51 protein-coding genes (2 of these 51 running past the window's edge) are annotated in these 57,003 nt (G+C 68.2%); 21 read left to right on the top strand and 30 right to left on the bottom strand.

Annotation, left to right across the window (positions count from 1 at the left end; genetic code table 11):
- From galA to AC1RTO_RS10820, 5 genes are all read right to left on the bottom strand, one after another.
- Positions 1-1,058 carry the 5' portion of a beta-galactosidase GalA gene (gene galA / locus AC1RTO_RS10800; protein WP_493160874.1) on the bottom strand. It extends 1,861 nt beyond the left edge of the window, so only the first 1,058 of its 2,919 coding nucleotides appear in the window; the start codon lies at positions 1,056-1,058; the stop codon falls past the left edge of the window.
- Positions 1,055-2,191 (bottom strand): N-acetylglucosamine-6-phosphate deacetylase, encoded by a 1,137-nt coding sequence (gene nagA / locus AC1RTO_RS10805; protein ID WP_493160875.1) that lies wholly within the window; start codon positions 2,189-2,191, stop codon positions 1,055-1,057. The genes galA and nagA overlap by 4 nt, the downstream gene beginning before the upstream one ends.
- A complete protein-coding gene (locus AC1RTO_RS10810; RefSeq protein WP_493160876.1) occupies positions 2,188-3,213 on the bottom strand; it encodes an SIS domain-containing protein in 1,026 nt (341 codons plus the stop codon). The genes nagA and AC1RTO_RS10810 overlap by 4 nt, the downstream gene beginning before the upstream one ends.
- A 34-nt stretch (positions 3,214-3,247) precedes the next feature.
- Positions 3,248-3,985 carry a GntR family transcriptional regulator gene (locus tag AC1RTO_RS10815; protein ID WP_293872769.1) on the bottom strand — a complete coding sequence of 246 codons (738 nt, stop codon included), beginning with the start codon at positions 3,983-3,985 and terminating at the stop codon, positions 3,248-3,250.
- A gap of 76 nt (positions 3,986-4,061) precedes the next feature.
- Positions 4,062-4,802: a copper homeostasis protein CutC gene (locus AC1RTO_RS10820; protein ID WP_493160877.1), complete on the bottom strand. Its 741-nt coding sequence runs from the start codon at positions 4,800-4,802 to the stop codon at positions 4,062-4,064.
- A gap of 303 nt (positions 4,803-5,105) precedes the next feature.
- Between AC1RTO_RS10820 and AC1RTO_RS10825 the strand changes: the two genes are divergently transcribed.
- From AC1RTO_RS10825 to AC1RTO_RS10855, 7 genes are all read left to right on the top strand, one after another.
- Positions 5,106-7,880, top strand: a complete 2,775-nt coding sequence (locus AC1RTO_RS10825; protein ID WP_493160878.1) for a TonB-dependent receptor — start codon at positions 5,106-5,108, stop codon at positions 7,878-7,880.
- A gap of 230 nt (positions 7,881-8,110) precedes the next feature.
- Positions 8,111-10,447, top strand: coding sequence for a beta-N-acetylhexosaminidase (locus AC1RTO_RS10830; protein ID WP_493160879.1), 2,337 nt, complete (start codon positions 8,111-8,113; stop codon positions 10,445-10,447).
- Positions 10,444-12,984, top strand: coding sequence for a beta-mannosidase (locus AC1RTO_RS10835; protein ID WP_493160880.1), 2,541 nt, complete (start codon positions 10,444-10,446; stop codon positions 12,982-12,984). The genes AC1RTO_RS10830 and AC1RTO_RS10835 overlap by 4 nt, the downstream gene beginning before the upstream one ends.
- 394 nt (positions 12,985-13,378) lie before the next feature.
- A complete protein-coding gene (locus tag AC1RTO_RS10840; RefSeq protein WP_493160881.1) occupies positions 13,379-15,922 on the top strand; it encodes a glycoside hydrolase family 3 C-terminal domain-containing protein in 2,544 nt (847 codons plus the stop codon).
- A complete protein-coding gene (locus tag AC1RTO_RS10845; RefSeq protein ID WP_493160882.1) occupies positions 15,919-17,346 on the top strand; it encodes a glycoside hydrolase family 125 protein in 1,428 nt (475 codons plus the stop codon). The genes AC1RTO_RS10840 and AC1RTO_RS10845 overlap by 4 nt, the downstream gene beginning before the upstream one ends.
- A complete protein-coding gene (locus AC1RTO_RS10850) occupies positions 17,343-19,652 on the top strand; it encodes a GH92 family glycosyl hydrolase (protein WP_493160883.1) in 2,310 nt (769 codons plus the stop codon). Before AC1RTO_RS10845 ends, AC1RTO_RS10850 begins: the two co-directional genes overlap by 4 nt.
- Before the next feature lie 151 nt (positions 19,653-19,803).
- On the top strand, positions 19,804-21,708 hold the full coding sequence (locus AC1RTO_RS10855) for an alpha-L-fucosidase (RefSeq protein WP_493160884.1): 1,905 nt from the start codon (positions 19,804-19,806) through the stop codon (positions 21,706-21,708).
- A gap of 50 nt (positions 21,709-21,758) precedes the next feature.
- Here AC1RTO_RS10855 and AC1RTO_RS10860 read toward each other — a convergent pair whose 3' ends face one another.
- Positions 21,759-22,529, bottom strand: coding sequence for a competence/damage-inducible protein A (locus AC1RTO_RS10860; protein WP_493160885.1), 771 nt, complete (start codon positions 22,527-22,529; stop codon positions 21,759-21,761).
- Between the two features lie 50 nt (positions 22,530-22,579).
- On the opposite strand from AC1RTO_RS10860, the gene map reads away from it, so the two are divergent.
- Both map and AC1RTO_RS10870 read left to right on the top strand, forming a co-directional pair.
- Positions 22,580-23,407, top strand: a complete 828-nt coding sequence (map, locus tag AC1RTO_RS10865; RefSeq protein WP_493160886.1) for a type I methionyl aminopeptidase — start codon at positions 22,580-22,582, stop codon at positions 23,405-23,407.
- Between the two features lie 59 nt (positions 23,408-23,466).
- Positions 23,467-24,786 (top strand): ABC1 kinase family protein, encoded by a 1,320-nt coding sequence (locus tag AC1RTO_RS10870; protein ID WP_493160887.1) that lies wholly within the window; start codon positions 23,467-23,469, stop codon positions 24,784-24,786.
- A 42-nt stretch (positions 24,787-24,828) separates the two neighbouring features.
- Here AC1RTO_RS10870 and AC1RTO_RS10875 read toward each other — a convergent pair whose 3' ends face one another.
- The 3 genes from AC1RTO_RS10875 to AC1RTO_RS10885 form a co-directional block, all read right to left on the bottom strand.
- A complete protein-coding gene (locus tag AC1RTO_RS10875; RefSeq protein ID WP_493160888.1) occupies positions 24,829-25,278 on the bottom strand; it encodes a hypothetical protein in 450 nt (149 codons plus the stop codon).
- A 233-nt stretch (positions 25,279-25,511) separates the two neighbouring features.
- The gene (locus tag AC1RTO_RS10880; protein ID WP_493160889.1) at positions 25,512-25,775 is read right to left on the bottom strand and encodes a hypothetical protein; all 264 of its coding nucleotides are present in this window, start codon (positions 25,773-25,775) and stop codon (positions 25,512-25,514) included.
- Entirely contained in the window at positions 25,751-27,166 is a 1,416-nt protein-coding gene (locus AC1RTO_RS10885; protein ID WP_493160890.1) for an alkaline phosphatase D family protein, read from the bottom strand. Before AC1RTO_RS10885 ends, AC1RTO_RS10880 begins: the two co-directional genes overlap by 25 nt.
- A gap of 150 nt (positions 27,167-27,316) precedes the next feature.
- On the opposite strand from AC1RTO_RS10885, the gene AC1RTO_RS10890 reads away from it, so the two are divergent.
- Positions 27,317-29,731, top strand: a complete 2,415-nt coding sequence (locus AC1RTO_RS10890) for a TonB-dependent receptor (RefSeq protein ID WP_493160891.1) — start codon at positions 27,317-27,319, stop codon at positions 29,729-29,731.
- A 71-nt stretch (positions 29,732-29,802) separates the two neighbouring features.
- Here the strand turns inward: AC1RTO_RS10890 and AC1RTO_RS10895 are convergent, their stop codons facing one another.
- From AC1RTO_RS10895 to AC1RTO_RS10915, 5 genes are all read right to left on the bottom strand, one after another.
- Positions 29,803-30,033 (bottom strand): DUF4170 domain-containing protein, encoded by a 231-nt coding sequence (locus AC1RTO_RS10895; protein ID WP_163958568.1) that lies wholly within the window; start codon positions 30,031-30,033, stop codon positions 29,803-29,805.
- 108 nt (positions 30,034-30,141) lie between these two features.
- Positions 30,142-30,519 carry a hypothetical protein gene (locus AC1RTO_RS10900; protein WP_493160892.1) on the bottom strand — a complete coding sequence of 126 codons (378 nt, stop codon included), beginning with the start codon at positions 30,517-30,519 and terminating at the stop codon, positions 30,142-30,144.
- 20 nt (positions 30,520-30,539) lie between these two features.
- Complete coding sequence (locus AC1RTO_RS10905; protein WP_493160893.1) at positions 30,540-30,875, bottom strand: DUF3618 domain-containing protein; 336 nt, start codon at positions 30,873-30,875, stop codon at positions 30,540-30,542.
- Complete coding sequence (locus AC1RTO_RS10910; RefSeq protein WP_493160894.1) at positions 30,872-31,213, bottom strand: phage holin family protein; 342 nt, start codon at positions 31,211-31,213, stop codon at positions 30,872-30,874. The genes AC1RTO_RS10905 and AC1RTO_RS10910 overlap by 4 nt, the downstream gene beginning before the upstream one ends.
- An 8-nt stretch (positions 31,214-31,221) precedes the next feature.
- The gene (locus AC1RTO_RS10915) at positions 31,222-31,728 is read right to left on the bottom strand and encodes a hypothetical protein (protein WP_493160895.1); all 507 of its coding nucleotides are present in this window, start codon (positions 31,726-31,728) and stop codon (positions 31,222-31,224) included.
- Between the two features lie 138 nt (positions 31,729-31,866).
- Here AC1RTO_RS10915 and eno point away from each other — a divergent pair, with 138 nt between their 5' ends.
- Together eno and AC1RTO_RS10925 are read left to right on the top strand one after the other, a co-directional pair.
- Positions 31,867-33,144, top strand: coding sequence for a phosphopyruvate hydratase (gene eno, locus AC1RTO_RS10920; RefSeq protein WP_493160896.1), 1,278 nt, complete (start codon positions 31,867-31,869; stop codon positions 33,142-33,144).
- A gap of 71 nt (positions 33,145-33,215) precedes the next feature.
- On the top strand, positions 33,216-33,497 hold the full coding sequence (locus tag AC1RTO_RS10925; RefSeq protein WP_038660851.1) for an FtsB family cell division protein: 282 nt from the start codon (positions 33,216-33,218) through the stop codon (positions 33,495-33,497).
- A 52-nt stretch (positions 33,498-33,549) separates the two neighbouring features.
- Here the strand turns inward: AC1RTO_RS10925 and greA are convergent, their stop codons facing one another.
- The 4 genes from greA to carA all read right to left on the bottom strand — a co-directional run bounded on the left by greA (position 33,550) and on the right by carA (position 38,905).
- Positions 33,550-34,026: a transcription elongation factor GreA gene (gene greA / locus AC1RTO_RS10930; RefSeq protein WP_293872744.1), complete on the bottom strand. Its 477-nt coding sequence runs from the start codon at positions 34,024-34,026 to the stop codon at positions 33,550-33,552.
- 72 nt (positions 34,027-34,098) lie between these two features.
- Positions 34,099-37,446 (bottom strand): carbamoyl-phosphate synthase large subunit, encoded by a 3,348-nt coding sequence (gene carB / locus AC1RTO_RS10935; RefSeq protein ID WP_493160897.1) that lies wholly within the window; start codon positions 37,444-37,446, stop codon positions 34,099-34,101.
- The gene (locus AC1RTO_RS10940) at positions 37,446-37,718 is read right to left on the bottom strand and encodes a hypothetical protein (RefSeq protein ID WP_493160898.1); all 273 of its coding nucleotides are present in this window, start codon (positions 37,716-37,718) and stop codon (positions 37,446-37,448) included. The genes carB and AC1RTO_RS10940 overlap by 1 nt, the downstream gene beginning before the upstream one ends.
- Positions 37,715-38,905, bottom strand: coding sequence for a glutamine-hydrolyzing carbamoyl-phosphate synthase small subunit (gene carA, locus AC1RTO_RS10945; protein WP_493160899.1), 1,191 nt, complete (start codon positions 38,903-38,905; stop codon positions 37,715-37,717). Before carA ends, AC1RTO_RS10940 begins: the two co-directional genes overlap by 4 nt.
- Positions 38,906-39,049: 144 nt before the next feature.
- Between carA and AC1RTO_RS10950 the strand changes: the two genes are divergently transcribed.
- The 3 genes from AC1RTO_RS10950 (at position 39,050) to rpoD (ending at position 43,833) form a co-directional block, all read left to right on the top strand.
- A complete protein-coding gene (locus AC1RTO_RS10950; RefSeq protein ID WP_293872740.1) occupies positions 39,050-39,502 on the top strand; it encodes a GatB/YqeY domain-containing protein in 453 nt (150 codons plus the stop codon).
- 414 nt (positions 39,503-39,916) lie between these two features.
- Complete coding sequence (gene dnaG, locus AC1RTO_RS10955) at positions 39,917-41,797, top strand: DNA primase (RefSeq protein ID WP_493160900.1); 1,881 nt, start codon at positions 39,917-39,919, stop codon at positions 41,795-41,797.
- Entirely contained in the window at positions 41,797-43,833 is a 2,037-nt protein-coding gene (gene rpoD, locus AC1RTO_RS10960; protein WP_293872738.1) for an RNA polymerase sigma factor RpoD, read from the top strand. The genes dnaG and rpoD overlap by 1 nt, the downstream gene beginning before the upstream one ends.
- 60 nt (positions 43,834-43,893) lie before the next feature.
- Here rpoD and AC1RTO_RS10965 read toward each other — a convergent pair whose 3' ends face one another.
- The 5 genes from AC1RTO_RS10965 to AC1RTO_RS10985 form a co-directional block, all read right to left on the bottom strand.
- Complete coding sequence (locus tag AC1RTO_RS10965; protein ID WP_493160901.1) at positions 43,894-44,556, bottom strand: hypothetical protein; 663 nt, start codon at positions 44,554-44,556, stop codon at positions 43,894-43,896.
- A 191-nt stretch (positions 44,557-44,747) separates the two neighbouring features.
- Positions 44,748-45,140, bottom strand: a complete 393-nt coding sequence (rplS, locus tag AC1RTO_RS10970) for a 50S ribosomal protein L19 (RefSeq protein ID WP_043060011.1) — start codon at positions 45,138-45,140, stop codon at positions 44,748-44,750.
- On the bottom strand, positions 45,137-45,871 hold the full coding sequence (gene trmD / locus AC1RTO_RS10975) for a tRNA (guanosine(37)-N1)-methyltransferase TrmD (RefSeq protein ID WP_493160902.1): 735 nt from the start codon (positions 45,869-45,871) through the stop codon (positions 45,137-45,139). Before trmD ends, rplS begins: the two co-directional genes overlap by 4 nt.
- Positions 45,871-46,233 (bottom strand): type II toxin-antitoxin system VapC family toxin, encoded by a 363-nt coding sequence (locus AC1RTO_RS10980; protein ID WP_493160903.1) that lies wholly within the window; start codon positions 46,231-46,233, stop codon positions 45,871-45,873. Before AC1RTO_RS10980 ends, trmD begins: the two co-directional genes overlap by 1 nt.
- A 5-nt stretch (positions 46,234-46,238) precedes the next feature.
- Positions 46,239-46,526 carry an AbrB/MazE/SpoVT family DNA-binding domain-containing protein gene (locus AC1RTO_RS10985; RefSeq protein ID WP_493160904.1) on the bottom strand — a complete coding sequence of 96 codons (288 nt, stop codon included), beginning with the start codon at positions 46,524-46,526 and terminating at the stop codon, positions 46,239-46,241.
- A 54-nt stretch (positions 46,527-46,580) separates the two neighbouring features.
- Here AC1RTO_RS10985 and AC1RTO_RS10990 point away from each other — a divergent pair, with 54 nt between their 5' ends.
- Positions 46,581-47,486 carry an NAD(P)/FAD-dependent oxidoreductase gene (locus tag AC1RTO_RS10990; RefSeq protein ID WP_493160905.1) on the top strand — a complete coding sequence of 302 codons (906 nt, stop codon included), beginning with the start codon at positions 46,581-46,583 and terminating at the stop codon, positions 47,484-47,486.
- Between the two features lie 164 nt (positions 47,487-47,650).
- Here AC1RTO_RS10990 and rimM read toward each other — a convergent pair whose 3' ends face one another.
- The 5 genes from rimM to AC1RTO_RS11015 all read right to left on the bottom strand — a co-directional run bounded on the left by rimM (position 47,651) and on the right by AC1RTO_RS11015 (position 51,220).
- A complete protein-coding gene (rimM, locus tag AC1RTO_RS10995) occupies positions 47,651-48,178 on the bottom strand; it encodes a ribosome maturation factor RimM (RefSeq protein WP_493160906.1) in 528 nt (175 codons plus the stop codon).
- Positions 48,132-48,284 (bottom strand): hypothetical protein, encoded by a 153-nt coding sequence (locus AC1RTO_RS11000; protein ID WP_293872731.1) that lies wholly within the window; start codon positions 48,282-48,284, stop codon positions 48,132-48,134. Before AC1RTO_RS11000 ends, rimM begins: the two co-directional genes overlap by 47 nt.
- 56 nt (positions 48,285-48,340) lie before the next feature.
- Positions 48,341-48,772, bottom strand: a complete 432-nt coding sequence (gene rpsP / locus AC1RTO_RS11005) for a 30S ribosomal protein S16 (protein ID WP_493160907.1) — start codon at positions 48,770-48,772, stop codon at positions 48,341-48,343.
- Between the two features lie 38 nt (positions 48,773-48,810).
- The gene (gene ffh / locus AC1RTO_RS11010) at positions 48,811-50,307 is read right to left on the bottom strand and encodes a signal recognition particle protein (protein WP_493160908.1); all 1,497 of its coding nucleotides are present in this window, start codon (positions 50,305-50,307) and stop codon (positions 48,811-48,813) included.
- A gap of 379 nt (positions 50,308-50,686) precedes the next feature.
- Complete coding sequence (locus AC1RTO_RS11015) at positions 50,687-51,220, bottom strand: DUF924 family protein (RefSeq protein WP_493160909.1); 534 nt, start codon at positions 51,218-51,220, stop codon at positions 50,687-50,689.
- A 40-nt stretch (positions 51,221-51,260) separates the two neighbouring features.
- On the opposite strand from AC1RTO_RS11015, the gene mtaB reads away from it, so the two are divergent.
- The 3 genes from mtaB to AC1RTO_RS11030 are packed head-to-tail and all read left to right on the top strand — an operon-like array spanning position 51,261 to position 54,132.
- Positions 51,261-52,523, top strand: coding sequence for a tRNA (N(6)-L-threonylcarbamoyladenosine(37)-C(2))-methylthiotransferase MtaB (gene mtaB, locus AC1RTO_RS11020; protein ID WP_493160910.1), 1,263 nt, complete (start codon positions 51,261-51,263; stop codon positions 52,521-52,523).
- On the top strand, positions 52,520-53,458 hold the full coding sequence (ftsY, locus tag AC1RTO_RS11025) for a signal recognition particle-docking protein FtsY (protein WP_493160911.1): 939 nt from the start codon (positions 52,520-52,522) through the stop codon (positions 53,456-53,458). Before mtaB ends, ftsY begins: the two co-directional genes overlap by 4 nt.
- Before the next feature lie 38 nt (positions 53,459-53,496).
- Positions 53,497-54,132 carry an inner membrane-spanning protein YciB gene (locus tag AC1RTO_RS11030; protein WP_493161201.1) on the top strand — a complete coding sequence of 212 codons (636 nt, stop codon included), beginning with the start codon at positions 53,497-53,499 and terminating at the stop codon, positions 54,130-54,132.
- Positions 54,133-54,247: 115 nt separating this feature from the next.
- Here the strand turns inward: AC1RTO_RS11030 and AC1RTO_RS11035 are convergent, their stop codons facing one another.
- Together AC1RTO_RS11035 and pspF are read right to left on the bottom strand one after the other, a co-directional pair.
- A complete protein-coding gene (locus AC1RTO_RS11035) occupies positions 54,248-54,853 on the bottom strand; it encodes a superoxide dismutase (protein WP_493160912.1) in 606 nt (201 codons plus the stop codon).
- Positions 54,854-54,942: 89 nt separating this feature from the next.
- Positions 54,943-56,001 (bottom strand): phage shock protein operon transcriptional activator, encoded by a 1,059-nt coding sequence (gene pspF, locus AC1RTO_RS11040; RefSeq protein ID WP_493160913.1) that lies wholly within the window; start codon positions 55,999-56,001, stop codon positions 54,943-54,945.
- A 174-nt stretch (positions 56,002-56,175) separates the two neighbouring features.
- On the opposite strand from pspF, the gene AC1RTO_RS11045 reads away from it, so the two are divergent.
- A complete protein-coding gene (locus tag AC1RTO_RS11045; RefSeq protein ID WP_493160914.1) occupies positions 56,176-56,319 on the top strand; it encodes a hypothetical protein in 144 nt (47 codons plus the stop codon).
- Positions 56,320-56,390: 71 nt separating this feature from the next.
- A protein-coding gene (gene pspA, locus AC1RTO_RS11050) for a phage shock protein PspA (protein WP_293872722.1) crosses the window boundary here: on the top strand, positions 56,391-57,003 show its 5' portion. It continues 65 nt past the right edge of the window; 613 of the gene's 678 nt are visible here — the first part of the coding sequence; it begins with the start codon at positions 56,391-56,393; its stop codon lies beyond the right edge, outside the window.

A 57,003-nucleotide genomic window follows, 5' to 3' on the forward strand; every position in this document is an offset into this window, starting at 1 on the left:
GAATCGAAGCGGATGGTGCGGAAACCGACCGATACGCGGCGCGCATCGACCGCCGCGCCATCGCGCTCCAGCGTCACCGCGACGGTGTAGAGGATCGGCGTCTCGACCGACCACAACTTCGGGGCCGGCACCGGAATCGACACGGAAAGGTCCGCCTGTTCGAGCGGCGCCACGGTCACGGACGCGGAACGGACGATCGCAATGCTGCGCCCCGCTGGGTCGATCAGGCTGGCGACGGCGACCACTGCCGCCTGGGCCGTCTCGATCGACCGTGCGGTGACCGTGACGGGCACCGTCCAGGCGCCGTTCGCCAGCCGCGGGTTGCAATGCACGCCGTCGGTGATAATCGCGACGGGCGCGTGCTTCGCCAGCCATGCATGACGATACAGGCCGGCACCTTCGTACCACCAGCCCTCCATCGCGTCGGCATCGACGCGGATCGCGATCACGTTGGTCCGCTCGCCAAAGCGCGCGAAGGGCGTGATGTCGATATAGACGCTGTTATAGCCCGACCAATTGTGCGCGACGATGCTGCCGTTGACCCAGATCGTCGCGTTGGTGGCGATCCCGTCGAGCTGTACCTCCAGATACCGGCCCTCGTCCGCGAGATCGAGGCGGAAGGTGCGGCGATACCAGCCGATGCCGCGCGGGCGATAGCCTTGCGACGGATTGCCGGTCTCGACGAAGGGCTGGGAGCTCGCCCAGTCGTGCGGCAGCGTTACCGGCGACCAGTCGCTGTCGTCGTGATCCATCGCCGCCGCGCCCTTGGCATTGCCGGCCTTGGCGCGGATGTAGGTTTCCTCGTGCGTCGTCGCCGGCGGCACGGGGATGTCGCCCGCGTGGAACAGCCAGCCTTGGTCGAAGCCCGTCCGCGACGGATCGACCACCGGCAGCGGCTGCGGCAGTGCGTCCCCCGGCTGAGGCATCGGCAGCGCACCGTAGCGCGCCGGCGTCGCCGCCAGCGCCTCCCCCGCCATCGCCCCCGCCATCGCCCCCGGCAACGTGATCGCCAGTCCGGCACCGGCGGACCCCAGAAATCGCCGCCGGTCGATCGTCATGCCGGCGAGCCGCCGATGCAGGTCGCGACCGGCGCCATCGCGGCGGTCAGTTGCACCCAGTCGGCGCACAGCCCAACCGCTAGCGTGCCGCGCTCCGCCTCCAGCCCCAGGAAGGCCGCGGGATTGCCCGCCGCCAGCCGTGCCGCCACCGCCGGTTCCAGCCCGAGCATGCCCATCGCATTGGCGACCGCAGCCGCCATGTCGAGGTCCGATCCCGCCAGCGTGCCGTCCTCGTAGGAACAGATGCCGTCGCTGACGCGGATCTGCCGCCCTTGCAGCACGAAATCCTTGGTCTCGGCGCCGACCGACGACATCGCGTCGGTGACCAGCATCATCCGCTCGATCCCGCGGGCACGCAGCGCGATGCGCAGCACCGCGGGCGCGACGTGGACGCCGTCGACGATCAGGCCGCACCACGGCCGCGGATCGTCGAGCGCCGCGCCGACGAGGCCGGGGGTGCGCTGCACCATCGGCGGCATCGCGTTAAACAGATGCGTGATGCCGCACAGCCCCGCGTCGAACGCCGCCAGCGCGGTTTCGTAGGGCGCCTCGCTATGCCCGGCGCTCACCCGCACGCCGGCTTGGGCGAGGCGGGCGATATCGTCGATATGCGCCAGCTCGGGCGCCAGCGTCACCATCACCCGGCCGCGCCGCGGCCGCGACAACAGCTCGACCATCGCATCGTCGAGCAGCCGGAAGCGCCCGGCATCGTGGATGCCCTTGCGGGCGACGTTGAGGAACGGCCCCTCGATATGCACGCCGATGACGCCGGGCACGCCCGCCTCGATCGCCGCGTCGACCGCGTCCAGTGCCGCCGCGATCCGGTCGGGCGAATCGCTGATGAGCGTCGGCAGCAGCGCCGTCGTGCCATAGCGCGCATGCGCCGCGGTGATCGCGGCGATGCCGTCGACGCTGGTCGCGTCGTTGAACAGCACGCCGCCGCCACCATTGACCTGCGTGTCGATAAAGCCGGGCATCACCCAGCCACCGTCGAGGTCGATGCCGTCGGCGGCATCGCCGTCGAGCGAGCGGATGCTGGCAATCCGGGTGCCGGTGACGACGATCTCCGCGCCACGCCAGACCTCGCCGGCCACGACAACGTGGCCGTTGGTGAACCGATGCGCCTCACTCATAGCGTGCGCGTCACCTTGGCGAGATGGGGCGGCGTATCGGGATCGAGCCCGCGTCGCCGAGACAAGGCCTCGGCGAGGCCGTAGAAGCTCGCCAGCATCAGGATCGGCTGCACCGCGGGATGCGCGTCTAGCGCCGGCAGGATCGCGCGCGCATCGTCGGCATGCGCCGCGAGCACCGTCGCGCCGCGCCCGGCGAAGGTCTCGACCACCGCCATCACGTCATCGCCCGCGGCATCGCTGGTCGCCAGCGCGAGCACCGGAAAGCCCTCGCCGACGATCGCCATCGGGCCGTGGCGCACTTCGGCGGCGCTGAACGGTTCGGCCTGGACCTGACACGTTTCCTTGAGCTTGAGCGCGCATTCCTGCGCAACGCCGAAGCCATAACCGCGTCCGATCACGAACATCTGGCTCGCCCCGGCGAGCGGCTCGACGCCGGCACTCCAGTCGAGCCCGACCGCCTCGTCCAGCTGCGCCGGCAGCGCCTCGACCGCGGCCTCCAACGCCGCATCGCCCGACCAGGCCGCGACGATCGCCGCCAGCCCCGCCATCGCCGCGATGCACGACTTGGTCGCCGCGACCGATTTCTCCGGTCCCGCGCTTAGGGCTAGCAGCGTGTCCGCCATGGCGGCGAGCGGCGACGTCTCGTCATTGACCAGCGCCACCACCTCGGCGCCGCCCTTCGCATGCGCCTCGACCGTGGCGAGCAGGTCAGGGCTGCGGCCGGATTGTGAGATGGCGATGCACAACGCCCTCCGCGTCGTCACCGGGGCGTCGAATAATGACACCACCGAGGGCGCGGCGGAAGCGACCGGTACGCCGACCATCGTCTCGATCAGATACTTGCCGTACATCGCCGCATGGTCGGACGAGCCGCGCGCGCAGGTGACGACGACGTCGGGCGCCGCGCTGCGCAGCCGTTCGCCGAGCGCCTGCAAGGCCGCGCCATTGCGCGCCAGCAGGCGTGCGACGGTCGCCCCCGCCTCCAGCGTTTCGGCCCGCATCAACGTATCGGTCGTCGTCATATCGCTCGTCACAAATCGCGCCCCCCAGGCGGTGTCAGGTGTCCGCGAGCTCGGCCACGAAATCGTAGCTGTCGCCCCGGTAATAGGATCGGGTGAATTCGACGGCACGGCCGTCGCGCAGGAAGCCGCGCCGCTCGATCAGCAGCCCGGGCGAGCCGGGATCGACCCCCAGCATCCGTGCATGGTCGCCGCCGAACGGCACCGCGCGCAGCCGCTGCAACGCGCGCACCGGGCGATGCCCGGCAGCGGTCAGCGCGGTATAGAGCGAGGTGTCGACCGCATCGAGCGACGGCAGGCAGAAGCCCGCGATCGTCGACAGTTCGAGCGCCATCGGCACCTCGTCGGCAAAGCGCAGCCGCTGGAACCGGTAGACCGGCGCACTCGGCGACAGCGCCAGCGCCATCGACTCCTCAGGGCTGACCGTTCCCTCCGCGCGTGAGATCCAGGCGCTGCTCGGCACCCGGCCGCGGGCGATCATGTCCTCGGTGAACGACGACAGCTTGCTGAAATTCTTTTCGACGCGCCCCGCGACGAAGGTACCCGCGCCGCGACGACGGGTCAGCAACCCCTCCTCGACCAGCCCCTCGATCGCCTTGCGTACGGTGATGCGCGAGACGCCATAGTCGATCGCCAGATCGCGTTCGGCTGGAATCGCGTCGCCGCGCGTAATCACCTCACCACCGATCGCATCGCGGATGAGTTGTTGCAGTTGCAGATAGAGCGGCGAGGGATTGTCGGTGCGGAAACGCCCTACCCTGCTCACGAAACTCATCATCGACTCCCTCTTCCACAAACCGTTGCGACCTTCGGTGCCACGGTCCGCGGAGCAGCGCCAGCGGCGCCTTGATCTACAATTGTCCTAGATTGGACTTGTGGTCAATTACCCCGCGCAATTCTCGTACCAGCGGCGCGCTCGTCCGGCGCGGCAGCGGTCCGAAGCCGAACCGGTCCTCCGCGCTCTCCTCGGCCGGCACGCTGGCCGAGCCATGCACCGCCGGGACGCGCGTCTCCGCGATCAGGGTGGCGACGTTATCCGCACGGACGCCGGCACCCGCGATCACCGCGCAGCGCCCGTCCGCGCGCGCGACCATCCGCGCGATCGTCGCGGCGCCCTCCGCAGCACTGTGCGCCCCGCCCGAGGTGAGGATATGGTCGAAGCCCAGCGCCACCGCCTGCTCCACCGCCGCGACCGGATCGTCGACGACGTCGATCGCCCGGTGGAGCGTCAGCACCGGGCGATCCGGCCCGAGCGCGGCAATCCAGTCCGCCAGACCGGCCACATCCAGCGCGCCGCCGTCCGTCGCGCCGAACACCAGCCCCTGCACCCCCGCCGCGGCCAGCGCCTGTGCCTCCGCTACCGCGAGCGCCCATGTGTCGGCGTCATAGTCGAACCCGCCCGGGCGCGGCCGGACCATCGCATGGACCGGTATGCCCGCCGGCCGCGCGTGCGCCAGCACCGCCGCGACCAGCCCGGCGGAGGGCGTCAGGCCGCCCATCGCCAGCGTCGCGCACAATTCGATCCGGTCGCATCCACCCGCGATCGCCGCCGCGGCGCCGGCCGGCGACTCGACGCAGATCTCCAGTGTCACGCGACGGTCATGATTCGTTCGATTGGCCATCAATGGCGCGCAAAGCCCCCTCTGCTACCCGTTTCGATCGCCGGAACGGCGCCCCACGACACAAGCTTACCTCGTGGAACGGCAGTGGTTCCATGAAAAAACGATTGTGACAAATTTTTTATAGGTCATTGGGTATGGATTGGTTATAGGAAAACTATCGACAGCGACACGAGGCCTATCCAGGGTCCGTCGTTGCGGTCTGTCGCCGGCTTCGCGGCAGGTTCGGGTTGGGGGGGACATGCGACCGGGCGTGTTCCGAAAAAGGAATGTCCTATGCGCTTGCGCCACGTGATCCTCGTCAGCACCGCCCTCGCGGGCTTCGCCGGTAGCGCTAACGCGCAGGAAGCCCCCACCGCCACCGCGCCGTCCGGCACCGCGACCGCACAGGACGCGACCGAGACGGGCGACGACATCCTCGTCACCGGCTACCGCGGCTCGCTGCGCGAGGCGATCAACGTCAAGCGCAACGCCAATGCCGTCGTCGACGTCATCACCGCCGAGGACGTCGGCAAGTTCCCCGACCGCAACGTCGCCGAATCGCTGTCGCACATCCCGGGCGTCAGCATCGACCGTCGCTTCGGCGAAGGCGAGAAGGTCGCGATCCTCGGCACCGACCCGGCGCTCAACCGCATGCTGCTCGACGGCCACGCGCTCGCCTCGGCCGACTGGGGCGGCAACGACAACGATCCGTCCAGCCGTACCTTCAACTATTCGCTGCTCGCGCCCGAGCTGGTCGACCGCCTCGAGGTGTACAAGTCGCCCGAGCCGCGCATCGAGGAAGGCAGCCTCGGCGGCACCGTGATCGTGCGCACCCGTCGCCCGCTCGAACTGCCGGCCAATTCGATCTTCGCCTCGGGCGGCTATTCGTACAACGACCGGTCGGAGAAGGGCAACGTCCGCGGATCGGGCCTGTACAGCTGGAAGAACGCCGACGAGACCTTCGGCGTCCTCGTCGCCGCCACCTATGACAAGCAGAACCTGACCCGCGCCGGCGTCGAATTCTTCGGCTACGACAATGTCGCGCCGAACGCGGACGGCACCTACAACAGCCCGTTCGTCAACCGCGCCGCCAACGGCGCGCTCAGCCTCAAGAACCCCGCCGCGACGATCACCGGCGGCACGATCGCCGACCTGTACCGGGCGGCCTCGCCGTTCGGCATCAACTACGCCTATTTCCAGCAGCAGCGCGAGCGCAAGAGCGTGTCGGGCACGGTGCAGTTCCGCCCGACCAGCGAGCTGACCTTCACGCTCAACGGCCTGCACATCGACGGCAACTACAACAATTACAGCCAGTCGATGTACACCATCCCCGGTGCCTGGACCGGCAGCGTGCTGCAGTCCGCGACGGTCAGCAACGGCGTCGTCACCGCCGCCTCCTTCGGCACGGCACCCAGCCAGAGCGCGCAGCTCGACACGCTGGTCCGCCGCACCAAGCTGAAGACCGACAACGTCAACCTGTTCGCCGACTGGGAAGGCGACAATGGCGCCAAGGTGGCCTTCGCCGGCGGCTGGTCGAAGGCGACCGGCGGTCGCAACCCCGAATATCTGTTCAACGTGCAGACTCGCCTGCCGTTCAGCTATGCCTTCACCGGCAATTCGGCCGAGGTGAACTTCACCGGCGACCTGACCAACCCCGCCAATTACTTTACCAACCCGAACAACAATCCGGCGCAGATCGAAGGGCGCCCGGTCGTCATCAACGGCACGCAGCTCAACGCCGCGCAGATCGGCGGACTCGACTATAGCGTCACCACCGACCGCGACGTGTTCGGCGGCTATGATGCGACGATCCCGGTCGACTTCGGTCCGTTCAAGGAAATCCTGCTCGGCAGCCGCGTCACCGATCACGAAAATCGCGTCGATGCCCGCGGCATCAACACCTATCTGCGCAGCTCGCTCAACGGATCGCAGCTGGGCGTCACCACGCTGACCACGCCGGACGGCACGTTCGACGGCAGCGGCGGCAGCGGCAACGCTACCAAGTATCTGAACCTGCCCGACCAGGCGGTGATCGACATCCTCGCCAATGCGATCAACAGCCCGCTGGTCACCAAGATCGGCGCCTCGACCAAGGTGCGCGAGACGGTGGCGGCAAGCTACGTCCAGGCGAACTTCGATCAGGGCGGCCTGCGGGGCAACATCGGCGGACGTCTGGTCTACACGCGCGACGTGTCGAACTTCGCGACGACGCCCAGCGCCGTCGCCAATCCGCAGCCGGTGCCGACCCGCACCTCGACCGACTACCTGAAGTTCCTGCCCAGCCTGAACATCGCGTACACGATCGCCCCGCAGTTCATCGTCCGCGGTGCGGTGGCCAAGGTGATCTCGCGTCCGCGCTATCAGGATCTGGCGGCCGCGACCTCGCTCAACGACATCACGCTCGACGGCGGCGGCGGCAACCCGAACCTGAAGCCGTACGAATCGACCAACTACGAACTGACCGCGGAATGGTATCCGCGCGGCGGCACGTTGCTGGCGGTCGAGCTGTTCCGTCGCGACATCAAGAACTACATCATCAACTTCCGTCAGAACGTCGACTATTTCAACGCGCTGCAGAACCGGATCACGACGTACAACGTCAGCCAGCCGGTCAACGGCGCCAAGGCGAAGGTCAACGGCGTGCTGGTGTCGGGCCAGGCGGAACTCTGGGGCGGGTTCGGCCTGCAGGCGAACTATTCGTACCAGGACAGCGACACCTCGTCGGTCGACGTCAGCGGCGCGGCGCTCAACCTGCCGTATCTGTCGAAGCATACCGTCAACGTGATCCCCTATTTCGAGAGCGGACCGTTCCAGGCGCGACTGAGCTACAATTACCGTACCGCCTATTTCCGCACGATCGGCCGTCTCGGCTCGCGCGAGATGGTGGCGCCGTACAACCAGCTCGACGCATCGGCCTCGCTGGCGATCACCAAGGGCATCATCCTCAGCGTCAACGCGCAGAACCTGCTCGACGAGACCTACCTCCAGTATAACGCCACCAAGGATCGTCCGACCGCCTTCTACAAGAACGGCCGCACCTTCTCGGCGGCGCTGTCGTTCCGCATGTAGTCCCGCCGTCGTCGTCCCGGACCCGGTCCGGGCGACGACGTGCGTTCCCGGCGGGTCCGCCCGCCGGCCGGTTCCCCGATGGACGCATCCTCCCCTGATCCGCGTCCCGGCCCTCGGCCCCGGCAGCCCCCATCGCGGCGCCGGGGTCTTTTTTTGTGCATCGGGCATGGACGTCGCCGGATCGCTCCTGCAAGATACCTTCAATACCAAAACAGAACCAAGGGGCTGTCATGACGCAGAACGCCGGTATCGCGACCATCGTCGGGGGAGCGGCGCTCGCCCTGCTTGCGCCCACCGCCGCACCGGCGCAGGACGCACTGCCGCTGCTTCCCCTGCCCCAGTCGGTCACGCGCGCCGCGGGCAGCTTCACGGTTCGCGACGGCGCGGGGATCGCCGCCGCCGATGCCGGCGCCACCGCCGCGGCCCGCCTGCTCGCCGCCCACGTCAAGGCCGAGCGCGGCCTCGCCCTCACTCCCGGCACGACCGGCGCGATCCGGTTCGTCCGCGACGCCGCGGTCGCCGGCGACGAAGCCTATCGGCTCGCGGTGACGCCGCAGGGCATCACCATCGCCGCCTCGGGCGACCGCGGCCTCGTCCATGGCGCGATGACGCTGGCGCAATTGATCAGCCCCGACGCCGCCTTCGGCAAGCCGGTCGCGGTGCCGGCGCTGTCCATCACCGATGCGCCGCGCTTCGCCTGGCGCGGGCTGATGATCGATCCCGCGCGCCATTTCCTCCCCATGCCGGCGCTGCGCGCGATCGTCGACCAGATGGCGTCGGTGAAGCTCAACACGCTCCACCTCCACCTCACCGACGATCAGGGCTGGCGGGTCGAGATCCGCAAATATCCGAAGCTGACCAGCGTCGGCGGCTGGCGCGTGCCGCCCTGGACCGGCGGCGCGCAACCGACCGAAAAGGTCGGCGGCTTCTACACGCAGGCCGAACTCCGCGAGCTCGTCGCCTATGCCGGGGAGCGTGGGATCACGATCGTGCCGGAGATCGACCTGCCCGGCCATGCGCAGGCGCTGGTCGCCGCCTATCCCGAACTCGGCATCCTCGGCGACGCGCCCGCGGTCAGCAACAATTGGGGCATCATGCCCTATCTGTTCAATCCGGGGCCGAAGGGCATCGCCTTCGTCAAGGACGTGCTCGACGAACTGATGCAGGTCTTCCCCGGCACCTATATCCATCTCGGCGGCGACGAGGCGGTGAAGGACCAGTGGCAGCGCAGCCCCGAGGTGCAGGCGCAGATGAAGGCGCTCGGCATCAAGGACGAGAACGGCCTGCAAAGCTGGATGATCGACCAGTTCGGCACCTACCTGCAATCGAAGGGCCGGCGCCTGATCGGCTGGGACGAGATCCTCGAGGGCGGCCTGCCCGCCTCCGCCTCGATCATGTCGTGGCGCGGCGAACAGGGCGCGGTCGACGCCGCCAATCAGGGGCATGACGTCGTGCTGTCGCCCGGCACGCCGCTGTACCTCAATTATTCGCAGAGCCGCCTCGCCGACGAGCCGCCGGGTCGCTTCGCGCCGATGACGCTGGAGATGGTCTATCGCTACGATCCGATGCCGGCGGGCATTCCGGCGGACAAGGCCAAGCACGTGCTCGGCGCGCAGGGCAATCTGTGGAGCGAATATATCGTCACGCCCTACCAGCTCCAGCATCTGATCTTCCCGCGCGCGGGCGCGGTGGCGGAGATCAGCTGGTCGCCGAAGGACAAGCGCGACTTCGCCGGCTTCCTGCCGCGGGTGCAGCGCCAGGGCGACCGCTGGAGCCGCGGCGGCATGCACGTCGCCGACAGCGCCTTCGCGGTCGATATGCAGGTCGACGGCACGCGCGGCGATGCGCTGCGCCGCAACCGCGTGCCGCTGACGCTGGCGACGCAGGTGCCCTATGGCACGATCCGCTACACGACCGACGGCAGCACGCCGACCGCGACGTCGCGCGCCTATGCCGGGCCGCTGTCGCTGAAGCCGGGCACCACCGTCCGCGCCGCCGCCTTCGACGCGCGCGGCAGCGCGACCGCCGCGGTGCGCAGATTCGACACGTCGCGCGCCGCCCTGCTGGCGCGGACCAGTTCGGACATGGCCGCCTGCCCCGCCGGCGACCTCGGCCTGCGCGTGCCGCTGACGTCGGAATCGCGCGAGAATGCGCCGGCGTTCAACATCAACCTGTTCGACACCTGCACGCTCTACCCCGACGCGCCGCTCGACGTCGCCCGCGGCTATACCGTCGACGTCGCCCGCCTCGCCCGCCATTACGGGCTCGCGCATGAGGCGCGGATGGTGAAGGAGCATTACAACGTCTCCGATCACGGCGAATTGCTCGTCCAGGTCGGCTGCATCGCCGCCGCCAAGGCACGCGCCGCGGGCGACAAGACCGCCCGGCCGATCGCGGCGGGCGCCTTTCCCCTGCCCGATCCGCGCACCGCGCCGCAGCGCTTCACCTTCCGCGGCACGCTGCCGGCGATCGCGGGCGACCGGGACGTCTGCTTCCAGTTCACCGCGCCGATCAAGGACCCTTTCTACACGGTCGAGCGCGTCCAGCTGACGGAGGCGGGTCGATGAGGCACGCGTTCGCGCTCGCGCTGCTCCTCTCCGCCGCCCCGCTGGCGGCGCGCGACACCGTCCCGCTGGACCGCGACTGGCAGGTCCGGCTCGATCCCGCCGACACCGCCGCGACCAGGGCGCACCCCCGCGAGGCCGCATGGTTTCCGGCGCAGGTACCCGGCAGCGTCCAGCAGGACCTGATCCGCGCGAAACGCGTCCCCGATCCGTTCATCGGCACCAACGAAGGCGCGATCCAGTGGGCGGGCCTGTCGGCGTGGCAGTTCCGCACGATGCTGATCGTCACCCCGGCGATGCTCGCGCACGGGCACCTCGATCTGGTGTTCGACGGGCTCGACACGTTCGCGACCGTCACCGTCAACGGCCAGCCGCTGCTCACGGCGGACAACGCCCACCGCCGCTGGCGCGCCGATGCGAAGCCGCTGCTGCGCGCCGGCCGCAACGAGGTGCTGGTCAGCATCGCCTCGCCCATCCGGACGCTGCAGCCGATGGTGCTCAAGGACCCGCACCCGCTGCCCGGCGAATATGACAGCGCGTTCGGCGACGAGCCGAAGGGCGTCCAGACCAGCCCCTATATCCGCAAGCCGAAGTACCAGTACGGCTGGGACTGGGGCCCGCGCATCGTCACCACCGGCCTGTGGCGCCCCGCCCGGCTGGAGGCATGGGACGCGGCGCGGCTCGATCGGGTCCGCATCGCGCAGGACGCGCTGTCGGATGCGGAGGCACGGCTGACCGCGCATGCGACGATCGTCGCGGACGTGACGAAGAGCGTCACGCTGACCGCCACCGTCACCGCCCCCGACGGCAGCCGCCAGACGGTCGAGCGCATGGTTACGCTCGCGCCCGGCAGCAACCCGGTGACGATCCCGCTGACGATCGCGAAGCCGCAGCGCTGGCAGCCGGTCGGCTATGGCGCGCAGCCTCTCTACACGGTGACGACGACGCTGGACGGCGACACCCAGACGCGCAGCATCGGCCTGCGCACGGTGACGCTCGACCGCAAGGATGGTGCGTTCGGGCTGATCGTCAACGGCCTGCCGATCTTCGCCAAGGGCGCGAACGTCATCCCGTTCGACAGCTTCCCCGCCCGCGTCGATCCTGCCGAGCCCGAAAGCCTGCTCAGGGCGGCGCGCGACGCCAACATGAACATGGTCCGCATCTGGGGCGGCGGCTATTATCTGGACGACGCCTTCTACGCCGCCGCCGACCGGATGGGGCTGATGGTATGGCAGGATTTCATGTTCGGCGGATCGGCGACGCCACCCGACGCCGCGTTCCGCGCCAGCGTCGCCGCGGAGGCGGACGAACAGGTCGCGCGGATCGGCGACCATCCCTCGGTCGTGATCTGGGCGGGCAACAACGAAGTGCTGTCCGGCTGGGAGAATTGGGGCGATCGCAAGGCATACAAGAAGGCGATCGGCGCGGACGAGCAGGAACGGATCGGCACCGGCATGGCGGTGCTGTTCGACCGCGTCCTGCGCGGCGCGGTCACCGCGAACAGCCCCGGCACGCCCTATATGCCAGGGTCGCCGTCGAGCGACTATGAAGGCCCGGTCGATACCGACGCGAACGGCGACCGCCATTTCTGGGACGTCTGGTCGGGCAGCAAGCCGGTCGAGAACTACCTCGATTCCTGCCCGCGCTTCATGAGCGAATATGGCTTTCAGGCGATGCCGACGATGGCCACGATCCGCGGCTTCGCGGGCAAGGGCACGCTCGATCCCGACAGCCCGGTGATGAAGGCGCACCAGAAGTTCCTCGCCGGCGAAGGCAATGCCCGGTTGCGATTGTACCTCGACCAGCGGCTGCGGCCGGCGAAGGACTTCGCCGATTTCGTCTATCTGACGCAGGTCAATCAGGCACAGGCGATCGGCCTCGCCGCGCGCCACCACCGCGCCTGCCGCCCGGTGACGATGGGGTCGCTGTTCTGGCAGCTCAACGACGTCTGGCCCTCGATCAGCTGGGCGAGCATCGACCATCTCGGCCAGTGGAAGCTGCTGCACCATGAGGCGAAGCGCGCCTTCGCCCCGCAGGCGATCGTCGCCGAGCATCGCAATCAGGCGACGCGGATCGCCCTGGTGTCCGACGCGACGACGCCGGTCGCGGCGCAATGGCGGGTGACGGTGCGCGCCATGACCGGCGCGACGCTCGGCACGCGCACCGCGGACGCGACGCTCGCCCCGCTCAGCGCCACCACGGTCGCGACCCTGCCCGACGCCGACCTGTTCGGCACGGCCGATCCCGCGCAAAGCTATGCGGTCGCCGAACTGCTGGTCGACGGCCGCACCGTCAGCCGCACGCTGGTCGAACGGCTGGTGCCGAAGGACATGGCCTATCCCGACCCCGGCCTGACGCTCCGCCGCACCGGCAACCGCGCGACGATCACCGCCAGGAACCTCGCGCGCTCGGTCATGATCGACATGGGCGACACGCCGGGTCAGGCGAGCGACAGCGGCTTCGACCTGCTGCCCGGCGAAAGCGTCACGGTGACGCTGACCGGCAAGCAGACCCCGGTCCTGCGGACGCTGGCACCATGATCGCTGCCCCCCTCGTTACTCTCCCGGCGGAGGCCGGGGCCCAGTCCGGCGACCGCAGTTATCTGCCGATGGTGGTTTTCCGACAGGACCCTGGCTTCGACCGGGGTGGTGACGGGTCATATTCACGCGAAGGCGCGAAGACGCGAAGAAGGGGGATTCGCGCGGAGACGCGGAGACGCGGAGGGGATGCGCGCGAGACGCCTGACACGCGTTACCACGATGGCGAGAAAGCCTGCGGCAGCTCGAACGATCCGCGTGAGACGCCGCTGCGCTCGCCCCGATCCGCGCCTCCTTCTCTCTGCGTCTCCGCGTCTCCGCGTGACCAAAACCGTCTTCCATCGCGCCTTCGCGTCTTCGCGCGAACATCCTCTTCCAGACCATCGGGACCGACAGCATGATCCCCGCCCTCCTCCTGCTCGTGCAGGCCGCCGACCCGGTCGCGACTGCGATCGCCGCGATGACGCCCGAGCAAAAGGCCGCGCAGCTCCAGAGCACCGCGCCCGCCGACGCCAAAGCCGGCCTGCCCGCCTATGACTGGTGGAACGAGGGGCTGCACGGCCTCGCCCGCAACGGCCATGCCACCGTCTTTCCGCAGGCGATCGGCCTTGCCGCGACCTGGGACACCGACCTCATCGAACGCGTCGGCACGGTGGTGTCGACCGAGGCGCGCGCGAAGTTCAACGCGCAGCCCGCCGCCGCCGATCGCCGCATCTATCAGGGCCTCACCATCTGGTCGCCCAACATCAACATCTTCCGCGATCCGCGCTGGGGCCGGGGGCAGGAAACCTATGGCGAGGACCCGTATCTGACGGGCAAGCTCGGCGTCGCCTTCGTCCACGGGCTGCAGGGCCCCGACCCGCGCCACCCACGCGTGATCGCCACGCCCAAGCACCTCGCCGTCCATAGCGGCCCCGAGGCGGGCCGCGACGGGTTCGACGTCGATCCCTCCCCGCGCGACATGGAGGCGACCTACCTTCCCGCCTTCCGCCGGGCGGTGACCGAGGGCAAGGCGCTGTCGCTGATGTGCGCGTACAACAGCATCCACGGCGTCCCCGCCTGCGCCTCGTCGCCGCTGATGAACGACCGTATCCGCCGCGACTGGGGCTTCACCGGCTTCACCGTATCGGATTGCGACGCGGTGTCGAACGTCCACGCCTTCCACCATTACCGGCTCGATGCCGCGGGCGCCGCCGCGGCGTCGGTCCGCGGTGGGACCGACCTCAATTGCGGCACCGCCTATGCCGCGCTGCCGCAGGCCATGGCGCAGGGCCTCGTCAGCCAGGCGGAGGTCGATACCGCACTCGCCCGCGCGCTGCGGGCCCGACAGGCGCTCGGCATCGCCTTCGGCGCGACCAGCCCGTGGTCGCGGATCAGGCCGACCGCGGTCGCCACCCCGGCGCATCGCGCGCTGGCGCTCGATGCCGCGCGCAAATCGATCGTGCTGCTCAAGAACGACGCCGACCGCCTGCCGCTGAAGCCCGGCGCGCGCATCGCCGTCATCGGCGCCGATGCCGACGACCTCGGCGTGTTGCAGGGCAATTATCACGGCACCGCGATCGCACCCGTCACCCCGCTCGACGGCATCCGCGCCCGCTTCGGCGCCGCCAACGTCACCTATGCGCAGGGGTCGATCCTCGCCGACGGCGCCGCGGTCGTGCTGCCCGAAACCGCCCTGCGCAGCGACGGCAAGCCGGGCCTGCGCGCCACCTATACGGCGGCCGGCAAGACCGTCGTCCGGCAGGACCGCCGGATCGACTTCGACCTCAACCGCGCCAGCCCCGCGCCGGGCCTGCCCGTCACCGGCTATAGCGCGCACTGGACCGGCGAATTCGTCCCCCCCGGTCCCGGCCGCTACCGCCTGATCCTCGACCAGTCGCCCTGCTGGAAGGATTGCACCGTCCACGACCGTGCCCGGCTGACGCTCGGCGGCCGCACGCTGCACGACGGCGACCTGCCCAAGGGCCGCGTCGAGCTGACCGTCGACAGCGACGGCAGCGCGCAGCCGATCGAACTGACGCTCGACCACCGGTCGGAGGACGAGAGCATCCGCCTGTTGTGGATGCCGCCCGCCGAGCCGCTGCTCGCGCAGGCGGTCGCCGCGGCGAAAGACGCCGACGTCGCGGTCGTCGTCGCCGGCCTGTCCCCCGATCTGGAGGGCGAGGCGCTGTCGGTGCAGGTCCCCGGCTTCGTCGGCGGCGACCGCACCGACATCGCCTTGCCGCTGGTGCAGCAGCGCCTGCTCGAGGCGCTCAAGGCGACGGGCAAGCCGATCGTCCTCGTCCTCACCAGCGGCAGCGCGGTGGCGGTCGATCCGGCATCGGCGGATGCGATCCTCGCCAACTGGTATGCGGGCGAGAGCGGCGGCACCGCGCTGGCCGACGTGCTGGCGGGCGTCGTCAATCCCGCCGGCCGCCTGCCGGTGACGGTCTACCGTTCGACCAACGACCTGCCCGCCTTCGTCGATTACGGGATGAAGGAGCGCACCTACCGCTATTTCACCGGCACGCCGCTATGGGGGTTCGGCCACGGCCTCAGCTACACCCGATTCGCCTATGCCGCGCCGCGCGGTGCGGCGAGCGTCGCGGCCGGCGGCGACCTGCGCGTCACGGCGCGCGTCACCAACGCCGGCGCGCGCGACGGCGAGGAAGTGGTGCAGGCCTATCTCGTGCCGCCCGCGACCAGAAGCGGCGGCTTCACCGATCCCGTGCTGCAACGCCAGCTGGTCGGGTTCCGGCGCTTGGCGGTTCGGCACGGCACCGCCGCCGACGTCGCCTTCACGCTCGATCCCCGCGCGATGAGCGTCGTCGAACGCGACGGGCGCCGCCATGTCGTGCCCGGCGCCTATCGCCTGTGGATCGGTGGTGGCCAGCCGGGCGACGGCGCCGGGCAATGGTTCGACTTCGCCGTCACCGGCGCCGACACGGAGCTGCCGAAATGACCCTCGATCGCCGCCGTTTCCTCGCCACCACCGCCGCGATCGCGGCATCGGCCGCCACCCCTGCCTTCGCCGCGCCGTCGCTGCCGAGCAAACGCCCCGCGCCAAAGGATCGCCGCTTCGCCAGCGCCGCGGTCGAGCGCGAGATCGCGCGCGTGTCGTCGCGGATCGCCGATCCGAAGCTGCGCTGGATGTTTGGCAATTGCTATCCGAACACGCTCGACACCACCGTGCGGATGAGCACGGTCGGCGGCGCTCCCGACGCCTTCGTCATCACCGGCGATATCGAGGCGCTGTGGCTGCGCGACAGTTCGGCGCAGGTGAAGCCCTATCTGCACCTCGCGCGGCAGGCGCCCGAATTGCGCACCCTGTTCCGCGGCCTGATCGCGCGACAGGCGCGCTGCATCCTGATCGACCCCTACGCCAACGCCTTCATGCAGGACCCGACGGCGAAATCGAACCTCGAATGGTCGCAGGCGGACGAGACGGAGATGAAACCCGGCGTCGCCGAGCGGAAGTGGGAGATCGATTCGCTCTGCTACCCCATGCGCCTCGCCCACGGCTATTGGCGCGCGACCGGGGACACGGCGCCCTTCGACGCGACCTGGGCGGCGGCCGCGCGCGCCAGCGTCCGCACCTTCCGCGAACAGCAGCGAAAGGACGGTCCCGGCCCCTACAGCTTCCGCCGGTCCGCACCCCAGCCGACCGAGACGTTGCTGTGGGGCCATGGCGCGCCGACGCGGCCGGTCGGCCTGATCCATTCCGGCTTCCGCCCCTCGGACGATGCCTGCCTCTATCCGTTCCTGATCCCCAGCAACCTGTTCGCGGTCACCGCGCTGCGCGAACTCGCGCGCGTCGCGGGCGAGGCGCGGGGCGACGCCGCGCTGGCGCAGGACGCCACCGCGCTCGCGGCGGAGGTCGAGGCGGCGCTGAAGGCGCATGGCACGATGCGGCTGCGCAACGGGCGGGAGGTCTGGGCCTATGAGGTCGACGGCTATGGCAATGCGGTCTTCATGGACGATGCCAACGTGCCGTCGCTGTCGGGCCTCGCCTATCTCGGCTGCGTATCGCCCGCCGATCCGCTGTGGCGGGCGACGCAGGCGGCGGCGTGGAGCGATGCCAACCCGTGGTTCTTCACCGGCAAGGCCGGCGAGGGCATCGGCGGCCCGCATGTCGGCGCCGGCCAGATCTGGCCGATGTCGCTCATCGTCCGCGCGCTGACCGCGACCGACGACGCGACGATCCGCGCGGCCCTGCGCACGCTGCGCGACACCGACGGCGGCACCGGCTTCATCCACGAAAGCTTTGACCGGGACGATCCCGCCACCTTCACCCGCGCGTGGTTCGCCTGGGCGAACGGCCTGTTCGGCGAACTGATCGTCCATCTCGCGCAGACCCGCCCCGCTATCCTGAAGGCAGAGCTATGATCAACCGCCGCACCCTGCTCGCCGGGACGGCCGCCATCGGCCTGCCGATTCCCGCCTTCGCGGCGACGCCTTCCGCTCCGGCGGCGCCCAACCTGTTCATCGGCACCGGCGGCCATGGCCACACCTATCCCGGCGCGACGCTGCCGTTCGGGATGGTGCAGCTCTCGCCCGATACCGACGTCGAGCGCTGGGACGCCTGCTCGGGCTATCACCGCACCGACACGTCGATCATGGGGTTCAGCCACACCCACCTCAGCGGCACCGGCATCGGCGACATGCTCGACGTGCTGGTGGTGCCGACGCGCGGCCCGGTCCAGCTGCTGCCCGGCCCGCTCGACGATCCCGACGCGGGCTATCGCCAGCGCTTCTCCGCCGAGCATGCCGAGCCCGGCTATTACCGCGTCGCACTGGAAAGCGGCGTCCGCGCCGAGCTGACCGTCACCGAACGCACCGGCTATCACCGCTACAGCTTCCCGACGGGCGCGGGGCATATCCTCGTCGACCTGTCGCACCTGATCCTCGACAAGAGCGATGCCGCGCCGCTCGTCACCGATGCGGTCCTGACGCTCGATCCCGACGGCACGCTGACCGGCGGCCGCACCGTCCACCGCTGGGCGAAGGGGCGGCGCATCCACTTCGCGATGCAGCTGTCGCGCCGGCCGGACCGGATCGTCTTCTACGGCGACGGCGACGCGGCGCAGCCCGCCGGCACGCGCGCGGTCACCGGCAAGCGGCTGAAAGCCGTCCTCCATTACGACGACGCCGGCGCCGCGCCGATCCTGATCCGCTGCGGCATCTCCGCGGTCGATGTCGCCGGCGCCCGCGCCAATCTGGCGGCCGAGGCGACGACGTGGGATTTCGACGCGATCCGCGGCGCCGCACGCACCCGCTGGGCGAGCGAACTCGGTGCGATCGCGGTCGAGGGCGGCACCGCCGACCAGCGCACGATCCTGTCCTCCGCGCTCTACCATGCGTTGCTCGCGCCGACGCTCTTCTCCGACAGCGACGGCCGCTATGTCGGGCTCGACCGGCAGGTCCATAGCGTCCCCGCCGGCGATGCCGCCTACAGCACGCTGTCGCTATGGGACACGTATCGCGCGCTCCACCCGCTGCTGACGATCATCGCGCCCGACCGGGTGCGCAGCCTCGTCGCCGATATCGTCCGCCAGACGCAGCAGAGCGCCTATGGCCCGCCGGTCTGGCCGCTGCAGGGGGTCGAGACGGGCTGCATGATCGGCTGGCACGGCGTCGCCGTCCTCGCCGAGGCGCAGGCCAAGGGCATCGCCGCCGATTATGCCGCCGCCTGGCCCGGAATCGCCAGACGGTCGTTCGATTTCACCGCGCCCGACCTCGACAACAGCAAGGGCCGCGACCTCTACGACGCCAAGGGCTATGTCCCCGCCGACGCCTGGTTCGAAAGCGTCAGCCGGACGCAGGAATATGCCTATGACGACTGGGCCTCGGCCCATCTCGCCCGGGCCGCGGGCAGGGGCGCGGAAGCCGACCGGCTGATGAAGCGCTCGGGCAACTGGCGTAACGTCATCGACGGCAAGGCCGGCTTCGCCAAACCGAAGTTCGCCGACGGCCGCTGGTGGAGCCCCTACGACCCGATCCAGCTCGGCCATATGCCCAAGCCCTGGTGGCGCGACTATACCGAAGCCAATGGCTGGCAGGCGACCTTCCTCAACCAGCACGACGTCTATGGCCTCATCGCGCACATGGGCGGCGATCGGGCGTTCGAGGCACGGCTGGATGCGCTGTTCACCGCGCCCTCGACCCTGCCCGCCAACGCCCCGCCCGACATCAGCGGGCTGGTCGGCCAATATGCGCACGGCAACGAACCCAACCACCACGTCGCCTATCTCTACGCTTATGCCGGCGCCGCGTGGAAGACGCAGGCGATGGTCCGCCGGCTCTGCGTCGAGATGTACAAAAACGATCCCGACGGCATCATCGGCAACGACGATTGCGGCCAGATGAGCGCGTGGTTCGTGCTGTCGTCGCTCGGTCTCTACCCGGTCGATCCGGTCGAGGCGGTGTACGTCTTCGGCTCGCCGCTGTTCGAACGCGCGACGATCGCGCTGCCCGCGGGCCGGCGCCTGACGATCGAGGCCCCCGGCAACCGCGCCGACACGCCCTACGTCCGCAGCGTCCTGCGCAACGGCAAACCCTGGACGAAGAACTGGATCAGCCACGCCGACCTGATGCGCGGCGGCACCCTCACGTTCACGATGAGCGCGACCCCGGTGAAAAGCTTCGGCGCGGCCAGGGCGGACCGCCCGCCCTCGCACGGGCGCGGCGCGTGACGATCCGCTGCGCGAACACGTCGCACCTGCCCTCACCCTTCCGCGGCTGCGCCGCTCCCTCCCTTTCCCGGCGGGAGAGGGAGAAGATGCCGAAGGCGGCGCTGTCACTATTATCCCCCGGCCGGCGCCGGACAAGTCGATGGAACCACCGATGACCGACCTCACCCGCCGCACCCTGATCGCTTCCGGCCTCGCCGCCGGCGCCACGCCCGCGCTGGCGATCACGCCCGCCACGCCGCCAAGACCGTGGGGCGCCACCCCCTCGAAGCGTCAGCTCGCCTGGCATATGCGCGAACGCTACGCCTTCGTGCATTTCTCGATCAACACCTTCACCGATCGCGAGTGGGGCTATGGCGACGAGAGCCCGACGCTGTTCAACCCGACCGATTTCTCCGCCGACCAGATCGTCGCCGCGGCGAAGGCGGGGGGCATGACCGGCATCGTGCTGACCGCCAAGCATCATGACGGCTTCTGCCTGTGGCCGACGATGCTGACCGAACATTGCATCCGCAACAGCCCGTACAAGCAGGGCAAGGGCGATATCGTCCGCGAGATGGAGCAGGCGACGCGCCGCGCCGGCATGGCGTTCGGCCTGTACCTGTCGCCCTGGGACCGCAACCATCCCGAATACGGCCGCCCGGCCTATATCGATTACTATCGCAAACAGGTGGTCGAGCTCTGCACGCGCTATGGCGAATTGTTCGAATTCTGGTTCGACGGCGCCAATGGCGGCGACGGCTATTATGGCGGCGCGCGCGAGACGCGGACGATCGACGCGCCCAAATATTATGACTGGCCCTCGATCATCGCGCTCGTCCACCAGCATCAGCCGATGGCCTGCACCTTCGATCCGTTGGGCGCGGAGATCCGCTGGGTCGGCAACGAGGACGGCATCGCCGGCGATCCGTGCTGGCCGACGATGCCCGACCATCCCTATGTCCAGTCGGAGGGGAACAGCGGCGTCCGCGGCGCGCCGCTGTGGTGGCCCGCGGAAACCAACACCTCGATCCGCCCCGGCTGGTTCTACCACCCGGACGAGGACGCCAAGGTGAAGAGCCCGGCGCGGCTGATCCGCTTCTTCGACGAATCGGTCGCGCGCGGCACCAACATGCACCTCAACCTGCCGCCCGACCGTCGCGGCCGCATCCCCGACCATGACGTCGCCGTGCTCAAGAGCTTCGGCGACGCGATCCGCGCCAGCTTCGCCACCGATCTGGCGCAAGGCGCGGTCGCCAGCGCCACCGCGACCCGCGACGGCGCCAGCACCCCTGCGAAGGTGCTCGACGGCAATCGCGACACCTATTGGTCGACGCCGGACGGCGTCACCACGCCGACGCTGACGCTCGACCTGCCGCCGAACCGCCGCTTCGACCTCATCCGCATCCGCGAATATCTTCCCTTCGGCGTCCGCGTCACCCGCTTCGCGATCGAGGCGGAGGTCGCCGGCCGCTGGCAGCGGCTCGCCGAAAAGGAATGTATCGGCGCGCAACGCATCATCCGCCTCGACGCGCCGATCGTCGCGCGCCGCATCCGGCTGGTGATCCTCGACGCCCCCGCCTGCCCCGCGATCAGCGAGGTCGCGCTGTTCCGCAGCGTCGCGCCCGTCGCCGTCGCCGCGCCGCGCAGCACCGACGCCGCGGTCCTGTCGCCGCGCGACTGGACGGTGGTCTCCGCCAGCGCCCCCGGGGCCGAGGCGCTGCTCGACGGCGACGGTTCGTCGGTGTGGAGCCAGCCCGCGCCGGCCGCGACGCCCGCGTCGGTCACGCTCGACCTCGGCAAGGCGCAGACGGTGGCGGGCTTCAGCCTGACGCCCTGGCGTCACCCCGACAAGCAGAGCGCCCCGCCGCGCGGCTATCGCGCCGAAACCAGCCTCGACGGCACCCGCTGGACCCCGGCGGCGGACGGCGAGTTCCAGAACATCGCCTATGCGCTCGCGACGCAGCGCATCCCGTTCACCGCACCCCGCCCGATGCGCTACCTGCGCCTGACCTTCGCGGCGACCGCGGTGCCGGCAGCGAAGCTGGCGATCGCGGACATCGGCGCCTTCGTGCGGTGACGCACGCCCCCGTCACCCCGGCAAACCACCGGGGTGACGGCGCGGCCGGGTCAGATCCCCTCGGGAAACACCGCGCGCCCGCTCGTCTCCAGCTCGCGCGTCAGGTCGGCGAGGCACCGTTCGACCAGCGCCGCATCCGGGCTGCGCACGACGAAATTCGCCCCCGTCCGCCCCTCGCGAAAGAAGGGGTAGGAGCCGATCGACACGCCCTCGTGGCTCTTTTCGGCGTCGCGCAGCAGGTCGGCGACCTCGCTCTCCGCGACCCAGCAGCCGATCGTGCCGGAGACGACCGGGCGCCCGCCCTCCAGCGTACCAGTCAGCGCGTCGAGCATCCCTGCGGTGATGTGCGGCACCCCCGCCATGATGAAGATGTTGCCGATCCGGATGCCCGGCGCGCCGGACACGCGATTGGGGATCAGCCCCGCCCCCGCCGGCACCCGCGCCATCCGCGCCCGCGCCTCGGTCAACCCGCCGCGCGTCGCATAATAACGCTCCAGCACCGCCATCGCCTCGGGATGATGCTCCACGCCGACGCCTAGCGCCGCGGCGATCGCGTCCACCGTGATGTCGTCGTGCGTCGGGCCGATGCCGCCGGTGGTGAACAGATAATCGTTGCGCGCGCGCAGGATGTTCACCGCCTCGGCGATCGCGTCGGCACGGTCCGGCACCACCCGCACCTCGGCGAGGCGGATGCCCTGGACGTTGAGCCAGCTCGCCAGCTGCGCGATGTTCTTGTCCTGCGTCCGCCCCGACAGGATCTCGTCGCCGATCACGATCAGCGCGGCGGTCCAGATACGGTCGTGATCGATGCCCTGCTCCATGCCCCTGCCATAGCCTCGCAAAATCGGCGCCGCCATGCTATATCGCCGCCATGACCGAATACGTGACCGTCACTTCAGACGCGCCGGAAGGGCGCACCGGCGCCATCAAGCTGCACGGCCCCGCGGCCTTCGCGGGCATGCACAAGGCCGGCCGCCTCGCCGCCGAAACGCTCGACATGCTGACCCCGCACATGGTGCCGGGCGTCTCCACGGCAGAGCTCGACCGGCTGATCTACGACTTCATCACCGCCGCGGGCGGCGTGCCGGCGACACTCGGCTATCGCGGCTATACGCATTCGACCTGCATCTCGATCAACCATGTCGTCTGCCACGGCATCCCCAGCGAGAAGACGATGAAATCGGGCGATATCGTTAATGTCGACGTCACCCCGATCGTCGACGGCTGGCATGGCGATTCGAGCCGCATGTACCTGATCGGCGACGTGCCGCTGAAGGCGCGGCGGCTGGTCGAGGTGACCTATGAATGCCTGATGCTGGGCATCGAACAGGCGAAGCCCGGCGCGCATATGGGCGACGTCGCCAACGCGATCCAGCGCCATGCCGAAAAGCATCGCTACGGCGTCGTCCGCGATTTCTGCGGCCACGGCCTCGGCCGGCTGTTCCACGATGCGCCGGAGGTGGTTCATGTCGGCAAGCCCGGCACCGGTCCGGAGCTGCGCCCCGGCATGATCTTCACGATCGAACCGATGATCAACATCGGCCGCCCCGACGTGAAGCTGCTCGACGACGGCTGGACGGCGGTGACGCGCGACCGCTCGCTGTCGGCGCAGTTCGAACATTCGATCGGCATCACCGAGGATGGCGCGGAGATCTTCACGCTCTCCCCTGCGGGTTATCACCAGCCGCCCTATTCATAAGGGACATTCGGCCGTCGCTGGGGCGTTCACCCCTCCGATACAGCCGAGGACCTGATACCATGACCGACGACAGAGACGCGCGCGGCCGTGCCGTGCCGAGCGGCCGGCTGTCGCGGCTGGGCGCATTCGGACGGCTTGCCGCGGGCGTCGGCGGCGGCGTGGTCGCGGAGGGCGCGCGCCGGCTCGTCGCCGGCGAGCGGCCGCGGATGGGCGACATGCTGCTCACCCCCGCCAATGCGATGCGTGTCGCCGACCAACTCGCGCACCTGCGCGGCGCGGCGATGAAGCTCGGCCAGATGATCTCGATGGACGCCGGCGACATGCTGCCGCCCGAACTGTCCGCGATCCTCGCGCGGTTGCGCAACCAGGCGCATCACATGCCGCCGCAGCAGCTCGACAAGGTGCTGACGACGGAATGGGGCCGCGACTGGCGCCGCCGCTTCGCGCATTTCCAGGCGCATCCGATCGCCGCCGCCTCGATCGGCCAGGTCCATCGCGCGCGCCTGCCCGACGGCCGCGAACTGGCGATCAAGGTGCAATATCCCGGCGTCAAGCAGAGCATCGACGCCGACGTCGACAATGTCGCGACGTTGCTCCGCGTCTCCGGCCTTTTGCCGAAGGAACTCGATATCGCCCCCCTGCTCGGCGAGGCGAAGCGGCAGCTGCACGAGGAGGCCGACTATATCCGCGAGGGCGGCATGCTCGCCCGCTATCGCGACCGGCTCGCCGGCGAGCCCGGCTTCGTCGTTCCCGAACTGCACCCCGATCTCACGACGCCGCGCGTGCTGGCGATGACCTATGTCGCCGGCGAACCGATCGAAACGCTGGAGGATGCCGACCAGTCCGTGCGCGATGCCGCGATGCACAGCCTCATCGGCCTCGTCCTGAGGGAATTGCTCGACTGGCGGCTGATGCAGACCGACCCGAATTTCGCCAATTACCGCTGGCAGCCGGAGACGGCGCGCATCGTCCTGCTCGATTTCGGCGCCGCGCGCGACATTCCGGCAGCCACCGCCGACGGCTATCGCACCCTGCTCGCCGCCGGCCTGTCGGGGGATCGCGATGCGGTGCGCGGCGCGGCGATCGGTGCCGGCTTCCTCGGCGCCGCCGCCGCGCAGGCGCACCGGCCGCTGGTCGATGCGATGATCGACGTCATCCTCGACAACCTCAATCGCCCCGGCCCGTTCGACTTCGGCGACCGCGCCTTCGTCGGCGTGGTGCGCGAACAGGGGATGGATATGGCGCGCGATCGGTCGACCTGGCACCTGCCGCCCGCCGACACGCTGTTCGTCCAGCGCAAGATCAGCGGCACCGCCCTGCTCGCCGCACGGTTGAAGGCGCGGGTCGACATCCGTGCGATGGTGGAGGACCGGGTCTAGGCAGCGATCCCCGGCATGGGGCGATCGTGCGTGCCGCGCGCCTCAGCGGCGCGCGCGCCGCACCTCGGACTGACGTGCCGCCGCGATCGTATCGACGACCAGCTCGTAGAAGGCGGGCGAATAGCCGACCGCGAGGAACGCCTTCACTTCGGCCGATGCGATCGAATAGCCGCGCTTCCAGCTCAGCACCGCGATCCGGCGCAGCGCCTCCAGCTTCGGATCGGCGAGCTGCGGGCTGATCCGCACGCCGAACACGAGGCCCAGCCAGCGCGACAGGCGACCCGGCTGGCGCAGCGTCGCCAGACCGTCCTGCCGGGCGATCCCGATCACCGACCGTTCCAGTTCCGTCAGCACCGGCCGTTCCTCCTCGATTTCGACGACACGGGGCGCCGCGTCATGCACCGGCGTCAACGGCGCGGGCGCCGGACGGGTCGGTGCGGTCGCCCGCGCATAGCCGGCGTTGCCGGGCTCGGCGAAAGCAAGAAAGGCCATGGCGTCACTCCCTTTTCGGACCGCAGGCGGACGTGCCGCATCCGCCGGATGCCGCGCCCTGCCAGAAGTTTGTTGCTACCCTTTTGCCGCCGATGACCGGCATGCGTCCGGATGTTCCCAAAAGCCGTGACCGGTTGCTGCCGCCAGCTTCTATACTGGACGGTATAGAAGCAGCGACGGCGACCGTCAACGGGTTTTGTACCGGTCGGTAACGAAAAGTGCGCGGGGGCGGCTCAGGCCCGGGTCAGCGCGGTCTTCGCCGCGACGGTACTGCGGTAGCGCGCGACGCTGCGCTCCTCGTAGTGCGGCACCAGCACCGTCGATACGACGCGGAAATCCGCCGTTGCCGCCTGCCGGTCGAGCGTCAGCAGCACGTATCCCTTGTGGTCCTGGTCGCAGAACAGCACCTCGTCGTTCGCCTGCTCGATCAGCGCGCCAATGCCGGGCAGCAGCGATCCATAGGACGGGCTGGTCACCGCGGTCGCGCCGAACTCCACGCGACGGGCGCCTTGGCCGCGTCGTGGAGAACGTTGGCCCAGGCCGCATGGCTGTCGCCGGACAGGACGATCGGCTGCGACCCTGCCCGCCGGAACGCCTGATACAGGCGCTCGCGCGCCGGCGGATAGCCGTCCCAGCTGTCGAGGTTGAACGGCAGGCCGGCGCGATAGGAGGCGATCGACGCCGTCAGCCGGTCGCGCCACATCGGCGGCAGCTTCGCCATCGTATCGGCGAAGCGCGCCGCGCCCAGCTGCCGTTCGATATCCGGCCCGGCGACCCTGGCCATCACCACCTGATTGCCGAGAACCTGCCACGGCTTGCCTGCCTTCACCGACGTCGCCAGCACGCCCTCCAGCCACATTTGCTGCTGCGCGCCGAGCAATTCCCGCTTCGGCAGCGTGCGTTCCGCCATCATCCGCGCATAATCGGCCGGCGCGATCCCCGCGCCCTTGGCCGCAACCTGCTGCGAACGGGCGAGCAGCCGTGTTTCCACCATCGCCAGCGTGGCGAGATCGCCGAATTCGAACGACCGGTTGATCGCCTCCCACGGCTTGCCGGGCAGCGGATCGCGGATCGGCATCCATTCGAAATAGGCCTGCATCGCCGCGGCCTTGCGCGCTTTCCAGTCGCCCTCCTTCGCGGGATCGTGGTTCTCCGCGCCGCCGATCCAGCCGTCGTTGGCGACCTCGTGATCGTCCCATACGCAGATGAATGCGGCGCGGGCGTGCGCTGCCTGCATGTTCGCATCGCGCTTCACCTGCGCATGGCGGGCGCGATAGTCGGCCAGCGTCACGATCTCATGCGCCGGCTCGACGATCCGGCCGATCCTGGTCGCGATATCCGCGCCATAGCCGTCGGCGCCATATTCGTAGATGTAATCGCCGAGGTGCAGCACCGCATCGAGCCGCGGCTGTTTCGCGATCGCGTCATAGACGTTGAACAGCCCGCCGCCGTACAATTGGCAGGAGACGACGGCGAAGGTCAGGTCGGGGGTCGCCCCCACCGGCAGCGTTCGGAACCGCCCGACGGGCGACCGCCGCCCGCCCGGCCCCTCGAACCAGTAATGATAGTCGGTTCCCGGCTTCAACCCGGTCGGCGTCGCCTTGGCGGTGAAGTCGCGCGCCGACCGCGCGGTCGACCTGCCGCTCGCCACCGGTTTGCCATCCGCCTCCAGCGCGACATGCCAGGTCAGCGGCACGTCGCCCGCCGCCGCCGCGTCCGCCGGCGTCGCCCGCGTCCACAATACGGCGCCGTCCGCCGCCGGGTCGCCGCTCGCGACGCCATGATCGAAACGGACCGCCGCCCCGCCCTGCGCGAGGATGGTGCCGGGCAGGCCGAGCGCCGCGCCCGAACCGAACAGCCCGAGCGTCTGGCGGCGATTGATCGTCATCGTGGTATCCCCTGCATCCTCTACTTCGCGGTTAGGATCGACGTGTGACTTTTCAAAGACTTGGTCGTGACACTGGCAAGACGAAGTCGTCACGCTGCCGTCATCACGGCATTCTACGGAGTGCGACAGCTAAATAACGGGGGAATAACGATGAAGCCTTTTGTCACGCGCCTGGCGCTCGCCGGGCTCGCCGCCACCTGCTCGACCGCGGCGGTGGCGCAGGCGACCGTACAGGCCGCGCCGCCGCTGCCCGCGGCAGAGGAGGCGAACGAGATCATCGTCACCGCGCAGAAGCGCGAACAGCGGATCGAGGACGTGCCGGTCACCGTCACCGCGCTCACCGGCGCGCGCATGGCGCAGATCGGCGTCTCCGAACTGGACGAGGTCGCCGCCTTCATCCCCGGCCTGCAGGTGCAGGAGCAGAGCGCCAACAACCCCGGCCTCGTCATCCGCGGCATCACCTCGGACTCCGGCTCGGCGCAACAGGGCGCGCGCGTCACCCTCTATTACAACGGTGTCGACATCAGCCGTTCGCGCGGCGCGTGGCAGGACCTCTACGACCTCGAACGGATCGAGGTGGTGAAGGGGCCGCAGGCGACGCTGTTCGGCACCGCCGCCGCGGTCGGCGCGATCAGCCTCGTCTCCGCCCGCCCGGTCGCCGGCACGCATGCCGGACTCGACGCCAGCTACGGCAATTACGACCGCACACAGGTGTCGGGCTTCATCAACGCCGGCAACGACACGCTCGCCGGTCGCATCGCCTTCGCCTACAAATATCGCGACGGCTATGTCCGCAATATCGCCGGCGATCCGAACGTCCCCAACCAGAATCAGGGCCGGGTCGATCAGGACGATCTCAACGGGCAGGATCAGCGCGGCCTGCGCGGCTCGCTGCGCTGGCGGCCGAGCGACACGATCACCGCCGACCTCGTCCTCACCTATGACGGCCAGCGCAATCCCGGCACCGCGTTCAAGAGCCGCGCCTTCGCCCCCACCGGCGGCCAGACCGGCGATTATGGTTATGCCGAACTGTCCGGCTCGCCCTTTTCGCAAAGCGTGCTCGGCAAGCGCAAGCTCGGCCTCGACCGCAACGTCTACGACGCCAACTTTACCCTGACCGCCGAGCTGTCGCCGGGCGTCACCTTCACCACCGTCAACGGCTATCGCCGCTTCGACGCGCTCGAGACCTTCGACGCCGACGGCGGCCCCGCCTGGTATCTGGAATTCGCCGAGGATGCGAAGGGCGACCAGTGGAGCCATGAAAGCCGCTTCGCCTTCGACGGCCCCAAATATCGCGCGGCCTTCGGCTGGAACGCCTTTTTCGAGAACGGCTATCAGCGCGTGCCCTTCTCGACCGAGGAGGGAACGTATCTCGCCTGTTCGGTGACGGCCGCCTATGCACCCATCCGGCAGAATTTGAACCGCGCCGGCGTGCCGACCGGCCCCGCCTGCGTCGCCGCCAACGGCACCATCCCCGCGACCCGCGCCACCGCGCTGCTGACCGGCGGCCGTGCGACCGTCATCCCCTATGCTGCCGAATTCGCCAATTACGGCAACAACGATACCTATTCGGTCTTCGCCGACGCGACCTGGATCCCGACGCCCGCGCTGGAACTGACCGCCGGCGCCCGCATCCTGATCGAGGATCGCCAGTCCGGCTACACCTCCACCCAGCCCGATTCGCAGATCCTCGCCGGGCTCGGCATCTTCACCAGCCTGCTCGGCACCGCCAACACCAAAGGCTTGCGCTACGAGGCGGAAAAGAGCTTCATGGCGATCCTCCCCCGCTTCAACGCGCTGGTAAAGCTCAACGACGACGTCAACGTCTATGCCACGATCAGCAAGGGCCGCCGCTCGCCCGTGGTCCAGTTGGCCGCCAGCCGTATCGTCCCGACCAGCGTCGCCAACGCCGGATCGATTCCCAACCGTCAGGTGATCGCGGAGGAAAAGGTCTGGAACTACGAGGGCGGCATCAAGGGTCGCGTCGGTCCGTTCAGCGGCGCGGCGTCGGTCTTCTACCAGACCTATGACGGCTTCCAGGTGTCGATCACCCAGAATGGCGTGGCGACCACGCAAAGCGCCGGATCGGCGAACAACCTCGGCGTCGAGCTGGAGGGCAATCTGCGGCTCGCCAACGTCCTGTCGCTGTTCGGCGCCTTCGCCTATATCGATGGCGGCATCGGCGAGGATGCGAGCAACGGCGTGTTCGCTGGCAACCGGTTCCGCCTGCAGCCAGCCTATACCGCATCGGGCGGCGCCACGCTGCGGCTACCGGTCACCGATCGTGCGGTCCTTTATGCGACGCCCAGCGTCACCTATCGGTCAAAGGTGTTTTTCGAACTGCCCAACAGCGCCGCGATTTCGCAGGGCGGCTATACTCTGGTCAACGTGCGCGCCGGCGTGGACATCGACAATGGTCGCTATACGATCGGGGGGTTCGCGCGGAATCTCATCAACAAGCGCTATCTGATCGATGCGGGCAATACCGGCGGCGGCTTTGGCGTGCCGACCTATATCGCCGGCGAACCGCGCTTCTATGGCGCCGAGGTGGGCTTCCGCTTCTGACGGTGCCGTGTCCGGGCGGGCGGCGCCATGTCCGGGCGGGCGGCGCCGTCCGGACATGGGCCTGTCGGCTATCAGGCGGCCGGGGGTGCGAGCAGTTCCGGCTCGAGCAGGCGATGCAAATGCACGACGACGAACTTCATTTCGGCATCGTCGACCGTGCGCTGCGCATTGGCGCGCCACGCCTTTTCCGCACTGGCGTAATCGGCGAAGATGCCGACGACCTCCAGTTTCGAAGGATCAGCGAATTCGAGGGTACGGGGGTCGTTGACGCGACCGCCGAAGACGAGGTGCAGCTTGCTCATGCGCGGTTCCCGGGTGAGAGGTTCAAGGCGCCGCGTTAGCGTGTTGCGCTGCAATATTGAACCCCGGAAGACGGGGAACTGCCGATCATCGGCCGCCCCCCGCATGCCTCATGCCTTGTTGGCTGCGCCCTTGGCCGCGGCCGACCCCGCGCTGGTCGCCGCTTTGGCGATGCCCTGGAACAGCGACTTCACCTGATCCTTTGCCGCGTCCTTCGACAGGCCGGCATTCTGCAGCTCGCTGTTGCCCGCCTCGCGCGCGGCCTGGAAGGCGCTGCGCGCGCGTTCGCTGAGGGTACGGCCGACCGGACCGAGCAATTCCTTTTCCTTTGCGGAGCGCGGGATCAGCGCCCCGGCCAGCGCGCCGATCGCGATGCCGCCCGCGACGATCGCCAGCGGATTGGATTCGATCGCGTCCGCGGTGCGCCGCGCCGCATCGCCGGCGGCATGCTTGGCGTCGTCGAGACGGTCCTGGGTATGGGCGTTCATATCTCTGGTCCTTTTACAGGTTAGTCTTGCGGGCCGAGGCCGGGTTCGTGATCGCGATGGCCGGGCTTGTGCTTGGGCTTGCGGCGGAACAGGCTGGCGATCCGATGCCGCGCGAGGAACAGCCCGGCGACCGCGGTGGCGCCAGCGACCGCACCGGGATTGCGGATCGCGGTATCGAGGCTCGCCTGCGCCGCCGCGCCGCCCTTGTCGGCGACGTCGCGCGCCGCCTGCAACGCAAGCGTGCGCGGGTTGAGCCTCACCTGCAACCGGCTCACCGTCGACGACAGGCGCTCGCGTGCCGCTGCCGCTTCCAGCTCTGCCGTCGCCAGCCGGGTGGCGGGATCGAGCGCGCTCATTGCGGCGCCCCCGGGGACAGCCGCCCCTTGCCGATGATCGCCAGCACCGCGGCGATCGCCAGAGTGCCGATCACCACCGCGGCCGTCGCCAGCCCCGGACCGATCAAGGTCGCGAGGCTGAGGATCAGCCCGACCAGCAGCGCGATCAGCGCCGCCAGCCCCAATGTGCCGGCGACGACGAAGAAGATCGCGGCATTCTTGTAGGCGCTCGTTCGTTCGCCGAAGCGCGCCTTGACCAATGCCACCTCGGCACTGGCCAATCCCCGCGCATCGTCGACGAGTTGCGAGACGAGGGCGCCGATGCCCTCGTCGTCCGTCACCGGCTCGATCACCGCCATGGGCCGGTTCAGGCCTTGTCGCCGTCGATACCGGACTGGACGAGGCGGGCGACCGCAAAGCCCAGCGCGGCCGCGACGCCGACCGCGACGCCGGGGCTCTTGCGGACGAATTCGCGCGCTTCGTCCAGCAGCTGGTCGACGTCCTTGTTCTTGATCTGGTCGGAAAAGCCCGACACGAGGCCGGCCGCCGAGCGGGCATATTCGCCATATTGCGCGCCCAGCCGCTCGTCGACCTGCCCCGCCGCATCGGTAATCATCTGCGACAGCTGGTCGAGCCCGCCGACGGCGCGTTCCTTGCCGGTATCGGCGAGGGTACGGATCTTGTCGGTCGCCTGACTGCCGTATTTGGACGAATAGTCCTTCACGGTCTGCTTCACCTGCTCGGTCTTGCCGCCGGTCGCCGGGTCGAATTCGACGCCGGCATTTTTCAGCGGCTCGGCCGGCGTGAAATCGGTGGTGGCTGGCGGTGGCGTGATGTCGCCATCGGTGATCGGTTTCAGGTCGTTATCGGCCATGACGCGCCCTTTTCGGTTGTTCGACACCCTCAACCCCGGCCGACCGAGCGCGGTTCCCTGACGGCTCAGGAGATTGCCGCACCGCATCGGGCAGGGTAGAGGCGCCCTCACAGCCCCAAGACGTAGGAGCATCGTTACGTGACCGCAATCATCGACATCCATGGCCGCCAGATCCTCGACAGCCGCGGCAATCCCACCGTGGAGGTCGACGTGTTGCTGGAGGACGGCAGCTTCGGTCGCGCCGCGGTACCGTCGGGCGCCTCGACGGGTGCGCATGAGGCGGTCGAGAAGCGCGACGGCGACAAGAGCCGCTGGGGCGGCAAGGGCGTCGACGATGCGATCGAGGCGGTGAACGGCGAACTGGTCGAGGCGTTGATCGGCCTCGATGCCGAGGATCAGGCCGACCTCGACCGCACGATGATCGAGCTGGACGGCACGGAGAACAAGGGGCGCCTCGGCGCTAACGCGATCCTCGGCGTCAGCCTCGCGGCCGCCAAGGCGGCCGCGGAGGCGCGCGGGATGCCATTGTACAAATACGTCGGCGGCGTATCGGCGCACGTCCTGCCGGTGCCGATGATGAACATCATCAACGGCGGCGAACATGCCGACAATCCGATCGATTTCCAGGAATTCATGATCGTCCCCGTCGGCGCGGAGAACATCGTCGAGGCGGTGCGCTGCGGTTCGGAGATCTTCCACACGCTCAAGAAGGCGCTGCACGACAAGGGCCTGGCGACCGGCGTCGGCGACGAGGGCGGCTTCGCACCGAATATCGCCAGCACCGAAGAGGCGCTCGGCTTCATCATGCAGAGCATCGAAAAGGCGGGCTACACGCCGGGCGAGGACGTGATGCTGGCGCTCGATTGCGCCGCGACCGAATTCTACAAGGACGGCCGCTACAACATCTCGGGCGAGGGCAAGGTGCTGGAGAGCGGCGCGATGGCCGAATATCTCGCCGACCTGACCCGCCGCTACCCGATCTTCTCGATCGAGGACGGCATGAGCGAGGACGATTGGGAGGGCTGGAAGGCGCTGACCGACCTGATCGGCGACACGGTCCAGCTGGTCGGCGACGATCTGTTCGTCACCAACCCCAAGCGGCTGAAGCGCGGCATCGACGGCGGCTACGCCAATTCGCTGCTGGTCAAGGTCAACCAGATCGGCACGCTGACCGAGACGCTGGAAGCGGTGAACATGGCGCAGCGCGCGCGCTACACCGCGGTGATGAGCCACCGGTCGGGCGAGACCGAGGATGCGACGATCGCCGACCTCGCGGTCGCGACCAATTGCGGGCAGATCAAGACGGGGTCGCTGGCCCGGTCGGACCGGCTCGCCAAGTACAACCAGCTGATCCGTATCGAGGAAGAGCTGGGCGACGCGGCACGCTATGCCGGCCGCGACGTTCTGAAGGCTTGATCCGAAACGCGCGGCGGGCGAGGATGGCGGGCATGGCACGGGTAGCGAAGACATCGGCGTTTCGCAGGACGATGCGTCGGGCTGCCCTGCCCGCGCTCGGCCTGACGATCATGGCGTTCTTCGGTGCCTATGCGGTGCTCGGCCCCAACGGCATCCTCGCCTATGGCGATTACAAGAAGCAACTGGTGCGCCGCGAAAAGCAGTTCGCAGCGCTGGACCAGAAGCGTGCGGTGCTGAAAAACCGGGTGGCGCTGCTCGACCCGGATCACGCCAATCCGGACATGGTCGACGAAATGGTCCGCAAGGAACTCAACGTCGCCCATCCGGACGAGGTCATCGTACCGCTGAAGTGACGCCCCGACCGCCCCGGAACCGGTTCCGGAGCGGTTCAGGCGCGCCGTCCGATCAGATGAATTCGATCTTCGACACCACGTAATACCGGTCGCCCGCCGGCACCGACACCTCGACGTCCTCGTCGACCTTGCGGCCGATCAGTGCCCGGCCCAGCGGCGAGTTGTACGAAATCCGCCCGGTCTTGGCATCCGCCTCGGTCTGGCCGACGATCTGATATTTCACCGGCTTGTCGTCATCGTCCAGCAAGGTCACGGTCGCGCCGAACACGACCTTGTCGCCCGACAGGTCGCGCGGGTCGATGATCTGCGCGCGGGACAATTTGTCCTCGATATCGCTGATCGTCGCCTCGTTCTGGCCCTGCTGTTCCTTCGCCGCATGGTATTCGGCGTTTTCCGACAGGTCGCCGTGCGCGCGTGCTTCCTCGATCGCATCCACGATCAGGGGACGCTCCGCTTTCAGACGCTTCAGGTCCGCGGTGAGCTTCTCATAGCCCTCCTGGAGCATCGGCATCTTTTCGACGGTCGCCATATCTACGTCCCCAATTCTCGCTACCCGTGCGGACCGACCCGGCCCGCCCGCACACATGTCATTATGTCGGGATCAGTTGTGCGACTGCGAATAGTAGGATTGCAACGGCCTGACTTCAAGATGCGTCACCCCGATTGCCGCCGCCGCCTGCACGCTGGCGGGCGCCGTGGTGAAATACGGGATCTTCTGCGCGAGCGCCGCCTGACGGATCGGCTTCGAATCCTTCAGGCTTTGCCAGCCTTCGGTGGTGTTGAAGATGAGCGTGACCTCGCCGTCCATGATCCGGTCGAGGATGTGCGGCCTGCCCTGCGCGACCTTGTTGACCTTTTCGACCGCGAGGCCGGCGAGTTCGAGGTAATCCGCCGTGCCGCCGGTCGCCAGCACCGTGAAGCCATGCGCGAGCAGCGACTTCACCGCCGGGACGATATGCGGCTTGTCGCCGTCCTTGACGCTGACGAAGGCGGTGCCGCCGGTCGGCAGGACGGTGCCGGCCCCGAGCTGAGACTTGGCGAAGGCGGTGGTGAAATCGGGATCGATTCCCATGACTTCGCCGGTGCTCTTCATCTCCGGCGACAGGACCGGATCGATGCCGGGGAAGCGGTTGAACGGGAAGACCGCTTCCTTGACCGCGTAATAATCGATGTGGCGGTCGATCGGCGGCAGGTCGCGCAGCATCTCGCCGGCCATGACGCGGGCGGCGATCTTGGCGATGGGCACGCCGATCGCCTTGGCGACGAACGGCACCGTCCGCGATGCGCGCGGATTGACCTCGATCAGATAGACCTCGTCCTTCCCGTCGGCCTCGCGGCCATTGGCCTTCACCGCGAACTGGATGTTCATCAGCCCCTTGACCGACAGGGCATGCGCCAGTGCGATCGTCTGCCGCTCGATCTCGGCGATCGTCTCGGCGCTGAGCGAATAGGGCGGGATCGAACAGGCGCTGTCGCCCGAATGGACGCCCGCCTCCTCGATATGCTGCAACAGGCCGGCGACGACGACGTCCTCGCCATCGCAGATCGCATCGACGTCGACCTCGATCGCATCGCGCAGATACTGGTCGATCAGCACCGGACTGTCGCCCGACACCTGCACCGCGGTCTGGATGTAATCGTCGAGCTGCTGGAGCGAATCAACGATCTCCATCGCCCGCCCGCCGAGCACGTAGCTCGGCCGCATCAGCACCGGATAGCCGATCCGCTCCGCCGCCGCGACCGCCTCGTCGCGGCTGCGCGCGAGGCCGTTGGCCGGCTGCTTGAGGCGCAGCTTGTTGACCAAAGCCGCGAACCGCTCGCGATCCTCGGCGAGGTCGATCGCATCGGGGCTGGTGCCGAGGATCGGGATCCCCGCCTTTTCCAGCGCCCGCGCCAGATTGAGCGGCGTCTGCCCGCCGAACTGGACGATCACGCCGACCAATTCGCCGCGCGACTGCTCGACATGCAGGATCTCCAGCACGTCCTCCGCGGTCAGCGGCTCGAAATACAGCCGGTCCGACGTGTCGTAATCGGTGCTCACCGTCTCCGGATTGCAATTGACCATGATCGTCTCATAGCCGACGTCCGCCAGCGCGAAGCAGGCGTGGCAGCAGCAATAATCGAACTCGATCCCCTGCCCGATCCGGTTCGGCCCGCCGCCCAGGATCACCACCTTCCGGCGGTCGGACGGCATGCTCTCGTCCTCGGGCTCGCCGAACGACGGCGCCTCGTAGGTCGAATACATGTACGGCGTCTTCGCATCGAATTCCGCCGCGCAGGTGTCGATGCGCTTGAAGACGGGGCGCACGCCGAGCCGGTGGCGCAGCGCACGCACCTCGTCCTCGGTGACGCCGCCCGTCATCGCCACGACCGCGTCGTGGATCAGGCCCGATCCGCGGGCGATGCCGCGCTCCATACCGCGCAGGTTCGCCGATTTCAGCGCCAGATAGGCGAGCCGCTTGTCGCTGAACCCCATCGACTTCAGCCGGCGCAGGCCCGCCGCCTCGATCGGCAGGCCGTTCGAGCAGACCTCCTCCTCGGCCGCGACGATCTCCGCCAACCGCTCGATGAACCAGGGATCGAACTTCGCGATGCCGTGGATCTCGGCGACGGTGAAGCCCTCGCGCAGCGCCTGCGCGGCGACCAGCAGCCGGTCCGGCGTCGCCACCGCGAGCGCCGCCTCGATCTCCGCCCGCGGCGCGCCGACCAGCCGGTCGACCGCGTTGAAGCCGGACAGGCCCGTCTCCAGCCCGCGCAACGCCTTCTGCATGCTCTCGTGGATATTGCGGCCGATCGCCATGACTTCGCCGACGCTCTTCATCGCCGTGCCGAGCACCGCCTCGGCGCCCTTGAACTTCTCGAAGGCGAAGCGCGGGATCTTGGTGACGACATAGTCGATCGTCGGTTCGAACGACGCCGGTGTCGCGCCGGTGATGTCGTTGGTGATCTCGTCGAGCGTATAGCCGACCGCCAGCTTCGCCGCGACCTTGGCGATCGGGAAGCCGGTCGCCTTCGACGCCAGCGCCGAGGACCGCGACACGCGCGGGTTCATCTCGATGACGACGAGGCGGCCGTCCTTCGGATTGACCGCGAACTGGACGTTGGAACCGCCGGTTTCGACGCCGATTTCCCGGAGTACCGCGATCGATGCGTTGCGCATGATCTGATATTCCTTGTCGGTCAGCGTCAGCGCCGGCGCGACGGTGATCGAATCGCCGGTGTGGACGCCCATCGGATCGACGTTCTCGATCGAACAGATGATGATGCAATTGTCCTTGCGGTCGCGCACCACCTCCATCTCATACTCCTTCCAGCCGAGGAGCGATTCTTCGATCAGCACTTCGGTGGTCGGCGACGCGTCGAGGCCCTTGCGGACCATGTCGACGAATTCGGAGCGGTTGTAGACGATGCCGCCGCCCGACCCGCCCATGGTGAAGCTCGGCCGGATGATCGCGGGCAGGCCGGTGATCTCCAGCCCCGCCATCGCCTCCTCGATCGTATGCGCGATCGCCGACCGGGCGCTTTCCAGCCCGATCTTGGTCATCGCATCCTTGAATTTCAGCCGGTCCTCCGCCTTGTCGATCGCCTCGGCATCCGCACCGATCATCGTGACGCCGAACTTCTCGAGCGTGCCGTCGTGGAACAGCGCCAGCGCGGTGTTGAGCGCGGTCTGCCCCCCCATCGTCGGCAGGACGGCGTCGGGCCGCTCCTTCTCGATGATCTTTGCGACCACCGCCGGGGTGATCGGCTCGACATAGGTCGCGTCGGCCAGCTCGGGATCGGTCATGATCGTGGCGGGATTGGAGTTGACGAGGACGATGCGATAGCCCTCCTCCTTCAACGCCTTGATCGCCTGCGTGCCCGAATAATCGAACTCGCACGCCTGCCCGATGACGATCGGCCCCGCGCCGATGACGAGGATGGAGGAGATGTCGGTGCGTTTTGGCATCACTTGTCTTCCGAAAGCTGTTCGTTGCCGATGAAGCCGAGCTTCATTGGAAGCATGCTCCCACGAAGACGTCTGAGCACGCACTCAACCATAGTGTATTTTGCGTCAGGCGAAGGAGAAAAATCTATCTGATCGCCACCGCGGTGCTTTAACCATTTGCGCGGAGCCTTGCAGGCATCGCTCATGGCATCAAGGCGAGATTGATTGATCTTGATCTTTGCTGAGCTTTGCTGCGTGGCTGCTTGAACAGCAAGAGCGAACAGAAGGCTCATGCCGCATTCACCAGCGCACCCACGAACTTCTCGAACAGGTAGAAACTGTCCTGCGGCCCCGGGCTCGCCTCCGGGTGATACTGCACCGAGAACGCCGACCGATCCGTCAGCTCCAACCCCGCGTTCGATCCGTCGAACAGGGACACGTGCGTCTCGCGTACGTTCGCCGGCAGCGAGTCCCGCTCGACCGCGAAGCCGTGGTTCATGCTGGTGATCTCGACCGCGCCGTCGGACAGGCGCTTGACCGGGTGGTTGGCGCCGCGATGGCCCTGGAACATCTTGGTCGTGGTCGCGCCGACCGCCAGCCCGAGCAGCTGGTGGCCGAGACAAATACCGAACAGCGGCTTCCCCGTGTCGAGCAGCTGGCGGATCACCGGGACCGCATATTCGCCGGTCGCGGCGGGATCGCCGGGGCCGTTGGAGAGGAAGATGCCGTCCGGCGCCTGCGCCATGACCTGCTCGAACGTCGCTTCGGCGGGCAGCACCGTCACCTTCGCACCGGCCTGCACCAGATTGCGGAAGATGTTGTGCTTGCTGCCGTAATCGATCGCGACGACGTGCGGGCGGTCTGCCGCCTCGCCTGCGCCATAACCGAAGCCGAGCCGCCACGGGCCGCCTTCGCGCGTCTCGCCCCAGGCGTAATGCGTCTGGGTGGACACCTCTTTGGCGAGGTCCATGCCCTCCAGTCCGGGCCAGCCGCGCGCCATCGCCAGCAGCGCGTCGAGGTCGAACTCGCCCGCCGCCGAATGCGCGACGACGCCGTTGGGCGCCCCGCCCGCCCGGATGCGGCGGGTCAGCGCCCGGGTGTCGATCCCCGACAGGCCGATCCGTGCGTGCCGCTGCATCCAGCCGTCGAGCCGCTCGACCGCGCGGAAGTTCGACGGAGCTGTCACGTCCTCGCGCACGATCATGCCGAGCGCATGCGGCGCGTCCGCCTCGATATCGTCGGGGTTGGCACCGACATTGCCGATATGCGGGAAGGTGAAGGTGATGATCTGCCCCGCGAACGACGGGTCGGTCATGATCTCCTGATAGCCGGTCATCGCGGTGTGGAAGCACACCTCGCCGACCGCCGCGCCTTCCGCGCCGAAGCCGCGGCCCCAGGCCACCTCACCGCTCGCGAGAACCAGAACGCCGGTCGCACCCTCGGGTTTGGCGGGCATGGCAATGGGCTTGGCGTCGGCCATGGCTTGGCGGGCACTCCTGAAGGTTTCGTCTATGTCGCTAAGCCGCGCCCGCTAGACCCCCGCCCCCCTCAGGTCAACCGGTTCACGGCGGACGCATGTTCCGCTAGGCTGTCCCGCTTCACCGTCATCTTCGAGAGCTTCCCCATGATTCGCGACGACATCAAGGCCGCCCAGGTCACCGCCATGAAGGCCGGCGACAAGGAAGCGCGCAACGCGATCGGCCTGATTCAGGCCGCGATCAAGAACCGCGACATCGAATTGCGCACCGGCACCGCGCCCGCGGACGACGATGCGGTGGTGGTCGAGGTGTTGCAGAAGATGGTCAAGCAGCGCCGCGAATCGATCACCATGTACGAAACCGGCGGCCGGCAGGAACTGGCCGACGCGGAACGCGCGGAGGTCGCCGTGATCGAACGCTTCCTCCCCGCGCAGATGAGCGAGGCGGATACCGTCGCGGCGATCGAGGCGATCAAGGCGGAGCTGGGCGCGAGCGGCATGAAGGACATGGGCCGCGTGATGGCGGAACTGAAGGCGCGCCACGCGGCGAGCCTCGACATGAGCAAGGCGAGCGGACTGGTGAAGGCGTCGCTGGCGTAATTTCTCACGCGAAGACGCGAAGGCGCGAAGAAGATTTGGCGCGCGGAGGCGCGGAGGACGCGGAGATGCTGCGCTACGGGCTGGCGCTGCTTACACCCCTTGAACGCCGTCATTCCGGCGAAAGTCGGAACGCATGGCAGCGATGCGTTCGAATGTGCGGATCGACGTCACCGGCAGCGCGTCCAGGGTCCCGACGTTCGTCGGGATGACGGACCGGGCGACCCAGATGCTTCGTCCTCCACACTTCTCCGCGTCCTCCGCGCCTCCGCGCGCCAAATCTTCTTCGCGTCTTCGCGCCTTCGCGTGAACCAAAGCTTGTCCGCGTCGCCGCGTGAACGAGATCACTGTCGAGGGTTCGCGTGACCGAAAAACCTTTGCCCCCACACGCCGATCAAAGCATGTTACAATAGGCCCATGAGTCTCTCGCCCCAATTTCTGGACGAACTCCGCGCCCGCACATCGCTGTCGGCGCTGATCGGCAAGACGACGAAGCTGCAGAAGGCCGGGCGCGAGATGCGTGGCTGCTGCCCGTTCCATAACGAGAAGACGCCGAGCTTCTACGTCAACGACGACAAGGGCTTCTATCACTGCTTCGGCTGCTCGGCGCATGGCGATGCGATCAAGTGGATGACCGACCAGCGCGGCCTGCCCTTCATCGATGCGGTGAAGGAGCTCGCGCAGGCCGCCGGGATGGACATGCCCGCGCAGGACCGCGCCTCGGCCGCCAAGGCGGAGCGCGCCAGGGGCCTGCACGATGCGATGGCCGACGCCGCGACCTGGTTCACCGAACAGCTGAACGGCATCGGCGGCAGCGAGGCGCGCGCGGTGCTGGTCAGGCGCGGCATCACGCCCGACACGGCGCGCACCTTTGGCATGGGCTTTTCCCCCGACAGCCGCGGCAAGCTCAAGACCGCGCTGAAGGACTATGGCGATCCCGCGCTGGTCGAATGCGGCCTGCTGATCCAGGTCGAGGGCAAGGACCCGTACGACCGGTTCCGCGGCCGGCTGATGATCCCGATCCGCGACGCGCGCGGGCGGACGATCGCGTTCGGCGGGCGCGTGATCGGCGAAGGCGAGCCGAAATATCTCAACTCCCCCGACACGCCGCTCTTCGACAAGGGCCGCACGCTCTACAATCTCGACCGCGCCGCCCCCGCCGCGCGCAAGGCGGCGCGCGTGCTGGTGGTCGAAGGCTATATGGACGTCATCGCCCTGTCGCAAGCCGGCATCCACGAAGCCGTCGCCCCGCTCGGCACCGCGCTGACCGAGGCACAGCTGGAGCGCCTGTGGCGGATGGTCGACGTGCCGATCCTCTGCTTCGACGGCGACAGCGCCGGGCAAAAGGCGGCGTTGCGGGCGGCGGCACGGGCGATGCCCTTGCTCGGCAACGGCCGCAGCCTGTCCTTCATCACGCTGCCGCAAGGGCAGGATCCCGACGATCTGGTCAAGGCGGGCGGCGCGCAGGCGATGGAGGCGCTGCTCCAGCAGCCGCAGCCGCTGGTCGACCGCCTGTGGCAGAGCGAGGTCGCCGCCGGGCCGCTCGACACGCCCGAACAGCGCGCGGGCCTCAAGCAACGGCTCGCCGAACTCGCCGCGACGATCGCCGACACCTCTGTCCGCAAGGAATATGAGAGCGATTTCAAGAACCGCTTCTACGAACATTTCGCGCCCAAGCGCCGGACCTTCACCCCCAATGCGCCCCGTCCGCAGGGCAAGCGCGGCAGCGACGGCCAGTGGAAGCAGCCGATCGCTCCGCCGACCGAGGATGTGAAGGCATTCCACGCCGCCGGCATCGACAGGGTGCTGGCAAAGGCGATCCTCGCCGGCCTGATCCGCCACCCGGTCGAGATCGCCCGGCATATGGAGGTGCTCGGCAGCCTGAAACTGGTCGGCGGACCGCTCGGCCGCCTGTTCGAGGCGGTGGTCGATGTCGCACTCGAGGATCAGGCGCTTGATAGCGTCGGCCTGCGCACCATATTGGCGCGGAGCGGGTTCGATTCAGTCGCGAGCGATTTGCTGAGAGCCGATACGATGCCCTATTCGTTCACGCAGAGCGGCGGTGATCCGGACCGCGCCAGAGCCGACCTCGACGAGGCGATCGCCATCATGGTGGCGCGACCGGAGGTCGATCTGGCGTTGGGCGAGGCGACCGCTTCGATGCAGACGCACTTCACCGACGAGGCGTTCGAACGGCAGGTGGCATTGGTGAAAGAGAAACAGGCGTTGGAGCTTCGGCTTGCAAATTTGGTGCAGTCGAACGAAGACGCCCGAGCGTTGGGATCCGAGGGCAATTAATGGCTAAAGTGAACGGTAACGGTGGCGATGAGGGTGGCGACGTGACCGACGCGCCGCTGATCGACCTCAATGACGCCGATATCAAGAAGCTGGTCGCCCGCGCCAAGAAGCGCGGCTACATCACCTACGACCAGCTCAACGAGGCGCTGCCGCAGGACCAGATGTCGTCCGACCAGCTCGAGGATATCATGTCCGCGCTCAACGAGATGGGCGTGAACATCGTCGAGAACGAGGAAGCCGGCGAGGACGGCGACGAGAAGGAGCAGGCGGAGGACGACGAGCCGGAGGCCGTCGAGGTCGACGCCGACGGCACCGCCGCGCCTGCGCTGGAGACGAAGAAGAAGGAAACCGTCGATCGCACCGACGATCCGGTCCGCATGTACCTGCGCGAGATGGGGGCGGTCGAGCTGCTGTCGCGCGAGGGCGAAATCGCCATCGCCAAGCGGATCGAGGCCGGCCGGGACACGATGATCCTCGGCCTGTGCGAATCGCCGATCACCTTCAACGCGATCATCGACTGGTCGACGCAGCTCAACGAAGGCACGATGCAGCTGCGCGAGATCCTCGATCTCGACGCGATGCTGTCGAAGGGGCCGTCAGCCGAGCAGGTCGAGGGCGCCGAGGACGACGATTCGGCGGAGATCAGCGAAAAGACCGCCGGCGCGAGCTTCAAGGACGAGCCCGAGCCCGAGGAAGCGTCGGCCGACGAGGACGACGAATCGGGTGAGCCGCGCGCGCCGCGTCCGTCCGACGACGAGGACGAGGACAACACGCTCAGCCTCGCGCAGATGGAGGAGACGCTCAAGCCGCAGGCGCTGGAGCGGTTCGCCAACATCACCGCGCTCTACAAGAAGTTCAGCAAGATCCAGCAGTCGCGCCTCGATGCGATGACCGCGGGCGGCGAGCTGTCGGCGGCGGACGAGCGCAAGTACCACAAGCTGCGCGAGGAGCTGACCGCCGAGGTCGAGAGCGTCCAGTTCCATAACGCCAAGATTGAATATCTCGTCGACCAGCTCTATGCCTATAACCGGCGCCTGACCGCGCTGGGCGGGCAGATGCTGCGCCTCGCCGAGCGGCACAAGGTCAGCCGCAAGGACTTCCTCGACCGTTATGTCGGCCATGAGCTGGACGACACGTGGCTGCAGTCGATCGGCAAGCTCGACAAGAAGTGGACGGCCTTCGCCACCAACGAGGGCGAAGCGGTCGATCGCATCCGCGGCGAGATCAACGAGATCTCGCAGCAGACCGGCATGGCGCTCCCCGAGTTCCGCCGCATCGTCAACATGGTGCAGAAGGCGGAGCGCGAGGCGCGGATCGCCAAGAAGGAGATGGTCGAGGCGAACCTGCGCCTCGTGATCTCGATCGCCAAGAAGTACACCAACCGCGGGCTGCAGTTCCTGGATCTGATCCAGGAGGGCAACATCGGCCTGATGAAGGCGGTGGACAAGTTCGAATACCGCCGCGGCTACAAGTTCAGCACCTATGCGACGTGGTGGATCCGGCAGGCGATCACGCGCTCGATCGCGGACCAGGCGCGGACGATCCGCATCCCGGTCCATATGATCGAGACGATCAACAAGCTGGTCCGCACCAGCCGCCAGTTCCTCCACGAGCAGGGCCGCGAGCCTACGCCCGAGGAAATGGCGGAGCGCCTCTCGATGCCGCTCGAGAAGGTCCGCAAGGTGATGAAGATCGCCAAGGAGCCGATCAGCCTCGAAACGCCGATCGGCGACGAGGAGGACAGCCACCTCGGCGACTTCATCGAGGACAAGAACGCGGTCATCCCCGTGGATGCGGCGATCCAGGCGAACCTTAAGGAGACAGTGACCCGCGTCCTTGCGAGCCTGACCCCGCGCGAGGAGCGCGTGCTGCGCATGCGGTTCGGCATCGGCATGAACACCGATCACACGCTCGAAGAGGTCGGCCAGCAGTTCTCGGTCACCCGCGAACGCATCCGTCAGATCGAGGCGAAGGCGCTGCGCAAGCTCAAACACCCGAGCCGCAGCCGCAAGATGCGCTCGTTCCTCGACCAATAACCGGCACGGGCGGGAGGATGCTCCCGCCCCTGTCAGCGTACCTCTGTAACCATCACGCGATCAGTCGGGGATCTGCCCGAACGGCAGCAGCCTCGCTGCGAGCGCCTTGGTCGCCGCCGCATTCCCTGCCTGGATAGAGGCGAGCATCAGCCCGGCTGCCTTGCGCATCGCACGATCGAACATCGTCGGGGCCGCGGCGCGGCTGGCGAGTTCGGCAAGCGCCCTGCCCTTCGGATCGGTTGCATCCTGTTCCAGCCGCAGCAGCGCCGCGACGCCGGGATAGATCGCCCGATCACCCCCGGCCGCGACCGCACGATCCAGCGCCGACAGGCCGGCGCTCTTCTGGGCGCCCAGCGCGGCACGGCCGATCATGCCGCCGAGCTTGAACACCGCCCCCATATGCCACGCCCCCAGCCCGAGCTGCGGTTCGGGATCGCGCGGCGCTCGCGCCGCCAGCGCCTCGAACATCCTGCGCGCGGCGATGGCATCAGCACGGCTGCCGTTGATCTTGGCGCGATAGCTGCGCGCGGTCGCCTGCATCAGCAGCGCCTCGCGATCCTCCGGAGCCCGGGCCAGCGCCGCCGCGGCGATCCGCTCGGCCTCGGCGATGCCTTGCAGCGCCGCCGCCTTGCTGCGGGCGGCGAAGGACGCCTGCGTCAGGATATCGCGCGCGCTCTGAGCCGACGCCGGGGCGGCCGCGATGCCCATCGTGATCGCGACCATCGTCGCCAGCCTGACGTTCCTCAAAGCAGCATCGGCCCGTTCTCCTGCGTCCGATGACAGCATATCGCCCGCGGGTCCGCAACGCCCCGAACCGACGAACCGCCTGATCCAGATCAGCACGCGGCCACGAAAAAGGGCGCGGGAGGTATCCCCCCCCCGCGCCCTTTCGACTGTCCGAAGACCGGCCGGGATTACTCCGCGGCGGCGGTGCCCTTGGCAGGACGCGTGTCGCGGCGCTCGGCGATACGCGCCGACTTGCCGGTGCGGCCACGCAGATAATACAGCTTCGCGCGACGGACGGCGCCCTTGCGGACGACCTCGATCGAATCGATGTTCGGCGAATAGAGCGGGAAGACGCGCTCGACGCCCTCGCCGAAGCTGATCTTTCGGACGGTGAACGACGAGCCCATGCCCTTGTTCGACCGCGCGATGCACACGCCTTCGTAGTTCTGGACGCGGGTACGCTCGCCTTCGACGACCTTCACGCCGACCTTCAGCGTGTCGCCGGGACGGAATTCGGGGATCGCGCGCTTGGCGGTCAGCTTTTCGATCTGCTCGGCTTCGAGCTGCTGGATCAGGTTCATGACTTCGTGTCCTTCGTTCGCCGCGCGCCAGAGGGAGGATGGACCCGAGCGCCCTCATGGCGCTCCCAAAGGTCCGGCCTCCGTAGCCGTGTATCGGTCTCGGCCTGTTGCTTTCGCCAGGCCGCGATCCTCGCATGATCCCCCGATCGCAGCACTTCGGGGATCGTGCGCCCTTCCCATTCATATGGTCGGGTATATTGCGGATATTCGAGCAGCCCCGTTTCGAAGCTCTCGTCCACACCGCTTGAAGCCGCGCCCATTACGCCGGGGAGCAGCCGAATGCAAGCGTCGAGCAGCACCAGGGCGCCCATCTCGCCCCCCGACAGGATATAGTCGCCGATCGACACTTCCTCGATACGGCGGCCATCGAAGATGCGCTCGTCGAAGCCCTCGAACCGCCCGCACAGGATGATCGCGCCGGGGCCCGCCGCAATCTCGCGGACGCGGGCCTGGCCGAGCGGGCGGCCGCGGGGGGTCATGGCGAGGATCGGCCGATCGTCGGCGACGCTGTCGACCGCCGCGGCGAGCACGTCGGCCCGCAGCACCATGCCGGCGCCGCCGCCGGCGGGCGTGTCGTCAACCGAGCGGTGCCGGTCGGTGGCGAAGTCGCGGATCTGGACCGGATCGCAGCTCCAGCCCCCTTCCCGCAGGGCCCGCCCGGCGAGCGACACGCCGAGCGGACCGGGAAACATCTCCGGATAGAGCGTCAGGATGGTGGCGGCGAAGGTCATCAGGTCCAGTTTTCCACGCGCAGGCCGGGGATGTCGGCGAAGTCGGCTTCGTTGTTGGTGACGAGAATGGCCCCTTGCGCCAGCGCATGCGCTGCGATCAATCGATCGAAGCTGCCCCGGCGAAACGGAAGCCGGGCATACATCCGGGCGGCGAGATGATCGAACGGCGCGATGTCGAACGTACGCGACAGCTGGTCCAGTACCGCGAGCGGCGGTCTTTTACCGTTCCAGCTCCCCAGCGCGATCTCTGCGAACACGATCGACGAAATGCCGATGTCACTGGGATCATGCGCGGTGACGCGTTCCAACAGGACGTCGGGCGTTCCGCCCAACATCGCGATCAGCACGTTGGTGTCCAGCATGAACCTCAATGCGACCCGCCCTCGGCATATGGTGCCCCCTCGGCAGGGCCCCAGGCGCGGAGCGGATCGTCGAACAGACGCTCTTCGGGCGTCAGCGGCTCGATCCCCGGACACGATCCCCAGATGCCGGTCAAATCGATCGTCCGTCGCTCAGGAGCGGGCTCGAACGCGAATTTGCCCTGCTCCTCGCGCAGCACCATCTCGTCGCCGTCCTTCAGCCCCAGTGCCTTCGGCAGGCGCAGGGCGACGGAATTGCCTGACTTGAACACCTTGGCACGATATTCGTTACCCATGACTGCCTCCGTATAGACGGGATGTATATACATGAAATTCGCGGTGCAAGGCTGATGGACGATTGCATCATCATCGGCGCGGGGCCGGCGGGGCTGACCGCGGCGATCTATTTGGCGCGGTTCCATCTTTCGATCCGGCTGTTCGACAGCGGGTCGAGCCGCGCGGCGATGATCCCGTGTACGCGCAACCATGCCGGCTATCCGGAGGGCATCGCGGGCAAGGCGCTGCTCGGCCTGATGCAGGCGCAGGCGGCACAATATGGCGCGCATCGCGAGGAGCAGCGGGTCACCGGAATCGAACCCGATGGCGAGAACTTCCGGATCGTCACCGATACCGGCCGCTACTTGGCGCGGACGGTGCTGCTGGCGACCGGGGTGGTCAATCACCGGCCCAACATCCTGCCCGAGGTGCACGACCCGGCGCTGGAACGCGGGCTGATCCGCTATTGCCCGATCTGCGACGGCTATGAGGTGACGGACAAGCGCGTCGGCGTGGTGGGGACGGGCGACCACGGAACGCGGGAGGCCTTGTTCCTGCGGGGCTATACGCGAGACGTCACGCTGATCTCCCCCGAGGCGGAGCATCTGCTGGACGATGCCTGTGCCGCCAAGCTGGACGCGGCGGGGATCGTGCGGGTGCAGGGGCCGTGCGGCGGCTGGGCGATCGAGGGCGACAAGCTCGCGCTGGATACGGCGCGGGGGCGGATGCGGTTCGACAGCGTCTATCCGGCGCTGGGATCGCGGATACGGTCGCATCTGGCGGTCGCGGCGGGTGCGCGGGCGAGCGACGAAGGGTGCCTGGAGGTGGACGACCACCAGCGCACCAGCGTGCCGGGGCTGTTCGCGGCGGGCGACGTGGTCAAGGGGCTCGATCAGATCAGCCATGCGATGGGCGAAGCCGGCGTCGCCGCAACGACGATCCGCAACCTGCTGAGCGAGCGTCAGCCGATCCGGCGGTGAAGGGCGCCACGGGTGAACATGGACGCCATGAACACCTTGCCGGAAACGATCCACTCCGGTCGTTTCCGGTAGGGCGACTACAAGACGAAGCGCAAACCGCGACCGTGCTCTACCAATCGCTATCGACCTGGTGATTTACGTGGCGGCCAGTCCACAGGCCGGCGTCATTCGACGAAGCTGGCACTCACCACCAGCCGGTCGGCATTCCATTCGGGAACCGCGTCGGCGTTCATCGGGACCATGAACCGCTTACCGTCGGGGCGCTCGATTTCGATAACGTCACCGGCGCCAAAATTCTCGATCAGCACGACGCGGCCGATCGCGTCGCCGGTGTCGGCCACGACCGGCAGGCCCAGCAGGTCGGCGTGATAATATTCGCCCTCGCCGAGCGGCGGCAAGGCGGAGCGCGGGACCGTCAGTTCGGTGCCGCGCATCGCCTCGGCCGCATTGCGATCGACGACCTCGGCGAAACGGGCGATCGTGCCGTTGTTGCCGGCCTGCGACGCCTTCAGCGTCAGCGTGCCGTGGTTGAAGCTCTTGTAGCTGCCGAAGTCCTCGGCAAAGACCTTAAGGCGCACCTGACCATGAATGCCGTGTGCGCCGATCACCACGGCCAGCGTGACGGCGGGTTCGCCTGCGGCGGCCTTAGCGGCCGGCGTGTTCGGGCGATCCGTCGCCTCCTGTGGGGGCATCGTCGTCACCTTCCGCGGGTTCGGTACTGGAGACGCCCTGATTGGTGGCGTCGTCGGTCGTACCGTCCTCGTCGGGCGCGGTACGGGGGTCGGGTTCGGTGACCATGGTGCGTCAACTCCTTCGTCTGGAAGGGGTCAACGCACCATGATCGGTTCCGATGCTTACGCCTCGGTGGTCTCGGCGGTCGCCTCGTCGGCCGGAGCCTCCTCGACGACGGCCGGAGCGGCGGCGGCGGCCGCAGCGGCCTCTTCCTGCGCCTTCAGCTTCTCGGCACGCTCCTCGGCGCGCTCGGTCGCCTTCTCGCCCGGCTTGCCCTTGTTCGGGTTCGAACGGGCGGCACGCTCACGCACGCCGGCGACGTCGAGGAAGCGGGCGACGCGGTCGGTCGGCTGCGCGCCGTTTTGCAGCCAGTATTTCGCGCGCTCGGCGTCGAGCACGATGCGGTTCTCCGCGTCCTTGGCAAGCAGCGGGTTGTAGTTACCGATTTTCTCGATGAACTTGCCGTCGCGGGGCGAACGGGCATCGGCGACGACGATGCGGTAATAGGGACGCTTCTTGGAGCCGCCACGCGACAGACGAATGCTGAGAGCCATGTGATATTCCTTCGTTCTAAGTCAGTTGAGTTGGGTTATTATTTTTTCTTGAGAAGATTTTCGAAGCCGGGCGGCAGCTTGGGCATGCCGTCCTGACCGCCGCCGAGGCCGGGCAGACCCTTGGGCAGGCCGCCGCCGGCCTTTTCCATCATGTCGCCGAGGCCGGCGCCGCCGAGCGCATTGCCGAGGCCGCCCATGCCACCCTTGCCGAGCATCGCCATCATGCCCTTCAAACCGCCCATCTTCTTGATCTTCTTCATGGCGGTGGACATTTCCTGATGCATCTTCAGGAGCTTGTTGATCTCCTGCACCGTGGTGCCGGAGCCCTTGGCGATGCGGATCTTGCGCTTGGCGTTGATGAGCTCGGGCTTGGCGCGCTCCTTCACGGTCATCGAACCGATCATCGCGTCCATGTGGATCAGCATCTTGTCGCCGCCCGCGGTCGCGAGCGCGCCCTGCGCCTTTTTCATCCCCGGCATCATGCCCGCGAGCGCACCGAGGCCACCCATGCGGCGCATCTGCGCGAGCTGGCCGCGCAGGTCGTTCATGTCGAACTGACCCTTGGCGAGCCGCGCGGTCATCCGCTCGGCGTCTTCCTGCTGGATCGATTCCGCCGCGCGCTCGACGAGGCTGACGACGTCGCCCATGCCGAGGATGCGACCGGCGACGCGCGACGGGTGGAACGCCTCAAGCGCGTCGAGCTTTTCGCCGACACCTGCGAACTTGATCGGCTTCCCCGTCACGGCGCGCATCGACAGCGCCGCGCCGCCGCGGGCGTCGCCGTCCATCCGGGTCAGAACGACGCCGGTCAGCGGCACCTGATCCGAGAAGTTCTGCGCGACGTTGACCGCGTCCTGACCGGTCAGCGCATCGACGACGAGCAGGATCTCCTGCGGCGTCGCGATCTCGGCGACCGCCTTCATCTCGTCCATCAGCGCCTGATCGACGTGCAGACGGCCGGCGGTGTCGAGCATCAGGACGTCATAGCCCTGCAGCTTCGCCGCCTGGAGCGCGCGGCGGGCGATGTCGACCGGCTGCTGACCGGCGACGATCGGCAGCGTCGCGACCTCGATCTGGAGCCCGAGCGTCGCGAGCTGTTCCTGCGCGTTCGGGCGATTGACGTCGAGCGACGCCATCAGCACCTTCTTGCGCTCGCGGGCGACGAGGCGCTTGGCGATCTTGGCGGTGGTGGTGGTCTTGCCCGAGCCCTGCAGGCCGACCATCATCACGACCGCGGGCGGGGTGACCGAAAGCTCCAGCTCCGATTCGTCGGCGCCGAGCATCTCGACCAGCGCGTCGTTGACGATCTTGACGACCTGCTGCCCCGGCGTGACCGAGCGGAGCACGTTCTGGCCGACCGCCTGTTCGGTGACCTTGTCGACGAAGCTGCGCGCGACGGGCAATGCGACGTCGGCCTCGAGCAGCGCGACGCGCACTTCGCGCATCGCGGTCCGCACGTCGGCTTCGGTCAGCGCGCCACGGCCGCGAAGGCGGTCGAATACGCCGCCAAGCCGGTCGCTCAGACTGTCGAACATCGCCTCAAGACCCTCATCATACCCGCAACGCAAAAGACGCCGGCGGGCGAAACCTCGCCGGCCAGCGTGCACCCGTGGGCGCGCCATCGATCGCATTCCGTGGTGGAACGTTTGGGTCGCTTAGGGGAAATCGGCCGCAGACGCAAGGTCGGCTGTCGGTGGGGCGCGTCTGCGCCAGTTTTTTCCATCTCCGCGGAGGCGGGGATCCATAGTCGCGACGCTCACCGAAAGAGCCGCGCGGCCAGCCGGCCTGGATTCCCGCCTTCGCGGGAATGACGAGGAGAGAGATTGGCGTGCCCCCCCCCCCTACCCCCTACCCCAGCGTCACGCCGGAGCACGTCCGGTGTGACGCTGGAAGCGTGGCGAGCGCTTCCTGCGATTACCAGCCGGCATCCGGTTGCGCGAGATAGGCCTGTTCCGCGTCGGTCGATTGCCGCCCGAGCGCTGCGTTGCGGCTGGGGAAACGGCCATATTGCGCAATCACGTCGCGATGGTCGCGGGCGAAGGCGATATTGTCCTCGATGCCGAGCGCCTCGAATTTGGCGACCGACAGATCCTGCAACGTGCGGTCCTCGGCATGCATCAGGGGCATGTAGAGGAAGACGCGGCGATCGGGCGGGTAGCGATCCTCCCAACCGCGTTCGATCGCCGAGAGGGTCAGATCGACCGCGAGGCCGTCGGCGGAGAAGGCTTCGGGCGTGCCGCGGTGGATGTTGCGCGAGAATTGGTCGAGCAGGATGATCGCCGCCAGCAAGGTGTCGGGGTCGTCGCGCCAGCCCTCTGCCCGGCCGCGCAGCACGCCGTCGCGTACCGCGCCGAAACGATCCGCGATCGTCCGGTCGAGCGCCTCGTCCTTGGCGAAATGCTGTTCGGTGGTCATCCCGAACCAAAAGTCGAGGACGGGGGCGGACATGTCATGGACTTGACCGTGTCGGTCGATTAGATCGCGCGGCATGCATGCTCCTGCGCCAGAGGTGATTTCCCTCGGCTGCCGTCTCAACATCGCCGAGAGCGAAACGATCCGCGCGCTTATCGCGGGACGGGATACGGTCGTGGTCAATTCCTGCGCGGTCACCAACGCCGCGGTGAAGGCGACGCGCAGCGCGATCCGGCGGGCGCGGCGCGACCGGCCGGGCGCAGAACTGGTCGTCACCGGCTGTGCGGCGCAGATCGATCCGCACGCCTTCGCCGCGATGCCCGAGGTGGACCGGGTGATCGGCAATGGCGAAAAGCTGTCGCCCGCCGCCTGGGCCAGTGCCGAGGCGGTCGTGGTCGGCGACATCATGCAGCTGCGCGACACCGCGCCGCACCTCGCCTCGAGCTTCGGCAGCCATGCGCGGGCGTTCGTCGAGGTGCAGAACGGCTGCGACCATCGCTGCACCTTCTGCGCGATTCCGTTCGGGCGCGGGCCGAGCCGGTCTGTGCCGGCCGGGGCGGTGGTCGACCGGATCGCCGGGCTGGTCGATGCCGGGCACCGCGAGGTGGTGCTGACCGGGGTGGACCTGACCAGCTACGGCCACGATCTGCCCGGCGCGCCGACGCTGGGGCTGCTGGTCGAGCGCATCCTGCGCCACGTGCCGACGCTGCAGCGGTTACGGCTGTCGTCGCTCGATTCGATCGAGATCGACGACCGGCTGTTCGCGATCGTCACCGGCGATGCCCGGGTGATGCCGCACCTCCATCTGTCGTTCCAGGCGGGCAACGACATGATCCTGAAGCGGATGAAGCGGCGCCACGATCGCGCGCAGGCGGTCGAGGCGGTGCGGCGGTTGCAGGCGGCGCGGCCGGATATCGCGATCGGCGCGGACCTGATCGCGGGCTTTCCAACCGAGGACGAGGGCATGGCGGCGGAGACGCTGGCGCTGATCGCCGACGCAGATATCGTCCATGCGCATATCTTTCCCTATTCGGCGCGCGCCGGCACGCCCGCGGCACGGATGCCGCAGGTCGATGCGGGCACGATCCGGCTGCGGGCCGAGCGGCTCCGCGCGGCGGCGGCGGCGCGCCAGGCGGCATGGCTGGCGCGGCAGGTCGGCAGTGTGCAGGATGTGCTGCTGGAACGGCCCGGCGACCGCGGCCATGCGGGGAATTTCGCGGAGGTACACCTGTCCGCCCCCGCATCGTCCGCCACGGCCACCCATGCCCGTCCGGGCGACATCGTCGGCGTCCGCATCACGGCCGCGACAGACACCTATCTCATCGGAACAACGGTATGAGCACCACCCCCACCTGGCACGAACGGCTGCTCGGCGGCTTCAGGAAGACGTCGGACCGGCTGGTCGGCAATCTCGCCGGCCTCGGCGGGGCGCGGCTGGACGACGAGACGCTGAACGATATCGAGGAGGCGCTGATCGCGTCCGACCTGGGGCCGGATACCGCAGGCAAGATCCGCACGCGGCTGGCCGAGGGGACGTTCGAGCGCAACATGGAGGAGCTGGGCATCCGGCTCGTCGTTGCGGAAGAGGTCGAGAAGGCGCTGGAGCGCGTCGCGACGCCGCTGGAGGTCACCGCCTTTCCCCGGCCGCAGGTGATCCTGGTGATCGGCGTCAACGGATCGGGCAAGACGACGACGATCGCCAAGCTCGCGCACCTGCTGATGGAGCAGGATTACGGGGTGATGCTGGCGGCGGGCGACACGTTCCGCGCGGCGGCGATCGGCCAACTGCGCACCTGGGCGGACCGGGTCGGCGTGCCGATCGTCACCGGGCCGGAGGGCGGCGACGCCGCGGGCGTGGTGTGGAACGCGGTCAAGAAGGCGACCGAGACGGGCATCGACGTGCTGATCGTCGACACCGCCGGCCGCCTGCAGAACAAGCGCGAACTGATGGACGAGCTCGCCAAGATCCGCCGCGTGCTGGGGCGGATCAACCCGGCGAGCCCGCATGACGTGGTGCTGGTGCTCGACGCGACCACCGGCCAGAACGCGCTGAGCCAGATCGAGGTGTTCAAGGAGGTCGCCGGCGTCACCGGGCTGGTGATGACCAAGCTCGACGGCACCGCGCGCGGCGGCGTGCTGGTCGCGGCGGCGGAGAAATACGGCCTGCCGATCCATGCGATCGGCGTCGGCGAAGGCATGACCGACCTGCGCCCGTTCGATGCCAACGAGGTGGCGCGGATCATCGCCGGCGTCGATGCGGGGGGGCGGAAGTGACCGCCCCGGGCCAGTCGGCGTCGTCGCCCGGACTGCGGATGGGAATGGAATACGGGCCGCTGCTCGTGTTCTTCGCGGTCAATTTCCTGTTTCCCGCGGCGCTCGCGATGCGATTGGTCGCATCGGGCACGAGCTTCCTGTCCGACCTCGACCGTGCGGGCGCGCTGGTCATCGCCAAGGTGATCGTCGCCACCACCGCCTTCGTCGTCGCGACGGTGATCGCGATGGTCGTGTCGAAGACGCGGCTCGGCCATATCTCGCCGATGCTGTGGATTTCCGGGGGGTTCGTCGTCGTGTTCGGCGGGCTGACCGTCTATTTCCACGATCCCCGGTTCATCCAGATGAAGCCCAGCTTCGTCTACGGCATGTTCGCCGCGGTGCTGGGGTTCGGGCTGCTGACCGGGCGACCGCTGCTGCAGGGGCTGCTCGGCACCGCCTATCCGGGGCTGACCGCCGACGGGTGGCGCAAGCTGACGCGCAACTGGGCGCTGTTCTTCCTCGCGATGGCGGCGCTCAACGAAGCGGTGTGGCGCAACACCAACTGGGATTTCTGGGTCGGGTTCAAGCTGTGGGGGGCGATCCCACTGACCCTGCTGTTCGCCTTCGCGAACATTCCGATGCTACTGCGCCACGGGTTGAGCGTGGGAGACGCCCCGGACGTACCGGTCGAGTAATGGGTAACCCCTCTCCCGCCTGGAGAGGGGATGGGGTGAGGAAGACGTATCCGCCGTCCTCACCCTTCCGCGTCCTGCGGACGCTCCCTTCCTCTCCCACAGGGAGAGGGATTTGTTATGCCGCGTCGAAACGCTTGCCGGCTTCGTCCCAGTTCACGACGTCCCACCACGCCTTCAGATAGCCGGGGCGGTCGTTCATGTAGGTCAGGTAATAGGCGTGTTCCCACACGTCGTTACCGAGGATCGGCGTGCCCGGCTCCTTGGCGTCGTCCATCAGGGGATTGTCCTGGTTCGGCGTCGAGGTGACCTTGAGCGCGCCGCCCGAATCCTTGATGACCCAGGCCCAGCCCGAGCCGAACTGGCCGGCGCCCTTGGTGTTGAAGTCGTCTTTCAGCTTGTCGAGGCCGCCATAGGCGTCGATCGCGTCCTTGAGCGCGCCCGACGGCTGGGTCGAACCCTTCGGCCCCATGATCTTCCAGAAGAAATCGTGGTTCCAGAAGCCGCCGCCATTGTTGCGGACCAGCGGCGGCAGCGTCGAGATCATGCCGAGGATGTCCTCGATCGACTTGCCTTCCAGCTTCGGATCGGCGGCGACGCCCTCGTTGAGCTTGGCGGTATAGGCGGCGTGATGCTTGTCGTGGTGGAAGGTCATCGTCTCCTTGGAGATGACCGGCTCCAGCGCGTCATAGGCGTACGGCAGCGGCGGAAGTTCGAATGCCATGGAAAAGGCTCCTTTCGAGAAGGTGGGACGATGTCGTCCCCGCGTTAACGCGAAACGCGGCCTAACGCTCCCACGCCGTTACGCAAGCGTCATGAGTTCCCGGCGTTGATGAGGTCGTGGCGGCGCAGCGCATGGCGGAGCTGGTCGTAGCTGAGCCCCAGCGCCTCCGCGGTCGAGCGCTGGTTGAAACGGTGTTCGGCAAGCGCCCGCGCCAGCAGCTCGCGTTCGAACCGGGCGACGCGCGACTTGAAATCCGACGGGCCGGCATCGCAGGCGACGACGGGATCGTCCTCGACCTGACGCGGCTCGGTGGGAGCAGACGCGGGCGCATCCGCCTTGGGACGGGCGGGACCGCCCCCTGCCCCGCCGGTCGGCCGGAACGGCGAGGCGAAGGGATCGATCTCAATCGAATCGACCGGGCCATCGCCCTCCCAGCGATAGACCGCGCGCTCGACGACGTTGCGCAATTCACGGACGTTGCCGGGCCAGCGGTGGGTGAGCAATTGGTCGACCGCGCGCGGACCGAAGCCGGGCCAGCGCTCCCAGCCGATCTCCGACGCCATCCGCCGCCCGAAATGGTCGGCGAGCACCGCGATATCGCCGGACCGCGCGCGCAAGGGGGGCAGCGTCACCACCTCGAACGACAGCCGGTCGAGCAGGTCGGCGCGAAATTCGTGGGCGTCGACCTTGTCGGGCAGATGCTCGTTGGTCGCCGCGACGATGCGGACGTCGACGCGCAGCGGCCGCGACGAGCCGATGCGGTTGATCTCGCCATATTCGACCGCGCGCAGCAGCCGGTCCTGCGCCGCCATCGACAGCGTGCCGAGTTCGTCGAGGAACAGCGTACCGCCGTCCGCCTCCTCGAACCGGCCGGCGCGCGATTTGGTCGCGCCGGTGAAGGCGCCGGCCTCATGCCCGAACAATTCCGCCTCGATCAGCGATTCGGGCAAAGCGGCGCAGTTCATCACGACTAGCGGCTGGTCCCAGCGCGGGGACAGGCGGTGGAGGCGCTCGGCGACCAGTTCCTTGCCGGTGCCGCGCTCGCCGATGACCAGCACCGGCCGGTCGAGCGCCGCCGCGCGGCTGGCGCGTTCCAGCGCATCCAGAAAGGCCCCCGACTGGCCGATAACCTGTGTCGTCCGCTGCATCGCCAACTTCTGGCGTAAAATACCAACGTTACGCAAGCGTTCATCCGTGGTTCATGCAAATAACACACCGGAAAACGGCGGATTTCCGCCATTCCTGCAATTGGCACGACCCATGCAACGCTACTGGCATACCGCCGCACGGTGGTGACAAGGTTCAGAATTCAGGAGGTTTCCATGTTCAATTCCGAGATCGGTCGCAAGTTCGCCGCCATCGTCTGCACGACCCTGTTCAGCGCGCTCTGCGTCGCTGGCGCGGTGGGTCCGGCGACCGGCGTGAACGACGCGACCGTCGTCAAGGCCGCCCGCCTCACGGCATAAGCGGCCCCAAACCGGGGCGGGCCGATTTCCCTCGCTCCGCCCCGGCCATGTTACCAGGAGCACAGATCACGATGGGCATTTTCTCCCGCACCCGCGATATCGTCGCCGCCAACTTCGCCGACCTGCTGGAAAAGGCCGAAGACCCGGCGAAGATGATCCGCATGATCATCCTCGAGATGGAGGAGACGCTGGTCGAGGTCCGCGCCAGTGCGGCGCGCACGATCGCCGACCAGAAGGAAATGCGCCGCCACATCAACAAGCTCGACCAGCTCCAGGCGAACTGGATGGAAAAGGCCGAACTGGCGCTGAGCAAGGACCGCGAGGACCTCGCCAAGGCCGCGCTCGGCGAGAAGCAGAAGGCGGCCGACATGGCCGAGCAGCTGATGATCGAGGTGAAGGTGCTCGACGATGCGCTGCGCGCGTCGGAAGAGGATATCGCCAAGCTCCAGAAGAAGCTGTCCGAGGCGCGCGCCAAGCAGTCGAACGTACAGACCCGGCTGGAAAGCGCGAACAACCGCTACCGCCTGCGCGAGATGTACGCCGGCCCGAAGACGCACGAGGCGTTCAGCCGCTTCGACATCCTCGAACGCCGCGTCGACGATGCCGAGGGCCGCGCCGAGGCGCTGGGACTGGGCGTGCCGAAGACGCTGGAAGAGGAGATCGCCGAGCTGCGGCAGGGCGACA

The sequence above is a fragment of the Sphingomonas sp. GW821-FHT10F09 genome, from assembly GCF_058809195.1.

Coding starts and splice junctions, on each gene's coding strand:
- AC1RTO_RS10855 (WP_493160884.1), top strand. CDS start 19,804: ATGACCGACCTCACCCGCCGCACCCTGATCGCTTCCGGCCTCGCCGCC.
- AC1RTO_RS10910 (WP_493160894.1), bottom strand. CDS start 31,213: ATGGCGGTGATCGAGCCGGTGACGGACGACGAGGGCATCGGCGCCCTC.
- AC1RTO_RS11015 (WP_493160909.1), bottom strand. CDS start 51,220: ATGTCCGCCCCCGTCCTCGACTTTTGGTTCGGGATGACCACCGAACAG.
- AC1RTO_RS10860 (WP_493160885.1), bottom strand. CDS start 22,529: ATGGAGCAGGGCATCGATCACGACCGTATCTGGACCGCCGCGCTGATC.
- AC1RTO_RS10840 (WP_493160881.1), top strand. CDS start 13,379: ATGATCCCCGCCCTCCTCCTGCTCGTGCAGGCCGCCGACCCGGTCGCG.
- AC1RTO_RS10835 (WP_493160880.1), top strand. CDS start 10,444: ATGAGGCACGCGTTCGCGCTCGCGCTGCTCCTCTCCGCCGCCCCGCTG.
- AC1RTO_RS10875 (WP_493160888.1), bottom strand. CDS start 25,278: ATGGCCTTTCTTGCTTTCGCCGAGCCCGGCAACGCCGGCTATGCGCGG.
- carB (WP_493160897.1), bottom strand. CDS start 37,446: ATGCCAAAACGCACCGACATCTCCTCCATCCTCGTCATCGGCGCGGGG.
- AC1RTO_RS10950 (WP_293872740.1), top strand. CDS start 39,050: ATGATTCGCGACGACATCAAGGCCGCCCAGGTCACCGCCATGAAGGCC.
- ffh (WP_493160908.1), bottom strand. CDS start 50,307: ATGTTCGACAGTCTGAGCGACCGGCTTGGCGGCGTATTCGACCGCCTT.
- map (WP_493160886.1), top strand. CDS start 22,580: ATGACCGAATACGTGACCGTCACTTCAGACGCGCCGGAAGGGCGCACC.
- greA (WP_293872744.1), bottom strand. CDS start 34,026: ATGGCGACCGTCGAAAAGATGCCGATGCTCCAGGAGGGCTATGAGAAG.
- AC1RTO_RS10915 (WP_493160895.1), bottom strand. CDS start 31,728: ATGGCCGATAACGACCTGAAACCGATCACCGATGGCGACATCACGCCA.
- AC1RTO_RS10830 (WP_493160879.1), top strand. CDS start 8,111: ATGACGCAGAACGCCGGTATCGCGACCATCGTCGGGGGAGCGGCGCTC.
- rimM (WP_493160906.1), bottom strand. CDS start 48,178: ATGCCCCCACAGGAGGCGACGGATCGCCCGAACACGCCGGCCGCTAAG.
- nagA (WP_493160875.1), bottom strand. CDS start 2,191: ATGAGTGAGGCGCATCGGTTCACCAACGGCCACGTTGTCGTGGCCGGC.
- AC1RTO_RS10985 (WP_493160904.1), bottom strand. CDS start 46,526: ATGGGTAACGAATATCGTGCCAAGGTGTTCAAGTCAGGCAATTCCGTC.
- AC1RTO_RS10850 (WP_493160883.1), top strand. CDS start 17,343: ATGATCAACCGCCGCACCCTGCTCGCCGGGACGGCCGCCATCGGCCTG.
- AC1RTO_RS10905 (WP_493160893.1), bottom strand. CDS start 30,875: ATGAGCGCGCTCGATCCCGCCACCCGGCTGGCGACGGCAGAGCTGGAA.
- AC1RTO_RS10870 (WP_493160887.1), top strand. CDS start 23,467: ATGACCGACGACAGAGACGCGCGCGGCCGTGCCGTGCCGAGCGGCCGG.
- ftsY (WP_493160911.1), top strand. CDS start 52,520: ATGAGCACCACCCCCACCTGGCACGAACGGCTGCTCGGCGGCTTCAGG.
- AC1RTO_RS11045 (WP_493160914.1), top strand. CDS start 56,176: ATGTTCAATTCCGAGATCGGTCGCAAGTTCGCCGCCATCGTCTGCACG.
- AC1RTO_RS10940 (WP_493160898.1), bottom strand. CDS start 37,718: ATGAGCCTTCTGTTCGCTCTTGCTGTTCAAGCAGCCACGCAGCAAAGC.
- AC1RTO_RS11030 (WP_493161201.1), top strand. CDS start 53,497: ATGGGAATGGAATACGGGCCGCTGCTCGTGTTCTTCGCGGTCAATTTC.
- AC1RTO_RS10885 (WP_493160890.1), bottom strand. CDS start 27,166: ATGACGATCAATCGCCGCCAGACGCTCGGGCTGTTCGGTTCGGGCGCG.
- AC1RTO_RS10925 (WP_038660851.1), top strand. CDS start 33,216: ATGCGTCGGGCTGCCCTGCCCGCGCTCGGCCTGACGATCATGGCGTTC.
- AC1RTO_RS10980 (WP_493160903.1), bottom strand. CDS start 46,233: ATGCTGGACACCAACGTGCTGATCGCGATGTTGGGCGGAACGCCCGAC.
- trmD (WP_493160902.1), bottom strand. CDS start 45,871: ATGACCTTCGCCGCCACCATCCTGACGCTCTATCCGGAGATGTTTCCC.
- dnaG (WP_493160900.1), top strand. CDS start 39,917: ATGAGTCTCTCGCCCCAATTTCTGGACGAACTCCGCGCCCGCACATCG.
- AC1RTO_RS10810 (WP_493160876.1), bottom strand. CDS start 3,213: ATGACGACGACCGATACGTTGATGCGGGCCGAAACGCTGGAGGCGGGG.
- AC1RTO_RS10825 (WP_493160878.1), top strand. CDS start 5,106: ATGCGCTTGCGCCACGTGATCCTCGTCAGCACCGCCCTCGCGGGCTTC.
- rpoD (WP_293872738.1), top strand. CDS start 41,797: ATGGCTAAAGTGAACGGTAACGGTGGCGATGAGGGTGGCGACGTGACC.
- AC1RTO_RS10815 (WP_293872769.1), bottom strand. CDS start 3,985: ATGAGTTTCGTGAGCAGGGTAGGGCGTTTCCGCACCGACAATCCCTCG.
- mtaB (WP_493160910.1), top strand. CDS start 51,261: ATGCATGCTCCTGCGCCAGAGGTGATTTCCCTCGGCTGCCGTCTCAAC.
- AC1RTO_RS10965 (WP_493160901.1), bottom strand. CDS start 44,556: ATGGTCGCGATCACGATGGGCATCGCGGCCGCCCCGGCGTCGGCTCAG.
- AC1RTO_RS11035 (WP_493160912.1), bottom strand. CDS start 54,853: ATGGCATTCGAACTTCCGCCGCTGCCGTACGCCTATGACGCGCTGGAG.
- AC1RTO_RS11000 (WP_293872731.1), bottom strand. CDS start 48,284: ATGGTCACCGAACCCGACCCCCGTACCGCGCCCGACGAGGACGGTACG.
- rplS (WP_043060011.1), bottom strand. CDS start 45,140: ATGAACCTGATCCAGCAGCTCGAAGCCGAGCAGATCGAAAAGCTGACC.
- AC1RTO_RS10900 (WP_493160892.1), bottom strand. CDS start 30,519: ATGAACGCCCATACCCAGGACCGTCTCGACGACGCCAAGCATGCCGCC.
- carA (WP_493160899.1), bottom strand. CDS start 38,905: ATGGCCGACGCCAAGCCCATTGCCATGCCCGCCAAACCCGAGGGTGCG.
- AC1RTO_RS10890 (WP_493160891.1), top strand. CDS start 27,317: ATGAAGCCTTTTGTCACGCGCCTGGCGCTCGCCGGGCTCGCCGCCACC.
- rpsP (WP_493160907.1), bottom strand. CDS start 48,772: ATGGCTCTCAGCATTCGTCTGTCGCGTGGCGGCTCCAAGAAGCGTCCC.
- AC1RTO_RS10990 (WP_493160905.1), top strand. CDS start 46,581: ATGGACGATTGCATCATCATCGGCGCGGGGCCGGCGGGGCTGACCGCG.
- pspF (WP_493160913.1), bottom strand. CDS start 56,001: ATGCAGCGGACGACACAGGTTATCGGCCAGTCGGGGGCCTTTCTGGAT.
- AC1RTO_RS10895 (WP_163958568.1), bottom strand. CDS start 30,033: ATGAGCAAGCTGCACCTCGTCTTCGGCGGTCGCGTCAACGACCCCCGT.
- AC1RTO_RS10845 (WP_493160882.1), top strand. CDS start 15,919: ATGACCCTCGATCGCCGCCGTTTCCTCGCCACCACCGCCGCGATCGCG.